The following is a 52,508-nucleotide window of genomic DNA, read 5'->3' on the forward strand; positions in this document are numbered from 1 at the left end:
CGCACCATGAACATCGAGCCGGATGCGCTGGCAACGGGCGAGAAAAGTGAATTTGTAACTAATCAAGGCGAGGGAACAGGTGGCAGATCGTAATTTGCGCGACCTTCTTGCTCCGTGGGTATCAGGTTTACCTGCGCGAGAACTGCGGGAGATGGTACTCGACAGCCGTTTGGCTGCATCGGGCGATCTTTTTGTGGCCGTGGTGGGTCATCAGGCGGACGGGCGTCGGTATATCCCGCAGGCGATTGCGCAAGGTGTAGCTGCCATTATTGCTGAGGCAAAAGATGAGGCCGCCGACGGTGAAATTCGTGAAATGCACGGTGTGCCGGTCATCTATCTCAGCCAGTTAACTGAACGCCTCTCCGCGCTGGCTGGGCGTTTTTACCATGAGCCATCCGACAGGCTGCGTCTGATCGGCATCACCGGCACTAACGGTAAGACCACCACCACACAGCTGGTGGCGCAATGGAGCCAGCTGCTGGGTGAAACCAGCGCGGTGATGGGCACGGTCGGTAACGGTCTGCTGGGCAAAGTCAGCCCAACGGAAAACACCACCGGCTCTGCCGTCGATGTACAGCATGTGCTGGCCGGTCTGACAGGGCATGGGGCGACCTTTGCCGCGATGGAAGTGTCATCCCACGGGCTGGTACAGCACCGCGTGGCGGCGCTGAAGTTTGCCGCCTCCGTGTTCACTAACCTGAGTCGGGACCATCTCGACTACCACGGTGATATGGAAAACTACGAAGCGGCGAAATGGCTGCTTTATTCCACGCATCAATGCGGGCAGGCGATTATCAATGCTGATGACGAAGTTGGCCGCCGCTGGCTGGCTAAGCTGCCGGATGCGGTTGCCGTCTCGATGGCAGATCACATTAACCCGAACTGTCACGGCCGCTGGTTAAAAGCTACCGACGTGGCCTACCACGACAGCGGCGCGACGATCCGCTTTGCCTCTTCGTGGGGCGAGGGCGAAATCGAAAGCCGCCTGATGGGCGCGTTTAACGTGAGTAACCTGCTGCTGGCCCTGGCAACCCTGCTGGCGCTGGATTACCCGCTGGCAGAACTTCTCAACACCGCCACGCAACTGCAGCCAGTATGCGGGCGAATGGAAGTGTTCAGCGCGCCGGGCAAGCCGACGGTGGTGGTCGATTACGCCCATACACCAGATGCGCTGGAAAAAGCGCTCGAAGCCGCCCGTCTGCACTGTGCCGGCACGCTGTGGTGCGTCTTTGGCTGCGGCGGCGATCGCGATAAAGGCAAACGTCCGCTGATGGGTGCGATTGCTGAACAGTTCGCTGATATTGCCGTTGTCACTGATGACAATCCGCGTACCGAAGAACCTCGCGCCATTATCAACGACATTCTGGCCGGGATGCTGGATGCAGGGCGTGCTCGCGTGGTGGAAGGCCGTGCCGAAGCGGTCACCAATACCATCATGCAGGCAACTGAAAACGACGTCGTGCTGCTGGCCGGTAAGGGCCATGAAGATTATCAGGTCGTCGGCACCCACCGTCTGGATTACTCCGACCGTATCACCGCGGCACGTCTGCTGGGAGTGGTGGCATGATTAGCGTAATGCTCAGTCAACTCGCTACCATCCTGCAGGCCGACGTCAGCGGCGGTGAGCTTACGATCGACGCCGTGACCAGTGACACGCGTAAAATTACCCCCGGCTGCCTGTTTGTGGCGCTGAAGGGTGAGCGTTTCGACGCACATGATTTTGCTGAACAGGCGAAAGCCGCAGGTGCCGGTGCGCTGCTGGTCAGCCGCAAGCTGGATATCGACCTGCCACAAGCGGTGGTGAAAGATACCCGCCTGGCGTTTGGTGAACTGGCGGCATGGGTTCGCCAGCAGGTGCCGACACGCATTGTGGCGCTGACTGGTTCCTCCGGTAAAACCTCCGTCAAGGAGATGACCGCCGCGATCCTGAGCCAGTGTGGCAATACGCTCTACACGGCAGGCAATCTAAACAACGATATCGGCGTGCCGATGACGCTGCTGCGCCTGACCCCAGAGCATGAATTTGCGGTCATTGAGCTCGGTGCCAACCATCAGGGCGAAATAGCCTGGACCGTCGACCTGACGCGCCCGGAAGCCGCACTGGTGAATAACCTGGCTGCCGCACATCTCGAAGGTTTCGGCTCGCTGGAAGGCGTAGCGAAAGCGAAAGGCGAAATTTATACCGGCCTGCCGCTGAACGGCATTGCCATTATGAATGCCGATAACAACGACTGGCTGAACTGGAAAAGTGTTATCGGGGATCGTAAAACCTGGCGCTTCTCACCGAATGCCGCCAACAGCGATTTTACCGCCACCAATATCCATGTGACCTCCCACGGGACTGAATTCACACTGCAGACCCCAACGGGCGATATCGATGTGCTGCTGTCGCTGCCGGGTCGTCACAATATCGCCAATGCCCTCGCGGCAAGCGCGCTGGCTATGGCGGTCGGTGCACCGCTGTCGGCGATTAAAACCGGGCTGGCAAACCTGACGGCTGTTGCTGGACGTCTGTTCCCCATTCAACTGGCAGAAAACAAGCTGCTGCTGGATGACTCCTACAACGCTAACGTTGGCTCGATGACGGCGGCGGTGCAGGTGCTGTCTGAGATGCCGGGTTATCGGGTGTTGGTGGTCGGGGATATGGCCGAACTGGGCGATGAAAGCGAAGCCTGTCACCGCCAGGTGGGTGACGCCGCGAAAGCGTCCGGTATCGACAGTGTTTTAAGCGCAGGTCAGCTCAGTAAAATTATCAGCCAGGCCAGCGGTGTGGGTGAGCATTTCGCCGATAAAACGATGCTAATCGCCCGGCTGAAAGCGCTGGTAGAAGAACAACAAATTGTGACTGTTTTAGTGAAAGGTTCACGCAGTGCTGCCATGGAAGAAGTTGTGCACGCATTACAGGAGAATGGAACATGTTAGTTTGGCTGGCCGAACATTTGGTCAAATATTATTCCGGCTTTAACGTCTTTTCCTATCTGACGTTTCGCGCCATCGTCAGCCTGCTGACTGCGCTGTTCATCTCGCTGTGGATGGGCCCGCGCATGATTGCCCGTCTGCAAAAACTCTCTTTCGGCCAGGTTGTGCGTAACGACGGTCCGGAATCACACTTCAGCAAACGCGGTACGCCGACCATGGGCGGCATTATGATCCTCACCGCGATTGTGGTGTCGGTGCTGCTGTGGGCCTATCCATCGAACCCCTACGTCTGGTGCGTACTGGTGGTCCTGATCGGGTACGGCATTATCGGTTTCGTTGATGACTATCGCAAAGTGGTGCGCAAAGACACCAAGGGGCTGATCGCACGCTGGAAGTATTTCTGGATGTCGGTGATTGCGCTGGGCGTGGCGTTCGCGCTGTATCTGGCGGGCAAAGACACCCCGGCCACCGAGCTGGTGGTGCCTTTCTTTAAAGACGTCATGCCGCAGTTGGGCCTGTTCTACGTCCTGTTGGCCTACTTCGTCATTGTCGGGACCGGTAACGCGGTGAACCTGACTGATGGTCTGGACGGTCTGGCCATCATGCCAACGGTCTTCGTCGCTGCAGGCTTTGCGCTGGTGGCGTGGGCAAGCGGTAACATGAATTTCGCCAGCTATCTGCACATCCCGTACCTGCGTCATGCCGGTGAACTGGTGATCGTCTGTACGGCGATCGTCGGTGCAGGGTTAGGCTTCCTGTGGTTTAACACCTATCCGGCTCAGGTCTTTATGGGCGACGTCGGTTCGCTTGCTCTGGGCGGCGCGCTCGGCATTATCGCTGTGCTGCTGCGTCAGGAGTTCCTGCTGGTGATCATGGGCGGCGTGTTCGTGGTCGAAACCCTGTCGGTGATTTTGCAGGTCGGCTCCTTCAAGCTGCGCGGACAGCGCATCTTCCGGATGGCACCAATCCATCACCACTATGAACTGAAAGGCTGGCCGGAACCGCGCGTCATCGTGCGCTTCTGGATTATTTCGCTGATGCTGGTGCTGATTGGCCTGGCAACGCTGAAGGTACGTTAATCATGGCAGATTACCTGGGTAAAAAAGTCGTTATCATCGGGTTAGGCTTAACCGGCCTCTCCTGCGTGGACTTTTTCCTCGCACGCGGCGTGACGCCGCGCGTGATGGATACGCGTGTCTCTCCACCGGGTCTGGATAAACTGCCGGAGCAGGTTGAACGCCACCTGGGTAGTCTGAACGAGGACTGGCTGAGTGCTGCCGATCTGATTGTTGCCAGTCCAGGGATTGCACTCGCACACCCTGCGCTGAGCGCGGCGGCAGAGGCCGGCGTCGAGATAGTCGGCGATATCGAACTGTTCTGCCGTGAAGCGCAGGCGCCAGTGATTGCCATTACCGGTTCAAACGGAAAAAGCACCGTCACCACGCTGGTGGGGGAAATGGCAAAAGCGGCAGGCGTCAACGTTGGCGTGGGTGGCAATATCGGCCTGCCGGCCCTGATGCTGCTGGATGCCGCGCGCGAGCTGTACATTCTGGAACTCTCCAGCTTCCAGCTGGAAACCACCTCAAGCCTGCAGGCGGCTGCGGCGACCATCCTCAACGTCACCGAAGATCATATGGACCGCTATCCGTTTGGCCTGCAGCAGTACCGTGCGGCCAAGCTGCGTGTGTATGAAAATGCCCGCGTGTGCGTGGTGAACGCCGATGATGCGCTGACCATGCCGGTTCGCGGCGCAGATGAACGCTGTGTGAGCTTTGGCATCACCATGGGGGATTATCACCTGACCCGTCAGCAGGGCGAAACCTGGCTGCGGGCACAAGGTGAAAAGGTGCTGAACGTGAAAGAGATGCCGCTTTCAGGCCAGCATAACTATACCAACGCCCTTGCTGCGCTGGCGCTGGCGGATGCCGTCGGTTTGCCGCGCGCCACCAGCCTGAAAGCCTTGACCACCTTTAGCGGCCTGGCTCACCGCTTCCAGCTGGCGCTGGAGAATAACGGCGTGCGCTGGATTAACGATTCAAAAGCCACCAACGTCGGCAGTACCGAAGCGGCGCTGAATGGCCTGCTGGTTGAGGGTACCCTGCATCTGCTGCTGGGCGGCGACGGTAAGTCTGCCGATTTCTCTTCGCTGAAACAGTATCTCAGCGGCGATAACGTGCGCCTTTACTGCTTTGGCCGCGACGGTGCCGAGCTGGCCGAGCTGCGCCCGGAGGTAGCCGATCGGACCGACACGATGGAGCAGGCGATGCGTCTTATTGCGCTACGCGTGAAGCCGGGTGACATGGTGCTGCTTTCTCCAGCCTGCGCCAGCCTCGATCAATTTAAGAATTTCGAGCAGCGGGGCGATCTGTTTACCCGTCTGGCGAAGGAGTTGGGCTGATGCGTTTCTCTTTCCCTCGCCTGAGAATGCCGCGCCTGCCAGGATTTGGCATCCTGATGTGGGTCGCTTCGGCGTTAAAAGGCTGGGTAATGGGCTCCCGGGATCGCGATACCGAGACCCTGATCATGTACGACCGCATGCTGCTCTGGCTCACGCTGGGGCTGGCGGCGATCGGTTTTATTATGGTGACCTCGGCTTCCATGCCGGTTGGACAGCGGCTGGCAAACGATCCCTTCCTGTTTGCCAAGCGTGACGGGTTGTACATCATTCTGGCGTTCTGCCTGTCGATGATCACGTTACGCCTGCCGATGGAATTCTGGCAGCGCCACAGTACTGCGATGCTGATCGCTTCGATTGCCATGCTGCTGATTGTTCTGGTGGTGGGGAGCTCGGTTAACGGGGCGTCGCGCTGGATTGCCTTTGGCCCGCTGCGTATTCAGCCTGCGGAATTTACCAAGCTGTCGCTGTTCTGCTACCTCGCGAACTATCTGGTGCGCAAAGTGGATGAGGTGCGTAACAACCTGCGCGGCTTCTTAAAACCGATGGGCGTGATCCTGGTGCTGGCGGTGCTGCTGCTGGCCCAGCCTGACCTCGGTACCGTGGTGGTACTGTTCGTGACCACGCTGGCGATGCTTTTCCTGGCGGGGGCGAAGCTCTGGCAGTTCATCGCCATCATCGGGATGGGGATTTCCGCCGTGGTACTGCTGATCCTCGCCGAACCTTATCGTATTCGCCGTGTTACCTCGTTCTGGAACCCGTGGGAAGATCCTTTTGGCAGCGGCTACCAGCTGACCCAGTCATTAATGGCGTTCGGGCGTGGTGAAATCTGGGGGCAAGGGTTAGGTAATTCGGTCCAAAAACTGGAGTATTTACCCGAAGCGCATACCGATTTCATCTTCTCCATTATCGGGGAAGAACTGGGTTATATCGGTGTGGTACTGGCACTTTTAATGGTATTCTTCGTCGCTTTCCGTGCAATGTCTATCGGCCGGAAAGCGCTGGTGATTGATCACCGTTTTTCAGGGTTTTTAGCTTGTTCAATTGGGGTCTGGTTTAGCTTCCAGGCACTGGTCAACGTGGGTGCTGCAGCCGGTATGCTGCCGACCAAAGGGCTGACGCTGCCGTTGATCAGTTACGGCGGGTCGAGCCTGTTGATTATGTCGACCGCGATTATGTTTTTGTTACGTATAGATTATGAAACGCGTCTGGAAAATGCCCAGGCGTTTACACGAGGTTCACGATGAATCAACCGAAGCGGTTAATGGTGATGGCGGGCGGTACCGGTGGACACGTGTTCCCGGGGCTCGCGGTTGCGCACCATTTAATGGATCAGGGCTGGCAGGTGCGCTGGCTAGGAACCGCAGACCGCATGGAGGCCGATCTGGTGCCAAAGCACGGGATCGAAATCGACTTCATCCACATCTCCGGCCTGCGTGGTAAGGGAATCAAAGCCCTGCTGCTGGCTCCGGTACGTATTTTCAATGCCTGGCGTCAGGCGCGGGCAATCATGCAGCGCTTTAAGCCGGACGTGGTGCTGGGCATGGGCGGTTATGTTTCCGGTCCTGGCGGACTGGCCGCGTGGTCGCTGGGGATTCCGGTGGTTTTGCACGAGCAAAACGGCATTGCAGGCCTGACCAACAAATGGTTGTCCCGAATCGCCAGCAAAGTGATGCAGGCCTTTCCCGGCGCATTTCCAAAAGCCGATGTGGTAGGCAACCCGGTGCGCGTTGATGTGCTGGCTCTTCCGCTACCGCAGGAACGCCTTGTCGGGCGAGAAGGCCCGGTGCGCGTGCTGGTGGTCGGTGGCTCCCAGGGCGCGCGCATTCTTAACCAGACTCTACCGCAGGTGGCTGCAAAGCTTGGCAATGCAGTGACCATCTGGCATCAAAGCGGCAAAGGCGCACAGCAAACGGTCGAGCAGGCATATGCCGACGCCGGTCAGGGGCAGCATAAAGTCACCGAATTTATTGACGACATGGCGGCAGCGTATGCCTGGGCCGATGTCGTGGTCTGCCGCTCCGGTGCGCTGACGGTGAGCGAAATTGCCGCCGCAGGTTTACCGGCGCTGTTTGTGCCGTTTCAGCACAAAGACAGGCAGCAGTACTGGAATGCGCTGCCGCTCGAGAAAGCCGGTGCCGCAAAAATATTTGAACAGCCGCAGTTTACCGCTGATGCGGTCGCCACCACCCTGGCGGGCTGGAACCGGGAGACATTACTGGAGATGGCGCAGCACGCACGCGCGGCCGCGATCCCGGATGCAACGGAACGGGTGGCAAAAGAAGTGAGCCTGGCAGCACAGGCTTAACCCTCGCAGCGCGTGTTGCGTTGCACGATTTTTTTGAAGTAGTCGATGGCGTTTAGAGAATGAATACACAACAACTGGCGAAACTGCGTTCAATCGTGCCCGAGATGCGTCGCGTCCGGCACATTCACTTTGTTGGTATCGGCGGCGCCGGAATGGGCGGTATTGCCGAAGTGCTGGCGAATGAAGGTTACCAGATCAGCGGATCCGATCTGGCGCCGAACCCTGTTACGCAACAGTTGGCGGCGCTTGGCGCGACCATTTATTTTAACCATCGCCCGGAAAACGTCCTCGATGCGAGCGTGGTGGTCGTTTCCAGCGCTATTTCTGCGGATAACCCAGAGATCGTTGCTGCCCACGAAGCGCGCATTCCGGTGATCCGCCGTGCAGAGATGCTGGCTGAGCTGATGCGTTTTCGCCATGGCATCGCCGTTGCAGGTACCCACGGTAAAACCACCACCACGGCGATGGTTTCCAGTATTTATGCCGAAGCCGGTCTCGATCCGACTTTCGTCAACGGCGGTCTGGTCAAAGCCGCTGGCGTGCATGCGCGCCTGGGTCACAGCCGCTACCTGATTGCTGAAGCGGATGAGAGCGATGCATCGTTCCTGCATTTGCAGCCGATGGTGTCAATTGTGACTAACATCGAAGCCGACCATATGGATACCTACCAGGGCGATTTCGAAAATTTAAAGCAGACCTTTATTAACTTTCTGCACAACCTGCCGTTTTATGGTCGTGCGGTCATGTGCGTAGATGACCCGGTGATCCGCGAGCTGTTGCCGCGCGTCGGGCGTCAGACCACCACGTACGGTTTCAGCGATGATGCCGACGTGCGCCTGGAAGATTATCAGCAAACGGGCGCACAGGGGCATTTCACCCTGGTGCGACAGGATAAAGAGAATATCCGCGTTACCCTGAATGCGCCGGGTCGCCATAACGCCTTGAACGCCGCGGCGGCCGTAGCGGTGGCTACGGAAGAGGGGATTGAAGACGAGGCCATTCTGCGGGCGCTGGAAAGCTTCCAGGGCACCGGGCGTCGTTTTGATTTCCTCGGCGAATTCCCGCTGGAAACCGTTAATGGTAAAAGCGGTACTGCGATGCTGGTTGATGACTACGGGCATCACCCGACAGAAGTCGAGGCCACCATCAAAGCGGCGCGCGCGGGCTGGCCGGACAAAAATCTGGTGATGCTGTTCCAGCCGCACCGTTATACCCGTACCCGCGATCTGTACGATGACTTTGCCAACGTGCTGGGGCAGGTTGACGCGCTGCTGATGCTTGACGTTTACGCGGCGGGCGAAGCGGCGATACCGGGCGCAGACAGTCGCTCCCTGTGCCGTACCATTCGTGGGCGCGGCAAGATTGACCCGATTCTGGTTTCCGATCATGCACAAGCGGCGGCGATGCTTGCCCCTGTGTTGACCGGCAATGATTTGATTCTGGTGCAAGGTGCGGGAAATATCGGCAAGATCGCCCGGAGCCTGGCCGAAATCAAACTTAAGCCGCAAATGTCGGAGGAAGAGCGTCATGGCTGATAAAATCGCGGTCCTGTTTGGCGGCACCTCCGCCGAGCGCGAGGTTTCCCTCAATTCCGGCGCGGCTGTTCTGGCAGGGCTCCGTGAAGGCGGCGTTAATGCACACCCGATCGACCCAAAAGAGACGGACGTGACGCGTCTGAAAGAGCTGGGCTTTGATAAAGTTTTTATTGCGCTGCACGGTCGCGGCGGTGAAGACGGTACGCTGCAGGGTTTGCTGGATCTGATTGGCCTGCCTTATACCGGTAGCGGTGTGATGGCATCTGCCATTTCCATGGATAAACTGCGCAGCAAATTGCTGTGGCAAGGGGCGGCTCTTCCGGTCGCGCCGTGGGTGGCGCTAACCCGCCGCGAGTTTACGCAAGGCCTTGATGCCAGTGTAAACGCACAGATCGCCGAACTGGGTTTGCCGGTCATTGTGAAGCCGAGCCGCGAAGGATCCAGCGTGGGAATGTCGAAAGTTGACCGCGCTGCTGATTTGACATCCGCATTAGCGCTGGCATTTCAACACGATGAAGAAGTTCTCATCGAAAAATGGCTGAGTGGACCTGAATTCACCGTTGCGATGCTTGGCGAAGAAATATTACCGTCAATCCGTATCCAACCAGCCGGAACCTTCTATGATTATGAAGCGAAGTATCTCTCTGATGAGACGCAATATTTTTGCCCAAGTGGTCTTGAAGCTGAACAAGAAGCTAATTTGCGCATTCTGGTACTTAAAGCCTGGAATGTTCTGGGCTGTCGGGGCTGGGGACGGATCGATGTGATGCAGGACTGCGACGGGCAATTCTATCTGCTGGAAGCCAATACTTCTCCAGGTATGACCAGCCACAGTCTTGTACCGATGGCGGCGCGCCAGGCGGGAATGAGCTTCTCGCAGCTCGTCGTGCGCATTCTGGACCAGGCAGGCTGATATGTCTCAGGCTGCGCTGAACACGCGAAACCGCGAGGAAGAGGAAGAAGAATATTCTTCACGGCGGAGTAATGGAACGCGTCTTGCAGGGATTACCTTCCTGCTCGCCGTGCTGTGTACCGTGTTTGTCAGCGGCTGGATGGTGCTCGGGTGGATGGAAGATGCACAACGTCTGCCTCTGTCGAAACTCGTGGTCACGGGCGACCGCCACTACACGCGCAACGATGATATTCGCCAGTCGATTCTGGCGTTAGGCTCACCGGGCACGTTTATGACGCAGGATGTAAACATCATCCAGAGTCAGATTGAACGCCTGCCGTGGATTAAACAGGCGAGCGTCAGAAAGCAGTGGCCCGATGAATTGAAGATTCATCTGGTTGAATTTGTACCCATTGCACGTTGGAATGATCAGCATATGGTTGACGTAGATGGCAATTCCTTCAGCGTCCCCGCCGATCGTGTCAGCAAGAATAATTTACCTCTGTTGTATGGCCCGGAAGGCAGTGAAAACGAAGTGTTAGACGGTTTTCGCACTATGGGGCAGGTTCTGGCGAAAGATCGCTTTAACTTAAAAGAAGCAGCGATGACGGCGCGTCGTTCATGGCAACTGACGCTGACGAACGACATCAAGCTGAATCTTGGTCGCGGTGACACGATGAAGCGCCTCGCACGTTTTGTGGAACTCTATCCGGTTCTGCAGCAGCAGGCCCAGGCGGAAGGCAAACGGATAAGCTACGTTGATTTGCGCTATGACTCAGGCGCATCGGTCGGGTGGGTCCCGGCACCGGTTGAGGAACCTAATCAGCAACAGAATCAGGCACAGGTACAGGCAGAACAACAATGATCAAGGCGACGGACAGAAAACTGGTAGTTGGACTGGAGATTGGCACCGCGAAGGTTGCCGCTTTAGTAGGGGAAGTTCTGCCCGACGGTATGGTCAATATCATTGGTGTGGGCAGTTGCCCGTCTCGTGGTATGGATAAAGGTGGGGTAAACGACCTCGAGTCGGTGGTGAAATGCGTGCAGCGCGCCATCGATCAGGCTGAATTGATGGCAGACTGCCAGATTTCCTCCGTGTATCTGGCGCTCTCTGGCAAGCACATTAGCTGCCAAAACGAGATCGGTATGGTGCCGATCTCCGAAGAAGAAGTTTCGCAGGAAGATGTCGAAAACGTGGTGCACACGGCGAAGTCGGTGCGCGTTCGCGATGAACATCGCGTTCTGCACGTTATCCCGCAGGAATATGCCATCGATTATCAGGAAGGCATCAAGAATCCTGTCGGACTTTCCGGCGTACGTATGCAGGCAAAAGTGCACTTGATCACATGTCACAACGATATGGCGAAAAACATCGTCAAAGCCGTTGAACGTTGCGGTCTGAAAGTTGACCAACTTATCTTCGCCGGTCTGGCAGCGAGTTATTCCGTGCTGACTGAGGACGAACGTGAGCTGGGTGTCTGTGTAGTGGATATCGGTGGTGGTACTATGGACATTGCCGTGTACACGGGCGGCGCGCTGCGCCATACCAAAGTGATCCCCTATGCAGGGAATGTGGTCACCAGCGATATCGCGTATGCCTTCGGTACACCGCCCAGCGATGCCGAAGCCATTAAGGTTCGCCACGGCTGTGCATTAGGCTCCATTGTGGGCAAAGATGAGAGCGTTGAAGTGCCGAGCGTGGGCGGACGTCCGCCGCGTAGCCTGCAGCGCCAGACCCTGGCCGAGGTCATTGAGCCGCGTTACACCGAGCTGCTTAACCTGGTCAATGAAGAGATTTTGCAATTACAGGAACAGCTTCGCCAGCAGGGCGTGAAACATCATCTTGCGGCGGGGATTGTGTTAACCGGCGGTGCAGCGCAAATTGAAGGTCTTGCGGCCTGCGCACAGCGCGTGTTCCATACGCAGGTGCGGATTGGCGCCCCGTTGAACATCACCGGACTGACGGATTATGCTCAGGAGCCGTATTATTCGACGGCCGTGGGCTTGCTTCACTACGGGAAGGAGACCCATCTCAGTGGTGAAGCAGAAGTAGAAAAACGCGTGTCAGTCGGTTCGTGGATCAAACGAATCAACACCTGGCTGCGAAAAGAATTTTAATTTTAGTAAGAGACCGGTGAACATTTACGGTTTCAGGCGACAGGCACAAAACGGAGAGAAACTATGTTTGAACCTATGGAACTGACCAACGACGCGGTGATTAAAGTCATCGGCGTCGGTGGCGGCGGCGGTAATGCTGTAGAGCATATGGTGCGCGAGCGCATTGAAGGTGTTGAGTTCTTTGCCGTAAACACCGACGCACAGGCGCTGCGTAAAACGGCCGTTGGCCAGACGATCCAAATCGGTGGTGGCATTACAAAAGGTCTTGGCGCTGGGGCAAACCCGGAAGTCGGCCGTAATGCAGCAGAAGAAGACCGCGAAGCGCTGCGCGCTGCGCTGGACGGTGCAGACATGGTGTTTATCGCTGCAGGCATGGGCGGAGGTACCGGCACGGGTGCTGCGCCAGTGGTTGCAGAAGTCGCCAAAGATTTAGGTATCCTGACCGTTGCTGTCGTGACTAAGCCTTTCAACTTTGAAGGCAAAAAGCGTATGGCATTCGCGGAGCAGGGTATCACCGAGCTGTCCAAACACGTGGACTCATTGATCACCATCCCGAACGACAAGCTGCTGAAAGTGCTTGGCCGTGGCATCTCTCTGCTGGACGCTTTTGGCGCTGCGAACGACGTGTTGAAAGGCGCTGTGCAGGGTATCGCAGAACTGATCACCCGTCCGGGTCTGATGAACGTCGACTTTGCTGACGTGCGCACTGTGATGTCTGAAATGGGCTATGCGATGATGGGCTCCGGCGTAGCAAAAGGCGAAGATCGTGCAGAAGAAGCGGCTGAAATGGCAATCTCTTCTCCGCTGCTGGAAGATATCGATCTGTCAGGCGCGCGCGGCGTGCTGGTTAACATCACCGCTGGCTTCGACCTGCGTCTGGATGAGTTCGAAACCGTGGGTAATACCATTCGTGCGTTTGCGTCCGACAATGCAACCGTGGTAATTGGTACCTCACTTGACCCAGAAATGAATGACGAACTGCGCGTGACAGTTGTTGCGACCGGTATCGGCATGGACAAACGTCCTGAGATCACCCTGGTCACCAACAAGCCTGCACAGCAGCCTGTTATGGATCGCTACCCGCAGCACGGCATGTCGCCGCTGACGCAGGAGCAAAAACCGGCGGCGAAAGTGGTGAACGACAGTACACCGCAGACCCAAAAAGAGCCTGATTACCTTGATATTCCTGCGTTCCTGCGTAAGCAAGCTGACTAGGAATTGACTGGAATTAGGGCATTTACGCTCTTTGTGCTAAACTGGCCTGCCGTTAGTGATATACACTCTCGGTTGGATAAGTAATTTGGCGAGATTATACGATGATCAAACAAAGGACATTAAAACGTATCGTTCAGGCGACTGGCGTCGGTTTACACACCGGCAAAAAGGTCACACTGACGTTGCGCCCTGCGTCGGCCAATACCGGGGTCATCTATCGTCGCACCGACTTGAATCCACCGGTAGATTTTCCGGCTGATGCCAAATCTGTGCGTGATACTATGCTCTGTACCTGCCTGGTCAATGAGCATGACGTACGGATTTCTACCGTAGAGCACCTGAATGCCGCTCTGGCGGGTCTGGGGATCGACAACATTGTTATTGAAGTCGATGCACCAGAAATCCCGATTATGGATGGCAGCGCTGCACCGTTTGTTTATTTGTTGCTGGATGCCGGCATCGAAGAATTGAACTGCGCGAAGAAATTTGTGCGTATCAAAGAGACGGTTCGCGTTCAGGATGGCGACAAGTGGGCTGAATTCAAGCCGTTTAATGGTTTTTCGTTGGACTTTACCATCGACTTTAACCATCCGGCGATTGACTCCAGTACCCAGCGCTATGCGATGAACTTCTCTGCTGATGCGTTTATGCGTCAGATTAGCCGTGCCCGTACTTTCGGGTTCATGCGTGATATCGAATATCTGCAGTCCCGTGGCCTGTGCCTGGGCGGCAGCTTCGATTGTGCCATCGTTGTTGACGATTATCGCGTACTGAACGAAGACGGCCTGCGTTTTGAAGATGAATTCGTTCGTCACAAAATGCTGGATGCGATCGGTGACTTGTTCATGTGTGGTCACAACATTATTGGTGCATTTACCGCGTATAAATCCGGTCATGCGCTGAATAACAAATTGCTGCAGGCTGTTCTGGCAAAACAGGAAGCCTGGGAATTTGTGACCTTCGAAGACGAAGCAGAACTGCCTCTGGCATTCAAAGCTCCGAGCACGGTCCTGGCTTAACGGCACGTCCGTTATATCAATGCGACTGGTTGACCTGGCACTCTCTCCGGCCAGGAAGACCAGTCGTTTTTGTTTTTATCTTTCCCGGAACTGCTGCAGTCAATTGCGCGTTTGCTGATTTCATCGCCATTTTTAACCTTCTCAGTGCCGCAATACTGCTGCCGTGCAGTAGCTTTAGTGGTACTATCTGGGCGCTAAAATAAATAAAATCATTCGGTGAGCCTGAAGGCTGACCTATCGTGGTGGGGCAATTGAGCGGAATTCTGACGCGCTGGCGACAATTTGGCAGACGTTACTTCTGGCCGCATCTCCTTTTGGGGATGGTCGCGGCGACTTTCGGCTTGCCTGCGCTCAGCAGTAATACCGAAGCCGCTACCCCTGCAAAAGCCAGCACCACCCGGCACGATTTAACCACGCAGGTCAATTTCACCAACCTCGCACTTCTGGAAGCGAAACGCCGCCCGAACTTTACGGTGGATTACTGGCACCAGCATGCGATTCGCACGGTTATTCGTCATCTCTCTTTCGCGATGGCACCGCAGGCGTTACCTGCCGTTGAGGAGTCTCAGCCAGTTCAGGCGCACCACCTTGCACTGCTCGATACGCTCAACACGCTGTTGACCCAGCAGAGCAAGCCGCCAGCTATCGTTCGCCAACTCTCAGTTGCTACGTTTGAACCTCAACCCGCATTCTCGGTGTCTGCCTGGATTAGTCAGGTGCAGGGCATCCGCGCCGGGCCTCAACGCCTCAGCTAAATTAACCGTTTTCATTACTTTAATTTAACTGCCCATGATGGGGCGTTTGAGAATTTATTATGCTAATCAAATTATTAACCAAAGTTTTCGGTAGTCGTAACGATCGTACTCTGCGCCGCATGCGCAAAGCTGTCACAGTGATCAATGGCATGGAACCGGAGATGGAAAAACTCTCCGATGACGAGCTGAAAGCCAAAACGGTCGAGTTCCGTGCCCGTCTTGAGAAAGGCGCAACAGTTGAAAGTCTGATCCCGGAAGCGTTCGCCGTTGTACGTGAAGCGAGTAAGCGCGTGTTCAATATGCGCCACTTCGATGTGCAGCTGCTGGGCGGTATGGTGCTGAATGAACGTTGTATCGCAGAGATGCGTACCGGTGAAGGTAAAACCCTGACCGCAACACTGCCAGCCTATCTGAACGCCCTGTCCGGTAAAGGTGTGCACGTCGTCACCGTCAACGACTATCTGGCACAGCGTGACGCCGAAAATAACCGTCCGCTGTTCGAATTCCTCGGCATGAGCGTCGGGATCAACATGTCTGGTCTGCCAGCACCGGCAAAACGTGAAGCCTACGGCGCAGATATCACCTACGGCACCAACAACGAATACGGTTTCGACTACCTGCGCGACAACATGGCATTTAGCCCGGAAGAGCGCGTCCAGCGTAAACTGCACTATGCGCTGGTGGATGAGGTGGACTCCATCCTGATCGATGAAGCGCGTACGCCGCTGATCATCTCCGGCCCGGCTGAAGACAGCTCCGAGATGTATCGCAAAGTCGACAAAATCATCCCTCACCTGATCCGTCAGGAAAAAGAAGATTCCGACACCTTCCAGGGTGAAGGCCACTTCTCGGTGGATGAAAAAGCCCGTCAGGTGAACCTGACCGAACGCGGTCTGGTTCAGATCGAAGAGCTGCTGGTGCAGCAAGGCATTATGGACGAAGGTGAGTCACTCTACTCCCCGACCAACATTATGCTTATGCACCACGTGACCGCCGCTCTGCGTGCGCACGTGCTGTTTACCCGTGATGTTGATTACATCGTCAAAGATGGCGAAGTTATTATTGTCGACGAACATACCGGTCGTACCATGCAGGGTCGTCGCTGGTCGGACGGTTTGCATCAGGCTGTTGAAGCGAAAGAGCAAGTCGATATTCAGAATGAGAACCAGACGCTGGCCTCCATCACCTTCCAGAACTACTTCCGTTTGTATGAGAAGCTGGCAGGGATGACCGGTACTGCAGATACTGAAGCCTTCGAATTCAGCTCTATTTATAAGCTGGATACCGTTGTGGTACCAACCAACCGTCCGATGATCCGTAAAGACATGCCGGATCTGGTCTACATGACCGAAGCAGAAAAAATTCAGGCCATCATCGAAGATATCCGCGATCGTACCGCTGCCGGCCAGCCGGTGCTGGTGGGGACAATCTCGATTGAAAAATCAGAAGTGGTGTCTGAAGAATTGATCAAAGCGGGTATCAAGCACAACGTACTGAACGCCAAGTTCCACGCCAAAGAAGCGGATATCGTTGCTCAGGCAGGTCATCCGTCAGCCGTGACTATCGCCACCAACATGGCCGGTCGTGGTACCGATATTGTGCTGGGCGGTAGCTGGCAGGCAGAGATTGGTGAGCTGGAAAACCCAACACCAGAGCAGATAGCGCAAATTAAAGCAGAGTGGAAGATTCGTCACGATGCTGTTCTGGCCGCGGGTGGTTTACATATCATCGGCACCGAACGTCACGAATCCCGTCGTATCGATAACCAGCTGCGTGGCCGTGCGGGTCGTCAGGGTGATGCCGGTTCATCCCGCTTCTACCTGTCGATGGAAGATGCGCTGATGCGTATTTTTGCCTCGGACCGCGTGTCTGGCATGATGCGCAAGCTGGGCATGAAGCCGGGCGAAGCGATTGAACACCCGTGGGTCACCAAGGCTATCGCAAACGCGCAGCGTAAAGTTGAAAGCCGTAACTTTGACATTCGTAAGCAACTGCTGGAATACGATGATGTGGCGAACGATCAGCGTCGTGCCATCTATACCCAGCGTAACGAACTGCTGGACGTATCAGACGTAAGCGAAACCATTAACAGCATTCGTGAAGATGTCTTTAAAGTGACGATCGATGGGCACATTCCTCCGCAGTCGCTGGAAGAAATGTGGGATATCGAAGGTCTGCAGGCGCGTCTGAAAAATGACTTTGACCTCGACCTGCCTATCCAGGAGTGGCTGGATAAAGAGCCAGAGCTGCATGAAGAGACGCTGCGTGAACGTATCTTCGCCAATGCGCTAGAAGTGTATAAGCGTAAAGAAGAAGTCGTTGGCGCAGAGATGATGCGTCACTTTGAAAAAGGCGTGATGCTGCAAACGCTGGACTCCCTGTGGAAAGAGCACCTGGCGGCGATGGATTATCTGCGTCAGGGGATCCATCTGCGCGGCTACGCGCAAAAAGATCCGAAGCAGGAGTACAAGCGCGAATCCTTTGCGATGTTTGCCTCAATGCTGGAGTCATTGAAATACGAAGTGATCAGTACCCTGAGTAAGGTGCAGGTGCGCATGCCGGAAGAAGTTGAAGAGATGGAACAGCAGCGTCGTGAAGAAGCTGAACGTCTGGCACAGATGCAGCATCTCAGCCATCAGGATGATGAAGCCGCAGCAGCTGCCGCCATTGCCGAGCAGTCAGGTGATCGCAAAGTCGGCCGTAACGATCCGTGCCCATGCGGTTCCGGTAAAAAATACAAACAGTGCCATGGCCGCTTGAGCTAAGCATTTAACACACTGAAAAGGCGCAGATATCTGCGCCTTTTTTATGGAAGTAATACAATGAAAATACTGCAAATCGCTGTCGGGATTATCCGCAATTCACAGAATCAAATTTTCATTACCCAGCGCGCAGCCGATGCTCATATGGCCAACAAATGGGAATTTCCGGGCGGCAAGATTGAGTCAGGCGAAACGCCGGAGCAGGCGCTGATCCGCGAGCTTCAGGAAGAAGTGGGGATCACTCCACTCGACGCGACGCTGTTCGATAAACTGGAATACGCCTTTCCCGATCGCCACATTACGCTGTGGTTCTGGCTGGTCGAAAACTGGGAAGGCGAGCCGTGGGGGAAAGAGGGACAGCCCGGCAACTGGGTTACGTTGAGTGCGCAAGATGCCGATAAGTTCCCACCCGCAAATGAACCCATTATTGCCCGCTTAGTGAAGAATTAACGGCCTGCTGGACGATGTGCCAGTAGGCCAACGTGACGTTACTGCTGCTCTTCACTCCAGCCATCACTGTCAGAGTGATCGCCTGCGCTGGCGATGCGTTTTTCTTCCGCAGCCCATTCACCGAGGTCAATCAGCTGGCAGCGTTTGCAGCAAAAAGGACGAAACGGGCTTTGTTCGCCCCAGATGACGGGCTTCCCGCAGGTGGGGCAGTTTACGCTGGTGATATCAGACATCATGGTTCCTTAACAACATGCCAGTTCAAAGTCGAGACGTTCAGGCACGAGGCCATGTTCACTGTCGAGCGGCATAAAACGAATCGCAAAGCGGCTCTTGTGCCCGGAAATTTGCGGATAAAGCTGAACAGCGAGGCTTAGCTGCAAGCGCAGCAGGTCGGCATCGTCGCCATTATCCTGGTAAAAGCCGTTCAGGCTGGTTTGCTTACGAAACGGTGCGGAGTTACGGATCAGATCGAGGATCAATGAAAGCGCCTGATTCAGCGGCTCAAGGCTGGCAAGCCAGCTCTGCACCTGAGTGTCGCGCTGATCTTGCGGCATATGCAGCCAGATATGCAGGGTCGGCAAATCAAAACTGCAGCAGCCGCCGGGAATACTCAGGCGCTGACGGACCAACGCCACCAGACGGTCTTCACGCAGAAACTGACCCACGCGCGGCGCGGCCATCAAAATACTGCTGCTTTTTTTCAGCTGCTGGCGCACGGCGTCAATGCGGCTGTTGTCTACGCCGGGGACTTCTGCCCAGGCCTGCAATTTACGCTGCTGACGCTCCAGCTCTTTCAGCAATTCTGTGCGGACTTCGCCACGCTCTAACACATCCAGCAGATCGCCCACGTTACGGAAAAAATGCAGGGCAGTGGTGTGATCGTGAACCGGAAGCTGGCTTGAAAGCTGCTGAATTAAAAACTCAATACGCAGCCAGGTACGCATTTTTTCGTTGAGAGGATGCTCAAACAGAACGTGGGTGTACATTATGGTTTTCCTGTAAAACGGCCTGCGCAGCATACGCCAGGTATTGCTGATGCAGACGAGCAACATCCGATGCAATGGCATCCGGTGTGCCGTTGTTATCAATAACATCATCCGCGACGGCAAGGCGCGCTTCACGCGTGGCCTGCGCGGCAAGAATTTGTTCGGCATGTTCGCGTGCAACATTATCGCGTGCCATGGTGCGCTGAATTTGGGTGTCTACAGAGACATCGACTACCAGAACCCGATCGGCTTTTTCATGCAGCTGGTTTTCCACCAGCAGCGGCACAACCCACAGGACATAAGGTGAGGTCGCTTCGCGCATCTGCTTCTGGGTCTCCTGCTGGATCAGTGGGTGAAGCAGGGCGTTAAGCCAGGCTTTTTCTTCAGGATGAGCAAAAATACGTTCGCGCAGCATTCGGCGGTTGAGGGCACCGTTGGGCTCGATTAATTCGCTGCCGAAATAATCCGCGATAGCGCGCAGTGCAGATGTGCCGGGCTCTACCACCTGTCGGGCAATGATATCGGCATCAATAACGTTGACGCCCAGACGAGAAAAGGTGTCGGCGACGGTGCTTTTGCCACTTCCGATGCCGCCCGTTAACGCGACGGTATAACCCATTAAATTAAATCCTGGGAAACATTCATTATCAAAATCAGCCGCTTAAATTGAATTCATATACCAGATAATCGTTAACGCTTTTTACCGGGCTGTGCTCAGGTAAATTTATAGGATTGTAGCGTAAAAAAAGTGATTTTCGCAGTCTTGCGGAGCAGCGATTAGTGCGTATGATAACGTCACTGGAGTTGTGTGTTTCGTTTTTCGACATTTACCCCAGTACCCCAGGAATCTGCAAATGCGTATCGAAGAAGATCTGAAATTAGGTTTTAAAGACGTTCTTATCCGCCCTAAACGTTCCACTCTGAAAAGTCGCTCTGACGTTGAGCTCGACCGTCAATTTACCTTTAAGCATTCCGGTCAGACCTGGTCTGGCGTGCCGATTATTGCCGCCAATATGGACTCAGTTGGTACCTTCGCGATGGCGACTGCGCTGGCGAGCTTTGAGATCCTGACTGCGGTGCATAAACACTACAGCGTTGAAGAGTGGAAGGCGTTCGTCGCGTCTTCCCCTGCTGAGGTGTTAAAGCATGTGATGGTCTCTACGGGGACATCCGACGCCGATTTTGAGAAAACAAAACAGATCCTGGCCGCGAGCCCGGCGCTCAATTTCCTCTGCATCGACGTGGCGAACGGTTACTCCGAACATTTCGTCCGCTTTCTCAGCAAAGCGCGTGAAGCCTGGCCGACCAAAACCATTATCGCGGGTAACGTGGTCACGGGTGAAATGTGTGAAGAGCTGATCCTCTCCGGTGCGGATATTGTCAAAGTGGGCATCGGCCCAGGCTCAGTTTGCACCACGCGTGTTAAAACGGGTGTTGGTTATCCGCAGCTGTCTGCCGTCATTGAGTGTGCTGATGCGGCCCACGGTCTTGGCGGTCAGATTGTTAGCGATGGCGGTTGTACTATGCCGGGTGATGTCGCAAAAGCCTTTGGCGGCGGCGCTGACTTCGTGATGCTCGGCGGTATGCTGGCAGGCCACGAAGAGAGCGGCGGAACCGTGGTTGAAGAAAACGGCGAGAAATTCATGCTGTTCTATGGCATGAGCTCTGAATCAGCGATGAATCGTCACGTCGGTGGCGTGGCTCAGTATCGTGCTGCCGAAGGTAAAACCGTGAAGCTGCCATTGCGCGGCCCGGTTGATATTACCGCGCGCGACATCCTCGGTGGCCTGCGTTCTGCTTGCACCTACGTGGGTGCATCCCGACTGAAAGAGCTGACCAAGCGCACGACCTTTATCCGCGTTCAGGAACAGGAAAACCGCATTTTCAATAGCCTGTAAGCCCCTCGCTGGCGCGCTCCCGCGCCAGCGTTATCCCGCTCCCATCGCATCCCCCAGATGGAAAATAGGCAGGTACATCGCAACGACTAATGTACCGATAATTACCCCTGTCACGATCAACAGCAGCGGCTCAAGCAGCGAGGCCAGATTATCTGCCTGCTGAAAGGTCTGTTCATTATGGTGCTGTGCCAGATTACGCAACATCGTATCCAACGCGCCCGAGGCTTCGCCGGTACGTACCAACTGAATACAGAGCGGGGTAAAGATCTGAGCATCATTCAGCGCCGACCAGATGGGTTCCCCCTGCGTCACGCGTTGATGTATTGCCTGTAACTTCTCCTGCCAGAAGGGGCACTCCAGCGTCTCTTGCGTGCTCTCCAGCCCCTGTAAAAAAGCAATACCGGCCTGCTGCGTTAACGACAGTACGGTAAAGATCTGGCTCAATTTCTGTCCGCGGGCGAGTGGGCCGATTATCGGGCAGCGTAACAACAGGCGCTGAGTGGCAACGCGCCATCGACGATGACGGCGAACGGTAAGCAGGCCCGACACTGTCACCAGCAGGAACAGTAACATCGCCACTCCCCACTCCTGAAGAAAGCTCGCCATCCCCATTACGGCCTGGGTCAGGGCCGGTAAGGGGGTATTGAACGTTCTATAGATCCCTGCAAACTCCGGCAGCACGAGCGTCACCATGGCCAGCACAACCGCAACGGCCAATGTCAGAATAATGACCGGGTAGCGCAGCGCCTTTTTTACCTTCGCGCCAAGCTGTTGCTGCGTTTTTTGCTGTTGCGCCAGTTGCCGACAGCATTCGTCGAGTTTACCCGTCAGCTCGCCGGTTCTCATCATTGAAACGTAGAGCGGTGGAAAGACGTTCGGCCATTTTTTCAGCGCTTCTGAAAAGGCACTCCCGGCACTGAGATCGTCGGCAATACTTTGCAGCAGCGCCTTCCAGTGCCTGGCCGGATGCTGTTGTGCCAGAAGGTCCAGACCTGTCGACAGCGTGAGCCCCGCCTGCAGCAGCGTCGCCAGTTGGTGAATGACCTCGTAGCGATGCTGTGAGTGCCAGCGGGGTGAGTACAACCCACTCTGCTTAAGCTCAAGCGGAAACAGATCTTTATCCAGCAGCGCAGCCCATGCCGTTTCGCGGTTGGAGGCCCACAGCGCGCCCTGCTGACGTTCGCCTTGTGGGCTGAGGGCGCGCCAGCGCCAGAGATGATTACTGGCCATCCGGCACGCCCAGCATCCTGACCAGCTCTTCGAGCGTGGTTTTGCCCTGCTCAACCGCCATGCAGCCATGTTCAAACAGGGTGGTCATGCCCGCTTGTCTGGCAAGCTTGTCGATCTCCTCCACTGGCGCGCCGTTGGCGATGGCCGTTCGCAGCTCACGGCTAATGACCAGCACCTCAAAGATCGCCACGCGACCATAAAAACCGTGATAGCAGCGATCGCAACCCGTGGGCTGCCAGTGTGGCAGAGGTCGGGGCCATAGCCCCTCGGGAAGGGGGGCTTCCCGGTGGACTTGTTTACGGCAGTGCGGGCAAAGGCGACGCACAAGCCGCTGGGCAATCACCAGTGACAGCGCCGAGGAGATCATCCAACGCGCTACCCCCATCTGCTGCAGGCGCACCAGCGTTTCTGCCGTTGAGTTGGTATGCAGCGTCGACAGCACCAGATGCCCGGTCTGTGCGGCATTCATCGCGATCTCCGCCGTCTCACCGTCACGAATTTCCCCCACCATGATGATATCCGGATCCTGGCGTAACAACGCCCGCAGCACGTTCTGGAAGGTTAAGCCGGCCCGGGGATTAACGGGGGTCTGGTTCAGCCCGTCCAGCGGAATTTCCACCGGATCCTCCACGCTGCAAATATTAACTGCAGGCGTGTTGCGAGCCTGCAGCGCGCTGTACAGCGTGACGGTTTTACCGCTGCCGGTGGGGCCGGTCACCAGCATCAGGCCCTGCGGTTTATTCAGCGCGCTGGCAAAAAGTTGCTGTTGCGCTTCACTCATACCCAACTGGTCAAGCAAAAGCGCCTGTTGCTCCTGCTGCAGGAGTCGCAGAACAATCTTCTCCCCACTGCGACAGGGGAGCGTAGCAATGCGAAACGACACCGGTGAGCCGGAAAGCTCAACCGTAAATTGCCCGTCCTGGGGCAGACGTCGCTCGGCGATATCCAGATTTCCCAGCACCTTCAGTCTGGCAATAAGCGTGGTGCCCAGGGCAGAAGAGAGCGGCTGCTGGGGAAAGAGAACGCCATCGATGCGTAAGCGGATCTGCCAGCTTTCCTCGGCGGGCTCAATATGAATATCAGAGGCACGTTGGTTCAACGCCTGTATCAGGGTTCGATTGAGGATCTCGACCGCCGAGTTTGCCACACCAGAGATGACGGGTAGGTGTGACCGCGTCTCGGATTGCCGATGTTTTTCCATTTTTTCGCGGGTCCAGCATTCGATATTGACCCTTTTCTGAGTAGCGAAACGCAGCGCTTCTAACATTGCGGGCTCCGGCGTGCCGATAACCGCAATGTCGATTGTCTGCGCATCGTGGGTTAGCAGTAGCGCGTTGTAGCGTTGGCACAGAGCCATTAATTTGTCCGGATTCATTGTCCGCTCCCCTCAACGGCGGTAAAGCGGAAGACGTCTTCGCAGGCCTGCTTCAGTGCGCTGTCCTCGCCGACGGTGCAGATACGCGTCCAGCCAGTGATGCCGTTGCCGCTGTCCCAGACCGGAGTCATCACTACCTCCAGACCATTCAGGCTCTCCTGCCCGGTCAGGGTAACGGTGCCTTTGGCGATGCTCATGGCAGAGACATAGCGGGTTGTTGCGGGGGAGGGGATGCCGTTGACGCTGGCATCGCAGCTGTCCGTTCCACCATGATCCAGGGCGCAGAGTTCTACTGCGGTGCGGTAGGGGAGGAAGGTTTGTAGCATGTCGGTGAGTGCGGCTTTTCGCAGATAGTTCTGGTAGGCCGGAATGCCGGTTGCGCTAAGAATAGCAACGATGCCGATGACTACCATCAGTTCGATGAGGGTAAATCCCTTTTGTCTTTCCATGGGTCGCTCCTTATGTTGACCGGCGCTACTGTGGCAGCGTGTCTGGTAACGGGCGAGCGACAAAAATCGTTTCGTGACGTGGGATTCAGAGGGTTATGCGGACGTTACAGTGCCGGACATTTTTATTGCGAGGCGGGCCGAAGTACCCGGCCCTTTCAGGCCGGGTAATGGGTTAGTTAACGAAAGCGCATCGACAGGTCGAGGGCGCGCACGTGTTTGGTCAGCGCACCCACGGAGATAAAGTCAACACCGGTTTCGGCAAACTCACGCAGCGTTTCGCGCGTCACGTTGCCGGACACTTCCAGGCGCGCCTGACCGTTAGTGCGTTTCACGGCTTCACGCATCTGCTCGGTTTTGAAGTTATCCAGCATGATGATGTCTGCACCCGCTTTCAGCGCCGCCTCCAGCTCTTCCAGGCTTTCGACCTCCACTTCTACGGGCACATCCGGGTGCAGCCAGAAGGCTTTTTCCACCGCCTGACGAACAGATCCAGAGGCGATGATGTGGTTCTCTTTAATTAAGAAGGCATCGGATAACCCCAGGCGATGGTTGGCACCGCCGCCGCAGAGGACCGCATACTTCAGCGCGGTGCGCAGGCCGGGCAGCGTTTTGCGCGTGTCCAGCAGCTGCGTGTGGGTGCCTTCCAGCAGGTCAACATAGGTGCGCACTTCGCTGGCAACGCCCGAAAGCGTCTGGACAAAGTTAAGCGCGGTTCGCTCGCCGGTCAGCAGCACGCGTGAGGCACCTTCGAGTTCAAATAAAGGCTGATTGGCTGTGATGCTGTCGCCATCTTCGACATGCCACGTCACCTGAATGCCGTTCCCCGCGAGCTGAGTAAAGACCTCTTCAACCCAACGCTTGCCACAGAACACGCCGTCTTCACGGGTAATCACCACCGCATGGGAGCGTGCATCTTCCGCCAGCAGTTGAGCGGTAATGTCGTTATTAGCATCCACCTCTCCACCCAGATCTTCGCGCAGCGCCTGAGCGACGCTTGCCGGGATATCCAGGTTTATACGTTCCAGAAGCACGTCACGTCTGTGGTCGGGGTTGTAGCGGCGAGGCGGCATGATAAAACTCCAAATTGGTAACGAATCATAAGATTGAAACATGCTACTCTGAACCGGGAATCAGCACCATATCTAAGGAGATCCCGCATGCAGTTAGAACATGGATGGCTGGTGGATGCACGACATGTGCCCTCGCCGCACCACGATTGCCGCCCTGAGGATGAAGCCCCCTCGTTGCTGGTGGTTCACAACATTAGCCTGCCGCCCGGCGAGTTTGGTGGTCCGTGGATTGATGCGTTATTCGCCGGGACAATCGATCCGGATGCTCACCCCTTTTTTGCCGACATTGCGCACCTGCGCGTTTCAGCCCATTGTCTGATTCGCCGTGACGGCGAAATCGTCCAGTATGTTCCTTTTGATAAACGCGCCTGGCATGCGGGAGTGTCCTGTTATCAGGGACGGGAACGCTGTAATGATTTTTCGATTGGCATTGAGCTGGAAGGGACAGATACGTTGCCCTATACCGACGTGCAGTATCAGCAGTTGGTCGCGGTGACGCACACGCTGATGGGGCTTTATCCGGCTATCGCGCAACACATCACCGGGCACAGTGATATTGCCCCGCAGCGAAAAACCGACCCTGGCCCGGCGTTTGACTGGCAACGATTCAGAACCCTGTTTACCGCCCTGTCAGATAAGGAGATGACATGACGTTATTTACCATGCTGCTGGTGATTTCTGCTGAGCGTTTGTTCAAGCTGGGTGAGCACTGGCAACTGGATCACCGGATGGAAGTGCTGTTTCGCCGCATCCGTCATTTTTCCCCACTGCGCACGCTGCTGATGACCGGCGCAGTGATGGTGGTGGTTTTTCTGCTGCTGCGTTCGCTGCACGGCCTCTTTTTTAACGTTCCGCTGCTGGTGGTGTGGATCTTACTGGGCGTGCTGTGCTTTGGCGCCGGTAAGGTTCGTCTCCATTACCATGCCTACCTGAAGGCCGCCTCCCGCGATGATGCCCATGCGCGTGGGGCGATGGCCAGCGAACTGACGCTGATCCACGGCGTGCCGCCTGAGTGCAGCGAGCGTGAGTTTTTACGCGAGCTGCAAAACGCGCTGCTGTGGATTAACTTCCGCTACTATCTGGCTCCGCTGTTCTGGTTCGTGGTTGGCGGTATCTGGGGGCCGGTGCTGCTGATGGGCTACGCGTTTTTACGTGCCTGGCAGAGCTGGCTGGCGCGCTACCTGACGCCGCATGAGCGTTTGCAATCCGGCATTGATGGCATCCTGCATGTCCTGGACTGGCTGCCGGTGCGGCTGTTCGGGGTGGTGTATGCCCTGATCGGTCATGGTGAAAAAGCGCTGCCAGGATGGTTTGCTTCGTTGGGCGATCGCCATACCTCGCAGTATCAGGTGCTGACGCGTCTGGCACAGTTCTCGCTGGCGCGTGAGCCGCATACCGACAAAATTGAAACCCCCAAAGCGGCGGTTTCGATGGCCAAAAAAACCACCTTTACGGTGGTGGTGATTGTGGCGCTGCTGACCATTTACGGCACGCTGGTTTAAGCCAGCGCGCCGCCAGGTTTAAACTGTATCCGCTGACGGGATGCCGAAATCGGGCATCCCGTTTTCTTTCCAGCGGACGCCTTTCAGGCGGGTGTGGCGGTTAGGATCGTAAAGCGGGTCGCCTTCGATTTCGGTGTAGTTCCGCGCGTGGTATATCAGCACGTCTTCGCCGTCTTCGCCGTCTGCGGTCTGGGTAAAGCTGTTGTGTCCCGGACCATACTGGCGATTTTCATAGCTGGTGGTAAACACCGGGTGCGGTGATTTCTGCCAGTTCGCCGGGTCGCGCGGGTCGGCTTGTGTGTCAATCCACAGCAGTCCCATGCAGTAATTTTCATCGGTCGCGCTGGCGGAGTAGCTAATAAAAAGCCGGTCGCCGTGGAATAACACCGCCGGGCCTTCGTTGACCCAGAACCCCCGACATTCCCAGTCATACTCCGGTTTGCTGAGCCTCACTGGCTCGCCTTTCAGCGTCCACGGATTTTCCATTTCACACAGATACAGGTTCGAGTTCCCGGCAATATCCGGCGCTTTTTGCGCCCACAGATACCAGCGTTTGCCCTGGTGCATGAAGGTGGTTGCATCCAGCGCGAAGGTATCGAATGGCGTGTTAACCTGGCCTTTTTCGTGCCAGGTTCCCGTAAGAGGGTCGCTGTCGGTGCATTCCAGCGCAAACATCCGGTGCTGGAACATGCCGAGCTTGTCCAGCGCCTGAGTGTGAGTGGCGGCAAAGTAGATGTACCACTTGCCGTCGATGCTGTGCAGTTCCGGGGCCCAGATCAGCTCACTCATCGGGCCGCTGTCTGGCTTGCGCCAGACCACCACCGGCTCGGCGCTCGGCAGCCCTTCCAGCGAATCGGCGCGGCGGATCTCCAGCCGGTCATATTCCGGGACGGAGGCAATAAAGTAGTATTGCCCTTCATGGCGCAGAATATAGGGGTCTGCGCGTTGTTCAATAAACGGGTTTGGCCAGTTTTGCATCAGGCTTTCCTTATTTGGTCTCAGCGGCTTTGAGTTCCTGATAGTCATTCAGCTCGCGATAGTTATTGCGGCGCTTTTCCAGGTCTTCCTGAATCTGCTTCATGGTTTCACGGTCTACCTTCAGCAGTCGTACCACGCCCGCAGTAATGAGATATCCGACGGCAGGAATGATGGTAAAGAGCAGCACGATACCGTTAATGGCATCTGCGCTTTGCGCTTTTGCACCGGCGTCATAACCGTACCAGGACAGCAGGAAACCGACCATTGCGCCGGCAATCGCCAGCCCCAGTTTGAGGAAGAAAATGTTGCCAGAGAAGCTGATTCCGGTGATGCGTTTACCGGTTTTCCACTCGCCGTAATCGTCCACATCGGCCATCAGCGACCAGTGCAGTGGGGATGGGATCTGGTGCAGGATGTTCAACAGGAAGTAGAGCACCATAATGGTCATTGTTGCTTTCGGATCAAAGAAATAGAACGCACAGGAGAAGATCGCCAGCGCGATATTGGTCCAGAAGAATACTTTCAGTTTACACCAGCGATCGGTCAGCACTTTTGCCAGTACGCTGCCGAGCATCATCCCGACAACGCCAAGGCTGATAAACAGGGTGGCAAAGTGGGTGGTCTGGCCCATGACCCAGGTGACGTAATACATGGTGGCAGCCATACGAATAAAGCCAGGGCAGACGTTACACAGGGTCAGCAGCAGAATGCGCACCCACTGATCGTTCTTCCAGACATCTTTAAGGTCGTTTTTCAGCTCATCATTGGTCTGTACGGCCGGACGTACGCGCTCGCGCACGGTTGAGAAGCTGAACAGGAACATGCAGGTGCCAATCAGCGCCAGCACGGTCATTGCCATCTGATAGCCTTTGGCTTTGTTATCCCCGCCGAACCAGTCGGCCATTGGCAGCAGCGTCAGTGACAGCATCAACGTGGCAATACCGACCATGACAAAGCGATAGGACTGGCAAGCTACACGCTCTTTCGGGTCGTTGGTGATAACACCACCGAGCGAGCAGTACGGAATATTGATGGCGGTATAGGTCAGAGATAGCAGGAAGTAAGTGACGAACGCATAGATAACTTTGCTGTTATAGCTCCATTCCGGCGTGGTGAACATCAGGATGCTGAACAGCGCATAGGGGAAGGCAATCCACAAAAGCCATGGACGAAATCGCCCGTACTTGCTGCGGGTACGATCGGCAATGGCACCCATGATCGGATCGGTGATCGCATCGATGACGCGAACGGAAAGCAGTAAGACACCGACTAATGCTGGGGCCAGGCCGAAAATGTCCGTATAAAAATAGTTCACAAACAACATGATGGCGCCAAAGATAATGTTACATCCAGCGTCACCCATGCCATAGCCGATCTTTTCTTTCACTGACAGTTTATTGTTATCCATCGACGACTCTCCGAGTTACGGTATGGAGAGAATTATTCGCTGGCAAAGCAAAATATGCGTTGCAGTATAACGTCGCTGATATGGATGAAATGGCTATTGGCGGTAAAGTGTGAGGAAGGTAACAACCCTCTGCGCCCGTTGAGGCGCAGAGGGGAGGGGATTAATGCGCTTTTACAGCCTTCGCATTCTTCTGTTTAACCATATAACCCACCCCGAGAATGACAATCCATACCGGGATCAGGTAGACCGAGATCGCCATGCCTGGGGTCATCAACATGATGACCAGCACCGCCGCCATGAACAGCAGGCAGATCCAGTTACCTACCGGATAGAACAGCGCCGGGAAGCGCGTTTTAGCGCCCTGCTGCTGTTTCGCACGACGGAACTTGATGTGCGCCAGGCTTATCATCGCCCAGTTGATCACCAGCGCAGAAACCACCAGCGCCATCAGCATGCCGAAGGCTGAATCCGGGGCAAAGTAGTTGATCAGCACGCACAGCGCGGTCACCAGAGCCGACACGATAATGGTGTTAACCGGTACACCACGCTTATCGACTGTGAGCAGCGCTTTCGGGGCGTTACCCTGCTGCGCCAGGCCGAACAGCATGCGGCTGTTGCAGTATACACAGCTGTTATAGACCGACAGCGCCGCTGTCAGGACCACAACGTTCAGGGCGTTGGCGACGAAGGTATCGCCCAGTTCGTGGAAGATCAGGACAAACGGGCTAGTGTCAGCGGTAACGCGCGTCCATGGCAGCAGCGAAAGCAGCACGGCCAGCGAACCCACATAGAAAATCAGGATACGGTAGATAACCTGGTTGGTGGCTTTCGGAATGCTCTGCTCCGGGTTGTCTGCCTCTGCGGCAGTAATGCCGACCAGCTCCAGACCGCCAAACGAGAACATAATAATGGCCATCATCATCACCAGCCCGGTCATACCGTGCGGTAAGAAGCCGCCCTGATCCCACAGGTTGCTGACGCTCGCCTGCGGGCCGCCGTTGCCGCTGAACAGCAGCCAGCCGCCGAACAGGATCATCGCTACTACAGCGATAACTTTAATAATGGCGAACCAGAATTCCATCTCGCCAAACACTTTTACGTTGGTCAGGTTAATGGCGTTAATCAGCACGAAGAATACCGCTGCGGAAACCCAGGTCGGTATTTCAGGCCACCAGAACTGAACATATTTCCCCACGGCGGTTAATTCCGCCATCGCCACCAGCACATACAGTACCCAGTAGTTCCAGCCGGAAGCGAACCCGGCGAAGCTGCCCCAGTATTTATAAGCAAAGTGGCTAAAAGAACCGGCAACCGGCTCTTCGACCACCATTTCGCCCAGCTGTCGCATAATCAGAAATGCGATAAAGCCGGCAATGGCGTAACCCAGAATAATACCCGGACCGGCAGACTGAATAACCGATGCGCTGCCTAAAAACAGGCCCGTACCGATAGCGCCGCCGAGAGCAATAAGCTGAATATGGCGGTTTTTAAGGCCGCGCTTTAGCTGATCGCCTTGCAGTTGACCATCCATTATGAAACCTCGTGTGTGGTTGTTATGTTCACGCTCGGGCGTGTGTAATTATGAAATTCCATTTCATGTATTTATTTGTTTACGGTTTAATTATCGCAAAAAGTAGGGCGAGTCTTCCGTAACGGAGAGAATAATGGTAAGCGGCAGCGAATGCACCTGCTTTATGTGGGGTAGAAGATGGATTGAATAAAAAGAAAGCATTTGTAAATAGTCCCGTTTACGTCCCTCAATCAAGCTATAGAATAAAAATGCTCCTTAAGTGGGCAATTTTTCATTTTTAGCTGTGCTAAATCGGTTCAGATCGCACTTTACTGCGTTTCAATAACGTTAAATCCCCCTCTTTAGTGGTAATCAATTCTTTTGGGCAAAGTTACATTTCTGAAACGTTATTTCTGTAAGGTTGTTAAAATGTGCAGGGTTTAATGATTTCAATCAAAACCAATATGGACACAAGGTGAATACTTTGTTACTTTAGCGATACGAACTCAAAATTGGTAAGACCAATTGACTCCGGGCAAAAAGGCGTAAGACAGGGAATATGGCCTACAGCAAAATTCGCCAACCAAAACTATCCGATGTGATTGAGCAGCAGCTGGAGTTTTTGATCCTCGAAGGGACTCTGCGCCCCGGTGAAAAACTCCCGCCTGAACGCGAACTGGCGAAACAGTTCGACGTATCCCGTCCCTCGCTGCGTGAGGCGATCCAACGTCTCGAAGCCAAGGGCTTGCTGCTTCGTCGCCAGGGCGGCGGAACGTTTGTGCAAAACAGCCTGTGGCAGAGTTTCAGCGACCCGTTAGTGGAGCTGCTCTCCGACCACCCAGAATCCCAGTTTGATCTGCTTGAAACCCGTCACGCGCTTGAAGGCATCGCGGCTTATTACGCAGCCTTGCGCAGCAATGATGAAGATCGCGCGCGTATCCGCGAACTGCATCAGGCAATTGAACGGGCGCAGGAGTCCGGCGATCTCGACGCTGAGTCTGATGCCGTAGTCCAGTATCAAATTGCAGTGACCGAAGCCGCACACAACGTGGTGTTGCTTCATCTACTACGCTGCATGGAGCCGATGCTGGCCCAGAATGTTCGACAGAATTTTGAATTGTTGTATGCCCGCCGGGAGATGCTCCCGCTGGTCAGCAACCATCGCACTCGTGTATTCGAGGCGATAATGGCCGGGGAACCGGAGCAGGCGCGTGAAGCGTCGCACCGTCATCTGGCTTTCATCGAGGAAATCTTGCTGGACCGCAGCCGTGAACAAAGTCGTAGAGAACGTTCATTGCGCCGCATACAGCAAAGAAAGGATTAAGCGCCAGTTTTTTTAGAGCGCGGCAACTAAACGCAGAACCTGTCTTATTGTGTTCTTGCCCAAGAGCACAATGGGACAGGTTCCAGACAAATCAACGTATTAGATAGATAAGGAATACCCCCATGTCAGAACGTCTCCAAAATGACGTGGATCCGATCGAAACTCGCGACTGGCAACAGGCGATCGAATCGGTCATCCGTGAAGAAGGTGTTGAGCGTGCTCAGTATCTGATTGAACAGATGCTTTCAGAAGCTCGCAAAGGCGGCGTGAAAGTAGCTGCAGGTGCAGGGGCTAACAACTACGTAAACACGATTGCCGTTGAAGACGAACCGGAATACCCGGGCAATCTGGATCTGGAACGCCGTATCCGTTCTGCAATCCGCTGGAACGCCATTATGACCGTTCTGCGCGCATCCAAAAAAGACCTGGAGCTGGGCGGCCACATGGCTTCCTTCCAGTCTTCTGCAACCGTTTATGAAGTGTGCTTTAACCACTTCTTCCGCGCGCGCACCGAGAAAGACGGCGGCGACCTGGTGTACTTCCAGGGCCACATCTCTCCGGGTGTGTACGCACGTGCCTTCCTGGAAGGTCGTCTGACTGAAGAGCAGATGAACAACTTCCGTCAGGAAGTTCACGGTAAAGGTCTGTCTTCTTACCCGCACCCGAAACTGATGCCAGAATTCTGGCAGTTCCCGACCGTATCTATGGGTCTGGGCCCAATCGGTGCAATCTACCAGGCTAAATTCCTGAAATATCTGGAACACCGTGGCCTGAAAGATACCTCTCAGCAGACCGTTTATGCCTTCCTCGGCGACGGCGAAATGGATGAGCCAGAATCTAAAGGTGCGATCACCATCGCCACCCGTGAGAAGCTGGACAACCTGTGCTTCATCATCAACTGTAACCTGCAGCGTCTGGATGGTCCGGTAACCGGCAACGGCAAGATCATCAACGAACTGGAAGGCATCTTCGCAGGTGCTGGCTGGAACGTGGTTAAAGTGATGTGGGGCGGTCGTTGGGATGAGCTGCTGCGTAAAGACACCAGCGGTAAACTGATGCAGCTGATGCAGGAAACTGTTGACGGTGACTATCAGACCTTCAAATCCAAAAACGGTGCCTACGTTCGTGAGCACTTCTTCGGCAAATACCCTGAAACCGCCGCGCTGGTTGCAGACTGGTCTGACGATCAGATCTGGGCGCTGAACCGTGGTGGTCACGATCCGAAGAAAGTCTACGCGGCACTGAAAAACGCACAAGACACCAAAGGCAAAGCTACCGTTATCCTGGCGCATACCGTTAAAGGCTATGGCATGGGTGACACCGCCGAAGGTAAAAACATCGCTCACCAGGTGAAGAAAATGAACATGGACGGCGTGCGTTACGTTCGCGACCGTTTCAACGTTCCTGTCACCGACGAGCAGGTTGAAAATCTCTCTTACATCACCTTCCCGGAAGGCTCTGAAGAACACACCTATCTGCACGCACAGCGTCAGAAACTGAACGGCTACCTGCCGTCCCGTCAGGTGAACTTCACCGAGTCCCTGGAACTGCCAGCCCTGGAAGACTTCTCCCAGCTGCTGGAAGAGCAGAACAAAGAGATCTCTACCACTATCGCCTTCGTTCGTGCCCTGAACGTGATGCTGAAGAACAAGTCGATCAAAGATCGTCTGGTGCCAATCATCGCCGATGAAGCACGTACCTTCGGTATGGAAGGTCTGTTCCGTCAGATTGGTATTTACAGCCCGAACGGCCAGCAGTACACCCCGCAGGACCGTGAGCAGGTTGCTTACTACAAAGAAGACGAGAAAGGTCAGATCCTGCAGGAAGGCATTAACGAGCTGGGCGCAGGCGCATCCTGGCTGGCTGCTGCGACCTCTTACAGCACCAACAACTTGCCGATGATCCCGTTCTACATCTACTACTCAATGTTCGGTTTCCAGCGTATCGGTGACCTGTGCTGGCAGGCTGGCGACCAACAGGCCCGCGGCTTCCTGGTCGGTGGTACTTCCGGTCGTACAACATTGAACGGCGAAGGTCTGCAGCACGAAGATGGCCACAGCCATATTCAGTCTCTGACTATCCCGAACTGTATCTCTTACGATCCATCTTACGCCTACGAAGTGGCGGTCATCATGCATGATGGTCTGACCCGTATGTACGGCGAAGCGCAAGAGAACATTTACTACTACATCACCACCCTGAACGAAAACTACCACATGCCGGCCATGCCGGAAGGCGCCGAGGAAGGTATCCGTAAAGGTATCTACAAACTCGAAACCGTTGCAGGTAGCAAAGGTAAAGTTCAGCTGCTGGGCTCCGGTTCTATCCTGCGTCACGTTCGTGAAGCAGCACAGATCCTGGCGAACGACTACGGCGTGGGTTCTGACGTGTACAGCGTCACTTCCTTCACTGAGCTGGCGCGTGATGGCCAGGATTGTGAGCGCTGGAACATGCTGCACCCGCTGGAAACCCCACGCGTTCCGTACATCGCTCAGGTGATGAACGATGCACCAGCTGTAGCATCGACTGACTACATGAAGCTGTTCGCAGAACAGGTTCGTACTTACGTACCGGCTGATGATTACCGCGTACTGGGTACTGATGGTTTCGGTCGCTCTGACAGCCGTGAAAACCTGCGTCACCACTTCGAAGTTGATGCGTCTTATGTGGTTGTAGCGGCACTGGGCGAACTGGCTAAACGTGGCGAAATCGATAAGAAAGTGGTTGCGGAAGCAATTACCAAATTCAACATCGATGCAGAAAAAGTTAACCCGCGTCTGGCGTAAGAGGTAAAAGAATAATGGCTATCGAAATCAATGTACCGGACATCGGGGCTGATGAAGTTGAAATCACCGAGATCCTGGTCAAAGTGGGCGACAAGGTTGAAGCTGAACAGTCGCTGATCACCGTAGAGGGCGACAAAGCCTCTATGGAAGTCCCGTCTCCTCAGGCTGGCATCGTTAAAGAGATCAAAATCTCTGTTGGCGATAAAACCGAGACCGGTAAACTGATCATGATTTTCGATTCCGCCGACGGTGCAGCAGCAGCTGCACCTGCGCAGGAAGAGAAGAAAGCCGCTCCGGCCGCTGCTGCACCAGCAGCTGCCGCGGCAGCAAAAGAAGTGAACGTGCCTGACATCGGCGGCGACGAAGTTGAAGTCACCGAGATCATGGTTAAAGTGGGCGACACCGTTGCCGCTGAACAGTCTCTGATCACCGTTGAAGGCGACAAAGCCTCGATGGAAGTCCCGGCACCGTTCGCGGGCGTGGTTAAAGAGATCAAAATCAGCGCTGGCGATAAAGTCTCTACCGGCTCCCTGATCATGGTCTTCGAAGTGGCGGGTGCTGCACCTGCTGCTGCTCCAGCCCAGGCTGCTGCACCGGCACAAGCTGCTGCACCTGCTGCTGCCGCTGGCCCGAAAGACGTTAACGTACCGGATATCGGCGGTGACGAAGTTGAAGTGACCGAAGTGATGGTGAAAGTGGGCGACAAAGTGGCCGCTGAACAGTCACTGATCACCGTAGAAGGCGACAAAGCCTCTATGGAAGTCCCGGCACCGTTCGCAGGTATCGTTAAAGAAATCAAAATCAGCGCTGGCGACAAAGTGTCTACCGGTTCTCTGATTATGGTCTTCGAAGTAGAAGGCGCTGCGCCTGCTGCGGCCCCGGCTGCTGCACCTGCTGCTGCCGCACCGGCTCCAGCTGCAAAAGCGGCTGCACCGGCTGCCAAAGCGGAAGGCAAATCTGAGTTTGCTGAGAACGATGCTTACGTTCACGCCACTCCGCTGATCCGCCGCCTGGCGCGCGAATTCGGCGTGAATCTGGCGAAAGTCAAAGGGACGGGCCGTAAAGGTCGTATCCTGCGCGAAGACGTTCAGACTTATGTGAAAGACGCGGTTAAACGCGCTGAAGCTGCACCTGCTGCTGCCACCGGTGGCGGCATCCCAGGCATGCTGCCTTGGCCGAAAGTGGACTTCAGTAAGTTTGGTGAAATCGAAGAAGTGGAACTGGGCCGTATCCAGAAAATCTCTGGTGCGAACCTGAGCCGTAACTGGGTGATGATCCCGCACGTTACGCACTTCGACAAAACCGATATCACCGACCTGGAAGCGTTCCGTAAACAGCAGAACGCCGAAGCTGAGAAGCGCCGCCTGGACGTGAAATTCACCCCAGTGGTCTTCATCATGAAAGCGGTTGCTGCGGCACTTGAGCAGATGCCACGTTTCAACAGCTCCCTGTCTGAAGATGCACAGCGTCTGACGCTGAAGAAATACATCAACATCGGTGTTGCGGTTGATACGCCAAATGGTCTGGTTGTTCCGGTCTTCAAAGACGTGAACAAGAAGAGCATCACTGAGCTGTCCCGTGAACTGACCGTGATCTCCAAGAAAGCGCGTGATGGCAAGCTGACTGCTGGCGAAATGCAGGGCGGTTGCTTCACCATCTCCAGCATCGGTGGCCTGGGTACAACCCACTTCGCGCCGATTGTTAACGCGCCGGAAGTGGCTATCCTCGGTGTGTCTAAATCCGCGATTGAGCCAGTGTGGAATGGTAAAGAGTTTATGCCGCGTCTGATGATGCCAATTTCTCTCTCCTTCGACCACCGCGTGATCGACGGTGCTGATGGTGCGCGCTTCATTACCATCATCAACAACACCCTGAGCGATATTCGCCGCCTGGTGATGTAATCGAAAAGCCGGCCAATCGGCCGGCTTTTTTCTAATAATCTCATTAACTATGTGAGGTTATTGGCGAAAGCGACAATTCGTGAGCCGTTTGTTGTTTCAAAATTGTTAACATTTTTGTAAACTGCGGGCGGATAGAACGACCCGGTGGACGACGGGTATAAATTAAGAGGTCATGATGAGCACAGAAATCAAAACTCAGGTCGTGGTACTTGGGGCAGGCCCGGCAGGTTACTCCGCAGCATTCCGTGCCGCGGATTTAGGTCTGGAAACCGTCATCGTAGAACGTTACAGCACCCTCGGTGGTGTTTGTCTGAACGTCGGCTGTATCCCTTCTAAAGCGCTGCTGCACGTAGCAAAAGTTATCGAAGAAGCCAAAGCGCTGGCTGAACACGGTATTGTCTTCGGCGAGCCGAAAACCGATATCGATAAAATTCGTACCTGGAAAGAGAAAGTTATCACTCAACTGACTGGCGGTCTGGCCGGTATGGCCAAAGGCCGTAAAGTGAAAGTGGTAAACGGTCTGGGTAAATTTACTGGGGCAAACACCCTGGAAGTCGAAGGCGAAAACGGCAAAACCGTGATCAACTTTGACAACGCGATCATCGCGGCGGGTTCCCGTCCGATTGAGCTGCCGTTTATTCCACACGAAGATCCACGCGTATGGGACTCCACCGATGCGCTGGAGCTGAAATCCGTACCTAAGCGCCTGCTGGTTATGGGTGGCGGGATCATCGGTCTGGAAATGGCGACCGTGTATCATGCGCTGGGTTCAGAGATTGACGTGGTTGAAATGTTCGACCAGGTTATCCCGGCTGCGGATAAAGACATCGTTAAAGTCTTCACCAAACGCATCAGCAAGAAGTTCAACCTGATGCTGGAAACCAAAGTGACTGCCGTTGAAGCAAAAGAAGACGGCATCTACGTTTCCATGGAAGGCAAAAAAGCCCCTGCAGAAGCGCAGTGTTATGACGCAGTGCTGGTGGCAATCGGTCGTGTGCCGAACGGTAAAAACCTTGATGCAGGTGCAGCGGGCGTTGAAGTTGACGACCGTGGCTTCATCCGCGTTGACAAGCAGCTGCGCACCAACGTGCCGCACATCTTTGCTATCGGCGACATCGTCGGTCAGCCAATGCTGGCGCACAAAGGTGTTCACGAAGGCCACGTTGCCGCAGAAGTTATCTCCGGCATGAAGCACTACTTCGACCCGAAAGTGATCCCATCGATCGCCTACACCGAGCCAGAAGTTGCCTGGGTAGGTCTGACCGAGAAAGAAGCGAAAGAGAAAGGCATCAGCTACGAAACCGCCACCTTCCCGTGGGCTGCTTCTGGCCGTGCGATCGCTTCCGACTGCGCAGATGGCGTGACCAAACTGATCTTCGACAAAGAGACTCACCGCGTGATCGGTGGGGCGATTGTCGGCACCAACGGCGGCGAGCTGCTGGGTGAAATCGGTCTGGCCATCGAAATGGGCTGTGACGCTGAAGATATCGCGCTGACTATCCACGCTCACCCGACTCTGCACGAGTCTGTTGGCCTGGCAGCAGAAATCTTTGAAGGCAGCATCACCGACCTGCCAAACGCGAAAGCGAAGAAGAAATAAGTTTCTCGACGCTCGCTAAACGCCTCTCTGGAGGCGTTTTTTTTTGCCTGTAACTACCTGATTTGGTAGTCAACTCATTGATATTTTAGCTAAATTTTTTCTCGTAACTGCCGATACTTTTTTCGCCATTGTGTGGCTTCTGGCCACGCGGTTAAGGGTTCAGGACTCTTTATTACACGAAAAAAGGAAAGTACATGTCTTTAAAGAAAGTTGCGGTAATTGGTTTAGTGGCAGCAGCGATGACGCTGACCGGGTGTGGCGCAATGACCACGGCGGTGAAGAAACGTAATCTGGAAGTGAAAACCCAGATGAGCGAAACCGTCTGGCTTGAGCCTTCCAATGAAAAAACAGTCTACATTCAGGTTAAAAATACCTCTGATAAAGACATGAGTAACCTGCAAACGCTGCTGGCTAACGACCTGACAGCCAAAGGTTATAAAGTAACAAGCTCCCCTGATGGTGCCTATTACTGGGTGCAGGCAAACGTGCTGAAGGCAGACAAAATGGACCTGCGTGAGTCTCAGGGCTACCTGAAAACCGGCTACGAAGGCGCTGCTGTAGGTGCTGCACTGGGCGCAGGTATCACCGCTTATAACAGCAGCTCTTCCGGTGCTGCGCTGGGTGTGGGTCTGGCCGCAGGCCTGATTGGTATGGCGGCGGATGCGATGGTGGAAGATGTAAACTACACCATGGTTACCGACCTGCAGATCTCTGAGCGCAGTAAAGCGACTGTGACCACCGATAATATCGCCGCCCTGCGTCAGGGCACTTCAGGTGTAAAACTGCAGACCAGCACCGCGCAGGGCGATCGCGCGAAATACCAGACGCGTGTTGTCTCCAATGCGAACAAAGTGAACCTGAAGTTCGAAGAAGCGAAACCGGTTCTGGAAGCTCAGCTGGCGAAATCAGTCGCTAATATTCTCTAAGTCAAACCGCCGGGTAGTGGCTTCACCTTACCCGGCTTACAACACTCTCGGACCCTGGGCCCGCGCCAGTGGCGGGCCGCCGGGTAATCAGGGCGCGACGGGCTGCCAGTGTTTATCTGGATGGTACGTCGCTATCGCCTGCACTTTGTGCTGTGAGTCGGTGCCCAGATTCGCCTGGTAGACCCTGTCATCCTGGTTTATCACAAAGCTCATTACCCCTGTCTGCCCGTAAGTGACCGGCCATGCGATCATGGCAAAGCCGTTGCTATCCGGCAGAATACGGAACCGATAGCCGTGATAGCCCGTTCCCGGCTCTTTGGGACTGAATGCCGGGCCTAGCGGACTGGGGGCCTCCCCCGGGGCGACGGGCCAGTACAAACCATCTTTTTTCCCTTCAGCGCTGACAATTTTCTGGGCGTATTTCTGGTTCAGTGCGTAATAGCTCTGCTGCGCATCCACATAGGCATGCAGCGCTTCTATGGCGGCAAGCTCATTGCGCCCAACTTCGCGTGTCAGGATCTCTTCGGCTGCCTCTTGCATATCAAAGCGCCAGCTGTCGGCCGTTTTTATCACCGGAATCGGTAGCTGCCAGTTGCTGTCCCCCACTACCAGATGCGCAATGGTGCCGTTGACGACAGTGTTATGGCTGACCTTCCAGTCACGCAGAAAACGGTCCACGGCATCAGGGTCGACACCTTCAGGTGGCATAAAATCGCGCCAGTCTTCCCCAAGGAGATTAATCATCGCCGTTTCATTTTGCTCACTGATCGCCGTGACCAGCGCATCGGTCGCTTGCTCCGGCGTGCTGAAGTGTTGTTGTGCCTGAACGATGGCCGAAACCATGAACAACACCAATCCACTGAATAGTTTCATTTTCATGTCGGCTACCTTAGCGATGACGGATTTCACGATGTTCAGTTCGGCCAGCAGGCATTTGCCGCGGTTGCTGGCTTCGGGCCGAAGCCTGGCGGCTCTGGGCACCACGCTGCTGCTGGGCTTGCCAGTTCCCGGAACGGCTATCGTTACCACTCAACGCATTGGCGCGTGGCTGGCTGTTTCGCTGCTGCGCATGACGCTGTTGTTGCGCGGGCTGCGAAACACGTTTTTCCTGTCTCTGGGTGGTCGCCTGGCGATTTTCATGCTTTTGCGTGGTGGTTCGCTTCGCGGCTTGCGGCTTGCTGGTGTCATAGCCTCGATAGTTATTGCGTTGGGATATCTGCTTCAATTGCTGGTTCGACGCCTGACGCTGGGCATCTTTGGCGCCGCCACGCGGCGTTTGGGAGAATGTCTTGCCGGTCGATTTCTCCATCTGCGTCATTGCAGCCTGGCGTTGGCTATCGCGATTGACCGGTTTTTGCTGCGTCGCGCTGAGCCCCGTTGCGGCGTTTGTGGAGTGGAATCGGTTATTAAGCTGATTGGTTGGGTACGGCACGCCATCGCGATAGGCCGGATTATGCTGCCAGCCGCGGTTGGCATCGGTCAGGCGCTCCCCGCTGATCTTATTAAAGTTATCAACGTTGATATTGATATTGTTATCCCCGTTGCGCGAATAGCCGCCATGGTGATGATCCCAGTCGTCATCGTCATCCCAGTCGATATTGCTGAAGAGGGCATAGGTCGTGGCGACACCGAGGCTAAAGCCCAGCCCTTTCACCAGACTGTCAGTGAACTGCTCTCCGGGCGACGGCGGTAAATACACCGGCGGATAGCTGGTATTTGGCCATGTGCCGTAGACCGTATTGGGGTTGTAGGTCGGGACATACACCACCTGCGGATCGGCCGATTCAATCTTAATGACTGTTGGGCTGGCGGTGGCTGTGGTGGTGGATGCCGGTGCCGCGGTGGCCGTTTTAGCGGGCTCTGGCTTCGTTACCGTGGTGACCGTCTGCTGTGGCGTGGACGTGAGCGCGCCGGTTTGCTGCGCCAGCAGGCGTAAGCGCTGCACGGAGTCCATCACATCCTTCGGCTGGGCAAGAAACGCATCGCCGAGGCTCTGGATCCACGGCGGATTTTCTCCCATCAGCGACATCAGCTGTGGGAAGGCGACAAGCGACTTCACGCTCGGATCCCAGGGTTGTCCTGCCACTGCCTGAATCGCGGCATCACCCTGCATCTTCGGGTTATCCTCTGACCACTGCGCGGCCTGGATGACGTTGGCAGGGTAGGTAGATGCCATCAAAATCTGCGACAGCAACGCGTCAGGGTAGAGCGCAATCGGCGCGACCCACTGATCGATTTGCGCGGCGCTGTAGGTCGGTGCGACAACCGGTGCGGGTTGAACGGCGGGTGCCGGGACGGCAGGTTGTTGTACGACGGGAGCAGGGGCGGTGGGGGTTTCCGTTGCACGGCTTTGAACAAACATAACGCCCGATGCGACAAACAGTCCGGCACTGCACAGAAGGACAAGCAGATGTGGCTTGAAAGGCAACTTCATAGAATGACTCCGACGAGACGAGAGCAGTGCCGTTAGGCGTTTTTGTTGCCGCGAGTATATTCACTCGTTTTTTACAGTTTTGACTTTTGTTGGGAATCACCCTGTGCGAGGGGATAAAGAATGTGAGTATTTATTACGCAATTATATCTGATAGCGCAAAAAGCGTTAGAGCGAACCCGGGCTGTCTGTCCGCTATACCATTCTTAACGATTCAGCAAACAATTTAATGTTGCTTTTTTGTAAACACATTAACACTGTCTGGAAATCCTGCTATGCTGCCCGACGCGGTAACGGGCAATTAACCAACAAACTGCTGTCTCACAGGAGCGTGAAGAGAACGCCCGCCGCATATGACAATGAGAGCGAGGAGAACCGTCGTGCTAGAAGAATACCGTAAGCACGTAGCTGAACGTGCCGCCGAGGGAATTGTACCCAAACCCTTAGATGCTACCCAGATGGCTGGGCTCGTCGAGCTGCTGAAAAACCCGCCTGCGGGCGAAGATGAATTCCTGTTAGATCTGCTGATTAACCGTGTCCCGCCAGGCGTTGATGAAGCCGCCTACGTGAAAGCCGGTTTCCTTGCTGCGGTCGCCAAAGGCGAAGCAACCTCCCCACTGGTCACTCCTGAAAAAGCGATTGAACTGCTCGGCACTATGCAGGGTGGTTATAACATTCATCCGCTGATTGATGCGCTGGATAGCGACGTACTGGCACCGATTGCCGCCAAAGCGCTGTCTCACACCCTGCTGATGTTCGATAACTTCTACGATGTAGAAGAAAAAGCGAAAGCGGGCAACAGCTATGCGAAGCAGGTGATGCAGTCCTGGGCTGATGCCGAATGGTTCCTGAACCGTCCTGCGCTTGCCGAAAAAATGACGGTCACTGTGTTCAAAGTCACCGGCGAAACCAACACCGATGACCTCTCTCCGGCACCAGATGCCTGGTCGCGCCCGGATATCCCACTGCACGCGCTGGCGATGCTGAAAAACGCCCGCGAAGGCATTGACCCGGATCAGCCGGGTGCCGTTGGCCCAATCAAACAGATTGAAGCGTTAGCGCAAAAAGGCTTCCCGTTGGCGTACGTCGGCGATGTGGTCGGCACCGGTTCTTCGCGTAAATCTGCCACCAACTCCGTGCTGTGGTTTATGGGGGATGATATCCCTCATGTGCCGAACAAGCGTGGCGGCGGTCTGTGCCTCGGCGGCAAAATTGCGCCAATCTTCTTCAACACCATGGAAGATGCCGGTGCACTGCCAATTGAAGTGGACGTGAATGACCTGAACATGGGCGACGTGATTGACGTTTACCCGTTCAAGGGTGAAGTGCGTAACCACGAAACCAACGAACTGTTGGCCAGCTTTGAGCTGAAAACCGACGTGCTGGTGGACGAAGTGCGTGCCGGTGGCCGTATCCCGCTGATCATCGGTCGTGGCCTGACCACCAAAGCGCGTGAAGCGCTGGGCCTACCGCACAGCGATGTGTTCCGTCAGGCGAAAGAAGTGGCCGAAAGCACCCGCGGTTACTCGCTGGCGCAGAAAATGGTCGGCCGTGCCTGCGGCGTGACCGGGGTCCGTCCTGGCGCGTACTGCGAGCCGAAGATGACCTCTGTGGGTTCTCAGGACACCACCGGGCCAATGACCCGTGATGAACTGAAAGACCTGGCCTGCCTGGGCTTCTCGTCCGACCTGGTGATGCAGTCCTTCTGCCACACCGCGGCGTATCCGAAGCCGGTTGACGTGACCACGCACCACACGCTGCCAGACTTCATCATGAACCGTGGCGGCGTTTCTCTTCGTCCGGGCGATGGGGTTATCCACTCCTGGCTGAACCGCATGCTGCTGCCGGACACCGTCGGTACCGGTGGTGACTCCCACACCCGTTTCCCGATTGGGATCTCCTTCCCGGCGGGCTCCGGTCTGGTGGCGTTTGCTGCTGCGACCGGCGTGATGCCGCTGGACATGCCGGAATCGGTTCTGGTGCGCTTCAAAGGCAAAATGCAGCCGGGCATCACCCTGCGCGATCTGGTTCACGCGATCCCGCTGTACGCGATCAAACAGGGCCTGCTGACCGTTGAGAAAAAAGGCAAGATCAACATCTTCTCGGGCCGCATCCTTGAAATCGAAGGTCTGCCGGATCTGAAAGTGGAGCAGGCGTTCGAACTGACCGATGCCTCTGCTGAACGTTCTGCTGCCGGCTGCACCATCAAGCTCAACCAGGCGCCAATTGAAGAGTATCTGACGTCTAACATCGTGCTGCTGAAGTGGATGATTGCCGAAGGCTACGGCGACCGCCGTACGCTGGAGCGCCGCGTGCAGGGCATGGAAAAATGGCTGGCGGATCCGCAGCTGATGGAAGCCGATGCCGACGCAGAATATGCTGCGGTCATCGACATCGATCTGGCGGATATCAAAGAGCCAATCCTGTGTGCGCCGAACGATCCGGACGACGCGCGTCTGCTGTCTGACGTGCAGGGCGACAAAATCGACGAAGTGTTCATCGGCTCCTGTATGACCAACATCGGTCACTTCCGTGCTGCCGGTAAACTGCTGGATACCCACAAGGGCCAGCTGCCGACCCGTCTGTGGGTGGCACCGCCAACCCGTATGGATGCGGCGCAGCTGACCGAAGAGGGTTACTACAGCGTGTTTGGTAAGAGCGGTGCGCGCATTGAAATCCCTGGCTGTTCCCTGTGTATGGGTAACCAGGCGCGCGTAGCTGACGGTGCGACGGTGGTCTCCACCTCTACCCGTAACTTCCCGAACCGTTTAGGTACCGGTGCAAATGTGTATCTGGCTTCTGCGGAGCTGGCGGCTGTTGCGGCACTGATTGGCAAACTGCCAACGCCGGAAGAGTACCAGACCTTCGTGGCGCAGGTAGATAAGACGGCGGTGGATACCTATCGCTATCTGAACTTCGACAAGCTCTCTGAGTACACTGAGAAAGCGGACGGCGTTATCTTCCAGACGGTAGTATAAACAGCAAAACCGTCTCTTCGGAGACGGTTTTTAGTGTTTGCATCCTCTCCCACGGGAGAGGACCGAGGTGAGGGCATCAGACCGCAGGGTCTTGCTCTCCCTTTTTTATTTTCATTCCTTCCACCCGTTGCGCTTTTATTCTTCCTCTCTGCTGCGATAATTACTGCAATGGCTTTGCAGAGGAAAATACGATGGATTACGAATTTCTGCGTGATATCACCGGTGTGGTGAAAGTGCGTATGTCGATGGGCCACGAAGTGGTCGGTCACTGGTTCAATGAGGAAGTGAAAGAGAACCTGGCCTTGCTCGATGAAGTGGAACAGGCGGCACGCGAGATTAAAGGCAGCGAACGATCCTGGCAACGTATTGGACATGAATATACGTTGTGGATGGACGGTGAAGAGGTGATGGTACGCGCCAATCAGCTTGAATTCTCAGGTGATGAGATGGAAGAGGGGATGAACTACTACGACGAAGAGAGCCTGTCGCTGTGCGGCGTTGAGGATTTCCTTCAAGTGGTAGCGGCCTACCGTAATTTTATGAACCAGAAGTAATACCGGGAGCCTCCCTGCTCCTCAGGTGTTTTACACGGTCGTAATGTTGCGGCCGTAGTAAATTTCGCGCATCTCTTTCCACAGCAGGTCAGTGATGGCCTTACGCTCAACGTCGCTTAAATCTTCCGGCCGGGTATGGAACATGTAGTGCTTAAGGTCGAATTCCTTAAGCAGCATCTTGGTGTGGAAGATATTCTCCTGGTACACGTTCACGTCCATCATGTCATACAGCGCCTTCATGTCTGCGGACATGAAGTTCTGAATGGAGTTAATTTCATGATCGATGAAATGCTTCATGCCGTTAATATCACGGGTAAAGCCGCGCACGCGATAATCTATAGTCACAATGTCGGATTCAAGTTGATGAATCAGGTAGTTCAGCGCATTGAGGGGGGAAATCACCCCGCAGGTCGAGACTTCAATATCGGCGCGGAAGGTGCACAGCCCGCCCTCCGGGTGACTTTCCGGGTAGGTATGGACGCAGATATGGCTTTTATCGAGATGCGCTACTACCGCTTCCGGCAGCGGGCCGGGATGCTCGGTGTTGTCGATAAGGGTAGGATCAACAGGCTCTTCACTGACCAGAATGGTGACGCTGGCACCCTGCGGTTCATAATCCTGACGCGCGATGTTCAGGATATTGGCGCCGATAATCGAACAGGTTTCTGACAGGATCTCGGTCAGACGGTTGGCGTTATAGAGTTCATCGATATAGGCGATATAACCATCGCGCTCTTCCGCCGTTTTGACGTAGCAGATATCGTAAATACAAAAACTCAGGCTTTTGGTCAGGTTGTTAAAGCCATGCAGTTTCAGCTTTTTCAATTCATTCACCCCCTTGAAACAGCGCATCCTGCAAATATTGCGGTAAGGCAAAGGCTGCGGTATGGACGGCCGGATTGTAGTAACGGCAGGTTAAATTGGCCTGGTGGAAGCGTGCCTGAATAATCCCGGTTGAGAGATGGCGCAGGGCGTCATTGTCCGTTGCCCAGGCGAAGGTCATCACCCCGCCGTAGTAGGTGGGAATGGCCGCCTGATAGAAGCTGACGTCAGAGAAGTAGTGGCTTAGTTTGCGATGGCTGTCGATGGCTTCATCCTGCTGCAGGAAGCAGACGCCGTTCTGCGCCACGAAGACTCCGCCCGGGTTCAGGCAGCGTTTGCAGCCTTCATAGAAAGCCGAGGTAAACAGACTCTCGCCGGGGCCAATCGGATCGGTGCAGTCCGAAATGATCACGTCGAAGGTTTGCGCCGTCTGATTAACAAAATTGACGCCGTCGTCGATCACCAACCGGAAGCGCGGATCGTCGTAGCTGCCGGCGTTGTGATTTGGCAGATACTGGCGGCAGAAAGAGACCACGCCCGCGTCTATCTCGACCATGGTTATGCTTTCAATGGATTTATGACGGGAGACTTCGCGCAGCATGGCGCCATCGCCACCGCCGATGATCAGCACATGTTTCGCATTGCCGTGCGCCAGCAGCGGCACGTGGGTCATCATCTCGTGATAGATGAATTCATCGCGTTCGGTGGTTTGCACCACGCCATCCAGCGCCATCACGCGGCCAAAGGCGGCGTTTTCAAAAATGATCAGATCCTGATGATCGGTTTTCTCATGATAGAGCACGTTATCAACGGCAAAGTACTGTCCAAACTGGTCATGCAGCGTTTCTTGCCACACTGTGTTGTCGGCCATCGGCTGATACCTCTTTTGTTAACGCCTGCGTAAAAAGAGCGCAACATCATAGCTAACAATGACCGTGGTTGCACGGCCATAGCTTCAACATAGAGGCGTCGGAAAGGTTATTTAACGTAGGCGAGGAGGCTAAGGGAATCGCGCGCCAGCGCTTTGCATTTTTTGGCGGTGGGGATCCCGATCCCGCTGAGATCGCGATAGCTGTCTTCACCGAGCGCCTTCATGTCAAACGTGTCGTAGTTGCTCAGATCCCACTGGTTCTGCTGGGCAAAAAAGACCAGTGCCCGACGAATCTGCCCATTGGGTAAATTCTGGTATCCGCAATCGTTTTTCAGAAAGACAAATACAGCCGTCAGATCGGCCATGTCTTCGGCTTCATTTTCACTGAGCGCATAGCTGTTGGCGCCACTAATCATCAGGGTGGTGAACAGAATTGTTCGAAAAAACGTCTTCATTGCCTCTACCAATACGTTGCGGAAATTCAACGTTAGCACACCTGGTGACGGAGCGACGATCTTTATTGTTTCGGCTTATCTTGACCTTCCGGTTGGGGGAGGGTTTATGCTGACAGGATCGCCTGCTGGAAATAAGGAAATGAACATGCAACGTCGTGATTTTTTAAAATATTCTGCCGCGCTGGGCGTCGCCAGCGCACTGCCGCTCTGGAGCCGCGCCGCGTTTGCGGCTGAGCGGCCCGTTTTGCCGATCCCCAATTTACTCACCCCCGATGCGCGCAATCAGGTTCAACTGGTAGTGCAGGCCGGGAAAACGACCTTTGGTCCACACAATGCGACCACCTGGGGATATAACGGTAATGTGCTGGGCCCGGCGATCCAGCTGCGCCAGGGAAAAGCGCTGACCGTTAATATCCACAATACCCTGAATGAAGAGACCACGGTGCACTGGCACGGGCTCGAAGTGCCGGGCGAGGTCGACGGCGGGCCGCACGGTGTGATTAAACCCGGCGGCAAACGTAGCGTCACCTTTACCCCGGAACAGCGGGCGGCGACCTGCTGGTTCCACCCTCATCAGCACGGTAAAACCGGACGTCAGGTAGCGATGGGGCTGGCTGGGCTGGTGCTGATTGAAGATGACGAAAGTCGCCTGCTGCGCCTGCCTAAGCAGTGGGGTATCGACGATGTGCCGGTGATCGTGCAGGACAAAAAATTCAGCGCGGACGGGCAAATCGATTATCAACTGGATGTGATGACCGCCGCCGTCGGCTGGTTTGGCGATACGCTGCTGACCAACGGTGCGATTTACCCGCAACACAACGCGCCAAAGGGCTGGCTGCGCCTGCGCCTGCTCAATGGCTGTAATGCCCGCTCGCTCAATTTTGCCGCCAGCGATAAGCGCCCGCTGTACGTGGTCGCCAGCGACGGCGGCCTGCTGGCCGAACCGGTCAAGGTAACCGAGCTGCCGATGCTGATGGGCGAGCGCTTTGAAGTATTGGTCGATATCAGTGACGGCAAGCCGTTTGATCTGATCACGCTCCCGGTCAGCCAGATGGGGATGGCGGTGACACCCTTTGATAAGCCGCATCCGGTGCTGCGCATTCAGCCGCTGCTGGTGACCGCGTCCGGGGCATTGCCTGACACCTTAGCCAGCTTGCCCGCGCTGCCGTCGCTGGCGGGTTTAACCCAGCGTACATTGCAGCTGTCGATGGATCCGATGCTCGACATGATGGGCATGCAGGCGTTAATGGATAAATATGGCGACCAGGCGATGGCCGGGATGCACCATGGCCAGATGGGTCATGGCAAGATGGGGGGGATGAACCATGGCGGGCATGGATTTGATTTCCATAACGCCAACCGGATTAACGGTAAAGCGTTCGACATGAACACCCCGATGTTTGCCGCAACCAAAGGCCAGTACGAGCGCTGGACGATCTCCGGGAAGGGCGACATGATGCTGCACCCGTTCCATATTCACGGTACCCAGTTCCGTATTCTGTCAGAGAACGGCAAAGCCCCGGCAGCCCATCGATCCGGCTGGAAAGATACGGTGCGGGTTGAGGGCGCGGTTAGCGAAGTGCTGGTGAAGTTTGATCATGCTGCGCCGAAGGAGTTTGCCTATATGGCGCACTGTCATCTGTTAGAGCATGAAGATACGGGAATGATGCTCGGGTTCACCGTATAAAAGGGTGCGGCCTGATGCCCTCACCCTGGCCCTCTCCCACCGGGAGAGGGAATAAACATTAAAAACGGCAACTTTCGTTGCCGTTTTGCTTTTACCTTGCGTCGTCCGGCAGCGCATAGGCAACGATATAGTCGCCCATCTTCGTGCCAAACGAACCATGGCCACCCGCTGAGATCACCACGAACTGCTTGCCATTGGCTTCATAGGTCATCGGCGTAGCCTGGCCACCGGCAGGCAGACGGCCCTGCCACAGCTTCTCGCCGTTGCTCATGTTGTACGCGCGCAGGTAGTTATCTGCGGTTGCACCAATGAACAGTACGTTACCGGCGGTGGAGATTGGGCCACCCAGCATCGGCATGCCCATGTTAAACGGCACCGGGATCGGCATCGGGAATGGCATGCTGTCCTGCGGAGTACCGATACGTTTCTTCCACACTACCTGATTGGTTTTCAGATCGAGCGCGGAAATGTAGCCCCAGGCCGGCTGTTTACACGGCAGGCCAAACGGCGACAGGAACGGGTTCAGGGTCACGCCGTACGGCACGCCATACTGCGGCTGGATACCGGCTTCTGTACCGCTGCCTTTAGCGTCTTTCGGCTGTTCCATCGGGTTACCTGGGCCGCGTGGGATCAGCTTCGAGACAAACGGCAGCGCCATCGGGTTGGCAATCGCCACCTGACGGTTTGGATCCACCGAGATACCGCCCCATTCAAACATCCCCAGGTTGCCCGGGAACACCAGCGTGCCCTGCTCGGACGGCGGGGTGAAGATGCCTTCATAGCGCATCTGGTGGAACATCACGCGGCACACCAACTGGTCAAACATGGTAGCGCCCCACATGTCTGCCCCGGTCAGGTCTTTCTTCGGACGGAAGCTCAGATCCGAGAACGGCTGGGTTTTAGTAACGTAGTCGCCCTTCGCCGCGCCCTGTGGAACTGGTTTTTCCGGGGCCGGAACCACCAGCTCACCGGTACGACGATCCAGTACAAAGATGTTGCCGGTTTTCGCCGGAGCGTAAACCACCGGAACCGTCTTACCGTTCACGGTAATGTCCGCCAGCGTTGGCTGGGACGGCATATCCATATCCCACAGATCGTGGTGAACGGTTTGATAGCTCCAGGCCAGTTTCCCGGTGGTGGCGTTCAGCGCCACCACTGAACTGGCAAAACGCTCCTGCTCCGGTGTGCGGTTACCGCCCCAGATATCCGGCGTGGTCACGCCCATCGGCAGATACACCAGATCCAGCTTCGCATCATAGGCGGCAGGTGCCCAGGAGTTCGGCGAATTAAAGGTGAAGGTGTGTTCGTCCGACGGGATGGCGTTAGGATCTTTCGCGCCAGGATCGAAGGCCCACAGCAGTTTACCGGTATTCACGTCAAAGCCGCGGATAACGCCCGAGGTTTCGCGGGTTGAGAAGTTATCGGTAACCGAGCCGGCAATCACGATGGTTTTATCGGTGATGATCGGCGGCGAGGTTGGCTCATACAGACCCGGAGTGGTGTCCGGCATGTTGGTCTGCAGATTCAGAACGCCTTTGTTGGCGAAGGTTTCGCACAGTTTGCCGGTATCAGCATTCAGAGCAATCAGTCGACCGTCGTTCACTGGCAGCATGATGCGGCGTGGACAATCGGCAATCACCTCCGGGCTGGCGTTATCGGCGCGCGCTTCGTGGTAAGAGACGCCACGGCAGGTTACGTGCTGGAACGAAGTGTTGGTGTTCAACTGCGGATCGTAGTGCCACTTCTCTTTCCCGGTCGCTGCATCCAGAGCAAACAGGCGCTGGTGGGCGGTACAGAGATAGAGCATGTTGCCCACTTTGATTGGGGTCACTTCGTTGGTCAGTTCACCCGGATCGTTAGGCTGCTTCAGGTCGCCGGTACGGAACACCCAGGCTTCTTTCAGATTGTGCACATTATCGGCATTAATCTGCTTCAGTGGGGAGTAGCGTTGGCCTTCCTGATTGCGACCGTAGGCAGGCCAATCGGCATCTGCCACCTCAGAGATCGCCGCCGCAGGGGTGGAGTCAGCACTCAGCGTGCCTTTCACTTCCTGCGGATCGTTAAAGCTCGCCCAGGTCAGCATCCCACCGGTAATCAGTAACGCCACCACCAGCGCGGTTACGGCACCGCTGGAAGGTACGATCAGTCGACGCCAGACAAAGGGCAGGATCAGCCAGATACCGAAGAAGACGAGGATATCGCTGCGCGGGGTTAGCGCCCAGAAGTCGAAGCCGACTTCCCACACGCCCCAGACCATGGTGGCCAGCAGCAGGGCTGCATAGAGCCACAGGGCTGATTGTTTACTGCGCCACAACAGGACAGTGACGCCCAGCATTACCAGGCCAGCAACCGGGTAATACCAGGAGCCACCAATGGCGACAAGCCAGGCTCCGCCGATGAGTAAATACAGTCCACAGAAGGCTGCGAACAGCGCTGTTAACACCACGAGTAACCGTGAATGTTGATTTTTTGTTTCCGCCATAAAGACACTCTTTAAGTTTCATTAATTTTTTAGTAGCAATTCAGTATAGGTCTTAACAAGTGTGATCGGAATCACAAATTTGGCTTTTGCGAACTCATCCGCCAGGAGAATCTATTTGCTGGTATACTTCACGGCTTATGCAGCGATGCCGGACGCTGAATTTTCGGCATTGAGAAATTCGTTCTAAAATCATACGGTTAGTAAAATGAAACATACTGTTGAAGTGATGATCCCGGAAGCGGAGATCAAAGCGCGTATCGAAGAACTCGGTCGTCAAATTACCGAACACTATAAAGACAGCGGCAGCGAGATGGTGCTGGTGGGTCTGTTACGCGGTTCCTTCATGTTTATGGCCGATCTGTGCCGTGAGGTGCAGGTGTCCCATGAAGTCGATTTCATGACCGCCTCCAGCTATGGCAGCGGCATGTCGACCACCCGAGATGTGAAAATTCTCAAAGATTTGGATGAAGATATTCGCGGCAAAGATGTGCTGATCGTCGAAGACATTATCGATTCAGGTAATACGCTGTCGAAAGTCCGCGAAATTCTCAGCCTGCGTGAGCCAAAATCGCTGGCGATTTGTACGCTGCTGGATAAACCGACTCGCCGTGAAGTGAACGTTACCGTCGAGTTCGTGGGTTTCTCTATCCCGGATGAATTCGTGGTCGGCTACGGCATCGACTACGCTCAGCGTTATCGCCATCTGCCGTACGTCGGTAAAGTGGTATTGCTGGACGAGTAAGGTGTAAGTTGGGTGCGCGCTGATGCCCTCACCCCGGCCCTCTCCCACTGTACAGACTGGGGACATAGTGAACGCTTGTTCGGGGACATGGTAGACACTTACAACTAAGGCATAAGAACCCGTATATGGAGTCGCTTATGCCGTGGGATGCGAGAGATACCATGTCATTACGTAC

The 52,508-nt window shown here is 55.4% G+C and carries 44 protein-coding genes (1 of these 44 only partly in view); 28 read left to right on the plus strand and 16 right to left on the minus strand.

Annotated features, from left to right (window positions below; genetic code table 11):
• From M8013_RS04920 to mutT, 16 genes are all read left to right on the plus strand, one after another.
• Positions 1–93, plus strand: partial view of a peptidoglycan glycosyltransferase FtsI gene (locus M8013_RS04920; protein ID WP_271266694.1) — the end only. Its footprint begins 1,674 nt before the window's first position; the window shows 93 of its 1,767 coding nt (coding positions 1,675–1,767); its start codon lies beyond the left edge, outside the window; it ends in the stop codon at positions 91–93.
• Entirely contained in the window at positions 80–1,567 is a 1,488-nt protein-coding gene (gene murE, locus M8013_RS04925; protein ID WP_271266695.1) for a UDP-N-acetylmuramoyl-L-alanyl-D-glutamate--2,6-diaminopimelate ligase, read from the plus strand. The genes M8013_RS04920 and murE overlap by 14 nt, the downstream gene beginning before the upstream one ends.
• Complete coding sequence (murF, locus tag M8013_RS04930; RefSeq protein WP_271266696.1) at positions 1,564–2,922, plus strand: UDP-N-acetylmuramoyl-tripeptide--D-alanyl-D-alanine ligase; 1,359 nt, start codon at positions 1,564–1,566, stop codon at positions 2,920–2,922. Before murE ends, murF begins: the two co-directional genes overlap by 4 nt.
• Positions 2,916–3,998 (plus strand): phospho-N-acetylmuramoyl-pentapeptide-transferase, encoded by a 1,083-nt coding sequence (gene mraY, locus M8013_RS04935; protein ID WP_271266697.1) that lies wholly within the window; start codon positions 2,916–2,918, stop codon positions 3,996–3,998. The genes murF and mraY overlap by 7 nt, the downstream gene beginning before the upstream one ends.
• Positions 3,999–4,000: 2 nt before the next feature.
• On the plus strand, positions 4,001–5,317 hold the full coding sequence (gene murD, locus M8013_RS04940) for a UDP-N-acetylmuramoyl-L-alanine--D-glutamate ligase (RefSeq protein WP_271266698.1): 1,317 nt from the start codon (positions 4,001–4,003) through the stop codon (positions 5,315–5,317).
• A complete protein-coding gene (gene ftsW / locus M8013_RS04945) occupies positions 5,317–6,561 on the plus strand; it encodes a cell division protein FtsW (RefSeq protein WP_271266699.1) in 1,245 nt (414 codons plus the stop codon). Before murD ends, ftsW begins: the two co-directional genes overlap by 1 nt.
• Complete coding sequence (gene murG, locus M8013_RS04950) at positions 6,558–7,622, plus strand: undecaprenyldiphospho-muramoylpentapeptide beta-N-acetylglucosaminyltransferase (RefSeq protein ID WP_271266700.1); 1,065 nt, start codon at positions 6,558–6,560, stop codon at positions 7,620–7,622. Before ftsW ends, murG begins: the two co-directional genes overlap by 4 nt.
• 59 nt (positions 7,623–7,681) lie before the next feature.
• Positions 7,682–9,157 carry a UDP-N-acetylmuramate--L-alanine ligase gene (gene murC / locus M8013_RS04955; RefSeq protein WP_271266701.1) on the plus strand — a complete coding sequence of 492 codons (1,476 nt, stop codon included), beginning with the start codon at positions 7,682–7,684 and terminating at the stop codon, positions 9,155–9,157.
• Entirely contained in the window at positions 9,150–10,070 is a 921-nt protein-coding gene (locus tag M8013_RS04960; protein ID WP_271266702.1) for a D-alanine--D-alanine ligase, read from the plus strand. Before murC ends, M8013_RS04960 begins: the two co-directional genes overlap by 8 nt.
• A 1-nt stretch (position 10,071) precedes the next feature.
• Positions 10,072–10,914, plus strand: a complete 843-nt coding sequence (gene ftsQ, locus M8013_RS04965; RefSeq protein WP_271266703.1) for a cell division protein FtsQ — start codon at positions 10,072–10,074, stop codon at positions 10,912–10,914.
• Positions 10,911–12,167 (plus strand): cell division protein FtsA, encoded by a 1,257-nt coding sequence (ftsA, locus tag M8013_RS04970; RefSeq protein ID WP_271266704.1) that lies wholly within the window; start codon positions 10,911–10,913, stop codon positions 12,165–12,167. The genes ftsQ and ftsA overlap by 4 nt, the downstream gene beginning before the upstream one ends.
• A 63-nt stretch (positions 12,168–12,230) precedes the next feature.
• Positions 12,231–13,382, plus strand: a complete 1,152-nt coding sequence (ftsZ, locus tag M8013_RS04975) for a cell division protein FtsZ (RefSeq protein WP_271266705.1) — start codon at positions 12,231–12,233, stop codon at positions 13,380–13,382.
• Between the two features lie 101 nt (positions 13,383–13,483).
• Complete coding sequence (lpxC, locus tag M8013_RS04980; protein WP_271266706.1) at positions 13,484–14,401, plus strand: UDP-3-O-acyl-N-acetylglucosamine deacetylase; 918 nt, start codon at positions 13,484–13,486, stop codon at positions 14,399–14,401.
• 251 nt (positions 14,402–14,652) lie between these two features.
• On the plus strand, positions 14,653–15,156 hold the full coding sequence (gene secM / locus M8013_RS04985) for a secA translation cis-regulator SecM (protein ID WP_271266707.1): 504 nt from the start codon (positions 14,653–14,655) through the stop codon (positions 15,154–15,156).
• A gap of 59 nt (positions 15,157–15,215) precedes the next feature.
• Positions 15,216–17,921 (plus strand): preprotein translocase subunit SecA, encoded by a 2,706-nt coding sequence (secA, locus tag M8013_RS04990; RefSeq protein WP_271266708.1) that lies wholly within the window; start codon positions 15,216–15,218, stop codon positions 17,919–17,921.
• A 57-nt stretch (positions 17,922–17,978) separates the two neighbouring features.
• The gene (gene mutT / locus M8013_RS04995) at positions 17,979–18,368 is read left to right on the plus strand and encodes an 8-oxo-dGTP diphosphatase MutT (RefSeq protein ID WP_271266709.1); all 390 of its coding nucleotides are present in this window, start codon (positions 17,979–17,981) and stop codon (positions 18,366–18,368) included.
• A gap of 38 nt (positions 18,369–18,406) precedes the next feature.
• Here mutT and yacG read toward each other — a convergent pair whose 3' ends face one another.
• From yacG to coaE, 3 genes are read right to left on the minus strand one after another with little or no spacing between them, the layout of a single operon-like run.
• Positions 18,407–18,601 (minus strand): DNA gyrase inhibitor YacG, encoded by a 195-nt coding sequence (gene yacG / locus M8013_RS05000; RefSeq protein ID WP_271266737.1) that lies wholly within the window; start codon positions 18,599–18,601, stop codon positions 18,407–18,409.
• Between the two features lie 9 nt (positions 18,602–18,610).
• Complete coding sequence (zapD, locus tag M8013_RS05005; protein ID WP_271266710.1) at positions 18,611–19,354, minus strand: cell division protein ZapD; 744 nt, start codon at positions 19,352–19,354, stop codon at positions 18,611–18,613.
• Positions 19,332–19,973, minus strand: a complete 642-nt coding sequence (gene coaE, locus M8013_RS05010) for a dephospho-CoA kinase (RefSeq protein WP_271266711.1) — start codon at positions 19,971–19,973, stop codon at positions 19,332–19,334. The genes zapD and coaE overlap by 23 nt, the downstream gene beginning before the upstream one ends.
• A gap of 235 nt (positions 19,974–20,208) precedes the next feature.
• Between coaE and M8013_RS05015 the strand changes: the two genes are divergently transcribed.
• Positions 20,209–21,252: a GMP reductase gene (locus M8013_RS05015; RefSeq protein WP_271266712.1), complete on the plus strand. Its 1,044-nt coding sequence runs from the start codon at positions 20,209–20,211 to the stop codon at positions 21,250–21,252.
• A gap of 30 nt (positions 21,253–21,282) precedes the next feature.
• On the opposite strand, the gene hofC is transcribed toward M8013_RS05015, so the two are convergent.
• The 4 genes from hofC to nadC form a co-directional block, all read right to left on the minus strand.
• The gene (gene hofC, locus M8013_RS05020; protein WP_271266713.1) at positions 21,283–22,482 is read right to left on the minus strand and encodes a protein transport protein HofC; all 1,200 of its coding nucleotides are present in this window, start codon (positions 22,480–22,482) and stop codon (positions 21,283–21,285) included.
• Positions 22,472–23,857 (minus strand): type II secretion system protein GspE, encoded by a 1,386-nt coding sequence (gene gspE / locus M8013_RS05025; protein WP_271266714.1) that lies wholly within the window; start codon positions 23,855–23,857, stop codon positions 22,472–22,474. Before gspE ends, hofC begins: the two co-directional genes overlap by 11 nt.
• Positions 23,854–24,306, minus strand: a complete 453-nt coding sequence (gene ppdD / locus M8013_RS05030) for a prepilin peptidase-dependent pilin (RefSeq protein ID WP_271266715.1) — start codon at positions 24,304–24,306, stop codon at positions 23,854–23,856. Before ppdD ends, gspE begins: the two co-directional genes overlap by 4 nt.
• A 176-nt stretch (positions 24,307–24,482) precedes the next feature.
• A complete protein-coding gene (gene nadC / locus M8013_RS05035; RefSeq protein WP_271266716.1) occupies positions 24,483–25,376 on the minus strand; it encodes a carboxylating nicotinate-nucleotide diphosphorylase in 894 nt (297 codons plus the stop codon).
• Between the two features lie 87 nt (positions 25,377–25,463).
• Here nadC and ampD point away from each other — a divergent pair, with 87 nt between their 5' ends.
• Together ampD and ampE are read left to right on the plus strand one after the other, a co-directional pair.
• Positions 25,464–26,027, plus strand: a complete 564-nt coding sequence (gene ampD / locus M8013_RS05040; protein WP_271266717.1) for a 1,6-anhydro-N-acetylmuramyl-L-alanine amidase AmpD — start codon at positions 25,464–25,466, stop codon at positions 26,025–26,027.
• Complete coding sequence (gene ampE / locus M8013_RS05045; protein ID WP_271266718.1) at positions 26,024–26,878, plus strand: beta-lactamase regulator AmpE; 855 nt, start codon at positions 26,024–26,026, stop codon at positions 26,876–26,878. Before ampD ends, ampE begins: the two co-directional genes overlap by 4 nt.
• 18 nt (positions 26,879–26,896) lie before the next feature.
• On the opposite strand, the gene M8013_RS05050 is transcribed toward ampE, so the two are convergent.
• From M8013_RS05050 to aroP, 3 genes are all read right to left on the minus strand, one after another.
• Positions 26,897–27,856, minus strand: coding sequence for a glycoside hydrolase family 43 protein (locus tag M8013_RS05050; protein WP_271266719.1), 960 nt, complete (start codon positions 27,854–27,856; stop codon positions 26,897–26,899).
• A gap of 10 nt (positions 27,857–27,866) precedes the next feature.
• Positions 27,867–29,264 (minus strand): glycoside-pentoside-hexuronide (GPH):cation symporter, encoded by a 1,398-nt coding sequence (locus M8013_RS05055; RefSeq protein ID WP_271266720.1) that lies wholly within the window; start codon positions 29,262–29,264, stop codon positions 27,867–27,869.
• 160 nt (positions 29,265–29,424) lie between these two features.
• Positions 29,425–30,795 carry an aromatic amino acid transporter AroP gene (gene aroP, locus M8013_RS05060; RefSeq protein WP_271266721.1) on the minus strand — a complete coding sequence of 457 codons (1,371 nt, stop codon included), beginning with the start codon at positions 30,793–30,795 and terminating at the stop codon, positions 29,425–29,427.
• 538 nt (positions 30,796–31,333) lie between these two features.
• Between aroP and pdhR the strand changes: the two genes are divergently transcribed.
• The 5 genes from pdhR (at position 31,334) to traT (ending at position 39,311) form a co-directional block, all read left to right on the plus strand.
• Entirely contained in the window at positions 31,334–32,098 is a 765-nt protein-coding gene (gene pdhR, locus M8013_RS05065) for a pyruvate dehydrogenase complex transcriptional repressor PdhR (RefSeq protein WP_271266722.1), read from the plus strand.
• 122 nt (positions 32,099–32,220) lie between these two features.
• Entirely contained in the window at positions 32,221–34,884 is a 2,664-nt protein-coding gene (gene aceE, locus M8013_RS05070; protein ID WP_271266723.1) for a pyruvate dehydrogenase (acetyl-transferring), homodimeric type, read from the plus strand.
• Positions 34,885–34,898: 14 nt separating this feature from the next.
• Positions 34,899–36,785 (plus strand): pyruvate dehydrogenase complex dihydrolipoyllysine-residue acetyltransferase, encoded by a 1,887-nt coding sequence (gene aceF / locus M8013_RS05075; protein WP_271266724.1) that lies wholly within the window; start codon positions 34,899–34,901, stop codon positions 36,783–36,785.
• A 175-nt stretch (positions 36,786–36,960) separates the two neighbouring features.
• Positions 36,961–38,385, plus strand: a complete 1,425-nt coding sequence (gene lpdA / locus M8013_RS05080) for a dihydrolipoyl dehydrogenase (protein ID WP_271266738.1) — start codon at positions 36,961–36,963, stop codon at positions 38,383–38,385.
• 194 nt (positions 38,386–38,579) lie between these two features.
• Positions 38,580–39,311 (plus strand): conjugal transfer complement resistance protein TraT, encoded by a 732-nt coding sequence (traT, locus tag M8013_RS05085; RefSeq protein ID WP_271266725.1) that lies wholly within the window; start codon positions 38,580–38,582, stop codon positions 39,309–39,311.
• Between the two features lie 87 nt (positions 39,312–39,398).
• Here the strand turns inward: traT and M8013_RS05090 are convergent, their stop codons facing one another.
• Both M8013_RS05090 and M8013_RS05095 read right to left on the minus strand, forming a co-directional pair.
• On the minus strand, positions 39,399–40,190 hold the full coding sequence (locus tag M8013_RS05090) for a DUF2950 family protein (RefSeq protein ID WP_271266726.1): 792 nt from the start codon (positions 40,188–40,190) through the stop codon (positions 39,399–39,401).
• Between the two features lie 10 nt (positions 40,191–40,200).
• Positions 40,201–41,745 carry a DUF3300 domain-containing protein gene (locus M8013_RS05095; RefSeq protein ID WP_271266727.1) on the minus strand — a complete coding sequence of 515 codons (1,545 nt, stop codon included), beginning with the start codon at positions 41,743–41,745 and terminating at the stop codon, positions 40,201–40,203.
• Between the two features lie 377 nt (positions 41,746–42,122).
• Here M8013_RS05095 and acnB point away from each other — a divergent pair, with 377 nt between their 5' ends.
• Both acnB and yacL read left to right on the plus strand, forming a co-directional pair.
• Complete coding sequence (gene acnB, locus M8013_RS05100; RefSeq protein ID WP_271266728.1) at positions 42,123–44,720, plus strand: bifunctional aconitate hydratase 2/2-methylisocitrate dehydratase; 2,598 nt, start codon at positions 42,123–42,125, stop codon at positions 44,718–44,720.
• Between the two features lie 191 nt (positions 44,721–44,911).
• Positions 44,912–45,274 carry a protein YacL gene (yacL, locus tag M8013_RS05105; RefSeq protein ID WP_271266729.1) on the plus strand — a complete coding sequence of 121 codons (363 nt, stop codon included), beginning with the start codon at positions 44,912–44,914 and terminating at the stop codon, positions 45,272–45,274.
• Positions 45,275–45,304: 30 nt separating this feature from the next.
• Here yacL and speD read toward each other — a convergent pair whose 3' ends face one another.
• From speD to M8013_RS05120, 3 genes are all read right to left on the minus strand, one after another.
• The gene (gene speD, locus M8013_RS05110; RefSeq protein ID WP_271266730.1) at positions 45,305–46,099 is read right to left on the minus strand and encodes an adenosylmethionine decarboxylase; all 795 of its coding nucleotides are present in this window, start codon (positions 46,097–46,099) and stop codon (positions 45,305–45,307) included.
• A gap of 1 nt (position 46,100) precedes the next feature.
• Complete coding sequence (gene speE, locus M8013_RS05115) at positions 46,101–46,967, minus strand: polyamine aminopropyltransferase (RefSeq protein WP_271266731.1); 867 nt, start codon at positions 46,965–46,967, stop codon at positions 46,101–46,103.
• A 107-nt stretch (positions 46,968–47,074) separates the two neighbouring features.
• Positions 47,075–47,422 (minus strand): YacC family pilotin-like protein, encoded by a 348-nt coding sequence (locus tag M8013_RS05120; RefSeq protein WP_271266732.1) that lies wholly within the window; start codon positions 47,420–47,422, stop codon positions 47,075–47,077.
• A gap of 145 nt (positions 47,423–47,567) precedes the next feature.
• Here M8013_RS05120 and cueO point away from each other — a divergent pair, with 145 nt between their 5' ends.
• Positions 47,568–49,109 (plus strand): multicopper oxidase CueO, encoded by a 1,542-nt coding sequence (gene cueO / locus M8013_RS05125; protein WP_271266733.1) that lies wholly within the window; start codon positions 47,568–47,570, stop codon positions 49,107–49,109.
• Between the two features lie 91 nt (positions 49,110–49,200).
• On the opposite strand, the gene M8013_RS05130 is transcribed toward cueO, so the two are convergent.
• The gene (locus tag M8013_RS05130) at positions 49,201–51,591 is read right to left on the minus strand and encodes a glucose/quinate/shikimate family membrane-bound PQQ-dependent dehydrogenase (RefSeq protein WP_271266734.1); all 2,391 of its coding nucleotides are present in this window, start codon (positions 51,589–51,591) and stop codon (positions 49,201–49,203) included.
• Between the two features lie 205 nt (positions 51,592–51,796).
• Between M8013_RS05130 and hpt the strand changes: the two genes are divergently transcribed.
• Complete coding sequence (hpt, locus tag M8013_RS05135) at positions 51,797–52,333, plus strand: hypoxanthine phosphoribosyltransferase (RefSeq protein WP_271266735.1); 537 nt, start codon at positions 51,797–51,799, stop codon at positions 52,331–52,333.
• Positions 52,334–52,508 lie beyond the last annotated feature (175 nt).

It is taken from the genome of Silvania confinis (assembly GCF_025564085.1).
In the GTDB taxonomy this organism is placed as follows: Bacteria; Pseudomonadota; Gammaproteobacteria; order Enterobacterales; family Enterobacteriaceae; genus Enterobacter; species Enterobacter confinis.

Bases quoted from the DNA above. Each gene is read 5' to 3' on its own strand.
- murF (WP_271266696.1), top strand. From the start codon at position 1,564: ATGATTAGCGTAATGCTCAGTCAACTCGCTACCATCCTGCAGGCCGAC.
- mraY (WP_271266697.1), top strand. From the start codon at position 2,916: ATGTTAGTTTGGCTGGCCGAACATTTGGTCAAATATTATTCCGGCTTT.
- murD (WP_271266698.1), top strand. From the start codon at position 4,001: ATGGCAGATTACCTGGGTAAAAAAGTCGTTATCATCGGGTTAGGCTTA.
- ftsW (WP_271266699.1), top strand. From the start codon at position 5,317: ATGCGTTTCTCTTTCCCTCGCCTGAGAATGCCGCGCCTGCCAGGATTT.
- murG (WP_271266700.1), top strand. From the start codon at position 6,558: ATGAATCAACCGAAGCGGTTAATGGTGATGGCGGGCGGTACCGGTGGA.
- murC (WP_271266701.1), top strand. From the start codon at position 7,682: ATGAATACACAACAACTGGCGAAACTGCGTTCAATCGTGCCCGAGATG.
- M8013_RS04960 (WP_271266702.1), top strand. From the start codon at position 9,150: ATGGCTGATAAAATCGCGGTCCTGTTTGGCGGCACCTCCGCCGAGCGC.
- ftsQ (WP_271266703.1), top strand. From the start codon at position 10,072: ATGTCTCAGGCTGCGCTGAACACGCGAAACCGCGAGGAAGAGGAAGAA.
- ftsA (WP_271266704.1), top strand. From the start codon at position 10,911: ATGATCAAGGCGACGGACAGAAAACTGGTAGTTGGACTGGAGATTGGC.
- ftsZ (WP_271266705.1), top strand. From the start codon at position 12,231: ATGTTTGAACCTATGGAACTGACCAACGACGCGGTGATTAAAGTCATC.
- lpxC (WP_271266706.1), top strand. From the start codon at position 13,484: ATGATCAAACAAAGGACATTAAAACGTATCGTTCAGGCGACTGGCGTC.
- secA (WP_271266708.1), top strand. From the start codon at position 15,216: ATGCTAATCAAATTATTAACCAAAGTTTTCGGTAGTCGTAACGATCGT.
- mutT (WP_271266709.1), top strand. From the start codon at position 17,979: ATGAAAATACTGCAAATCGCTGTCGGGATTATCCGCAATTCACAGAAT.
- yacG (WP_271266737.1), bottom strand. From the start codon at position 18,601: ATGTCTGATATCACCAGCGTAAACTGCCCCACCTGCGGGAAGCCCGTC.
- zapD (WP_271266710.1), bottom strand. From the start codon at position 19,354: ATGTACACCCACGTTCTGTTTGAGCATCCTCTCAACGAAAAAATGCGT.
- coaE (WP_271266711.1), bottom strand. From the start codon at position 19,973: ATGGGTTATACCGTCGCGTTAACGGGCGGCATCGGAAGTGGCAAAAGC.
- M8013_RS05015 (WP_271266712.1), top strand. From the start codon at position 20,209: ATGCGTATCGAAGAAGATCTGAAATTAGGTTTTAAAGACGTTCTTATC.
- hofC (WP_271266713.1), bottom strand. From the start codon at position 22,482: ATGGCCAGTAATCATCTCTGGCGCTGGCGCGCCCTCAGCCCACAAGGC.
- gspE (WP_271266714.1), bottom strand. From the start codon at position 23,857: ATGAATCCGGACAAATTAATGGCTCTGTGCCAACGCTACAACGCGCTA.
- ppdD (WP_271266715.1), bottom strand. From the start codon at position 24,306: ATGGAAAGACAAAAGGGATTTACCCTCATCGAACTGATGGTAGTCATC.
- nadC (WP_271266716.1), bottom strand. From the start codon at position 25,376: ATGCCGCCTCGCCGCTACAACCCCGACCACAGACGTGACGTGCTTCTG.
- ampD (WP_271266717.1), top strand. From the start codon at position 25,464: ATGCAGTTAGAACATGGATGGCTGGTGGATGCACGACATGTGCCCTCG.
- ampE (WP_271266718.1), top strand. From the start codon at position 26,024: ATGACGTTATTTACCATGCTGCTGGTGATTTCTGCTGAGCGTTTGTTC.
- M8013_RS05050 (WP_271266719.1), bottom strand. From the start codon at position 27,856: ATGCAAAACTGGCCAAACCCGTTTATTGAACAACGCGCAGACCCCTAT.
- M8013_RS05055 (WP_271266720.1), bottom strand. From the start codon at position 29,264: ATGGATAACAATAAACTGTCAGTGAAAGAAAAGATCGGCTATGGCATG.
- aroP (WP_271266721.1), bottom strand. From the start codon at position 30,795: ATGGATGGTCAACTGCAAGGCGATCAGCTAAAGCGCGGCCTTAAAAAC.
- pdhR (WP_271266722.1), top strand. From the start codon at position 31,334: ATGGCCTACAGCAAAATTCGCCAACCAAAACTATCCGATGTGATTGAG.
- aceE (WP_271266723.1), top strand. From the start codon at position 32,221: ATGTCAGAACGTCTCCAAAATGACGTGGATCCGATCGAAACTCGCGAC.
- aceF (WP_271266724.1), top strand. From the start codon at position 34,899: ATGGCTATCGAAATCAATGTACCGGACATCGGGGCTGATGAAGTTGAA.
- lpdA (WP_271266738.1), top strand. From the start codon at position 36,961: ATGAGCACAGAAATCAAAACTCAGGTCGTGGTACTTGGGGCAGGCCCG.
- traT (WP_271266725.1), top strand. From the start codon at position 38,580: ATGTCTTTAAAGAAAGTTGCGGTAATTGGTTTAGTGGCAGCAGCGATG.
- M8013_RS05090 (WP_271266726.1), bottom strand. From the start codon at position 40,190: ATGAAAATGAAACTATTCAGTGGATTGGTGTTGTTCATGGTTTCGGCC.
- M8013_RS05095 (WP_271266727.1), bottom strand. From the start codon at position 41,745: ATGAAGTTGCCTTTCAAGCCACATCTGCTTGTCCTTCTGTGCAGTGCC.
- yacL (WP_271266729.1), top strand. From the start codon at position 44,912: ATGGATTACGAATTTCTGCGTGATATCACCGGTGTGGTGAAAGTGCGT.
- speE (WP_271266731.1), bottom strand. From the start codon at position 46,967: ATGGCCGACAACACAGTGTGGCAAGAAACGCTGCATGACCAGTTTGGA.
- M8013_RS05120 (WP_271266732.1), bottom strand. From the start codon at position 47,422: ATGAAGACGTTTTTTCGAACAATTCTGTTCACCACCCTGATGATTAGT.
- cueO (WP_271266733.1), top strand. From the start codon at position 47,568: ATGCAACGTCGTGATTTTTTAAAATATTCTGCCGCGCTGGGCGTCGCC.
- M8013_RS05130 (WP_271266734.1), bottom strand. From the start codon at position 51,591: ATGGCGGAAACAAAAAATCAACATTCACGGTTACTCGTGGTGTTAACA.
- hpt (WP_271266735.1), top strand. From the start codon at position 51,797: ATGAAACATACTGTTGAAGTGATGATCCCGGAAGCGGAGATCAAAGCG.